The 49,381-nt window shown below is 68.0% G+C and carries 41 protein-coding genes and 1 tRNA gene (1 of these 42 only partly in view); 20 read left to right on the top strand and 22 right to left on the bottom strand.

Going from position 1 to position 49,381, the window contains the following annotated elements; genetic code table 11:
• Window positions 1-89: 89 nt before the first annotated feature.
• Window positions 90-1,091: a site-specific integrase gene (locus AC07PV_RS16410; RefSeq protein ID WP_494630781.1), complete on the top strand. Its 1,002-nt coding sequence runs from the start codon at window positions 90-92 to the stop codon at window positions 1,089-1,091.
• 129 nt (window positions 1,092-1,220) lie between these two features.
• The gene (locus AC07PV_RS16405) at window positions 1,221-2,684 is read left to right on the top strand and encodes a PIN domain-containing protein (protein WP_494630780.1); all 1,464 of its coding nucleotides are present in this window, start codon (window positions 1,221-1,223) and stop codon (window positions 2,682-2,684) included.
• A 345-nt stretch (window positions 2,685-3,029) separates the two neighbouring features.
• Here AC07PV_RS16405 and AC07PV_RS16400 read toward each other — a convergent pair.
• The 4 genes from AC07PV_RS16400 to AC07PV_RS16385 all read right to left on the bottom strand — a co-directional run bounded on the left by AC07PV_RS16400 (window position 3,030) and on the right by AC07PV_RS16385 (window position 7,095).
• Window positions 3,030-3,119 (bottom strand) — tRNA-Ser (locus AC07PV_RS16400).
• A 214-nt stretch (window positions 3,120-3,333) separates the two neighbouring features.
• The gene (locus tag AC07PV_RS16395) at window positions 3,334-4,647 is read right to left on the bottom strand and encodes an IPTL-CTERM sorting domain-containing protein (protein WP_494630778.1); all 1,314 of its coding nucleotides are present in this window, start codon (window positions 4,645-4,647) and stop codon (window positions 3,334-3,336) included.
• 145 nt (window positions 4,648-4,792) lie between these two features.
• Entirely contained in the window at window positions 4,793-5,686 is an 894-nt protein-coding gene (locus AC07PV_RS16390) for a hypothetical protein (RefSeq protein ID WP_218295787.1), read from the bottom strand.
• Entirely contained in the window at window positions 5,683-7,095 is a 1,413-nt protein-coding gene (locus tag AC07PV_RS16385; RefSeq protein ID WP_492246538.1) for a glycosyltransferase family 2 protein, read from the bottom strand. The genes AC07PV_RS16390 and AC07PV_RS16385 overlap by 4 nt, the downstream gene beginning before the upstream one ends.
• 416 nt (window positions 7,096-7,511) lie before the next feature.
• On the opposite strand from AC07PV_RS16385, the gene AC07PV_RS16380 reads away from it, so the two are divergent.
• A complete protein-coding gene (locus AC07PV_RS16380) occupies window positions 7,512-9,107 on the top strand; it encodes an MASE4 domain-containing protein (protein WP_494630797.1) in 1,596 nt (531 codons plus the stop codon).
• 200 nt (window positions 9,108-9,307) lie between these two features.
• On the opposite strand, the gene AC07PV_RS16375 is transcribed toward AC07PV_RS16380, so the two are convergent.
• From AC07PV_RS16375 to AC07PV_RS16345, 7 genes are all read right to left on the bottom strand, one after another.
• Window positions 9,308-11,638 (bottom strand): CHASE2 domain-containing protein, encoded by a 2,331-nt coding sequence (locus AC07PV_RS16375; RefSeq protein ID WP_494630777.1) that lies wholly within the window; start codon window positions 11,636-11,638, stop codon window positions 9,308-9,310.
• 63 nt (window positions 11,639-11,701) lie between these two features.
• Window positions 11,702-13,423 (bottom strand): FecR family protein, encoded by a 1,722-nt coding sequence (locus AC07PV_RS16370; protein ID WP_494630795.1) that lies wholly within the window; start codon window positions 13,421-13,423, stop codon window positions 11,702-11,704.
• Between the two features lie 86 nt (window positions 13,424-13,509).
• Window positions 13,510-14,208 (bottom strand): response regulator transcription factor, encoded by a 699-nt coding sequence (locus AC07PV_RS16365; RefSeq protein ID WP_218295783.1) that lies wholly within the window; start codon window positions 14,206-14,208, stop codon window positions 13,510-13,512.
• A 140-nt stretch (window positions 14,209-14,348) separates the two neighbouring features.
• A complete protein-coding gene (locus tag AC07PV_RS16360) occupies window positions 14,349-15,275 on the bottom strand; it encodes a formylglycine-generating enzyme family protein (protein WP_218295839.1) in 927 nt (308 codons plus the stop codon).
• Between the two features lie 164 nt (window positions 15,276-15,439).
• The gene (locus AC07PV_RS16355; RefSeq protein WP_218295782.1) at window positions 15,440-15,700 is read right to left on the bottom strand and encodes a hypothetical protein; all 261 of its coding nucleotides are present in this window, start codon (window positions 15,698-15,700) and stop codon (window positions 15,440-15,442) included.
• A gap of 196 nt (window positions 15,701-15,896) precedes the next feature.
• On the bottom strand, window positions 15,897-17,201 hold the full coding sequence (locus AC07PV_RS16350; protein WP_218339971.1) for a tryptophan--tRNA ligase: 1,305 nt from the start codon (window positions 17,199-17,201) through the stop codon (window positions 15,897-15,899).
• A gap of 36 nt (window positions 17,202-17,237) precedes the next feature.
• Entirely contained in the window at window positions 17,238-17,906 is a 669-nt protein-coding gene (locus tag AC07PV_RS16345; RefSeq protein ID WP_218295780.1) for a site-2 protease family protein, read from the bottom strand.
• Between the two features lie 225 nt (window positions 17,907-18,131).
• Here AC07PV_RS16345 and AC07PV_RS16340 point away from each other — a divergent pair, with 225 nt between their 5' ends.
• A complete protein-coding gene (locus AC07PV_RS16340; protein WP_369643118.1) occupies window positions 18,132-19,322 on the top strand; it encodes a methyl-accepting chemotaxis protein in 1,191 nt (396 codons plus the stop codon).
• Window positions 19,323-19,506: 184 nt separating this feature from the next.
• On the opposite strand, the gene AC07PV_RS16335 is transcribed toward AC07PV_RS16340, so the two are convergent.
• Entirely contained in the window at window positions 19,507-20,142 is a 636-nt protein-coding gene (locus AC07PV_RS16335; protein ID WP_218295778.1) for an L-threonylcarbamoyladenylate synthase, read from the bottom strand.
• Between the two features lie 13 nt (window positions 20,143-20,155).
• The gene (locus AC07PV_RS16330) at window positions 20,156-21,025 is read right to left on the bottom strand and encodes a 3',5'-nucleoside bisphosphate phosphatase (RefSeq protein WP_218295777.1); all 870 of its coding nucleotides are present in this window, start codon (window positions 21,023-21,025) and stop codon (window positions 20,156-20,158) included.
• 152 nt (window positions 21,026-21,177) lie between these two features.
• On the opposite strand from AC07PV_RS16330, the gene AC07PV_RS16325 reads away from it, so the two are divergent.
• From AC07PV_RS16325 to AC07PV_RS16315, 3 genes are all read left to right on the top strand, one after another.
• A complete protein-coding gene (locus AC07PV_RS16325; RefSeq protein ID WP_494630776.1) occupies window positions 21,178-22,980 on the top strand; it encodes a methyl-accepting chemotaxis protein in 1,803 nt (600 codons plus the stop codon).
• 357 nt (window positions 22,981-23,337) lie between these two features.
• Complete coding sequence (locus tag AC07PV_RS16320; RefSeq protein ID WP_218339975.1) at window positions 23,338-25,119, top strand: methyl-accepting chemotaxis protein; 1,782 nt, start codon at window positions 23,338-23,340, stop codon at window positions 25,117-25,119.
• A 186-nt stretch (window positions 25,120-25,305) separates the two neighbouring features.
• Window positions 25,306-25,515 (top strand): tautomerase family protein, encoded by a 210-nt coding sequence (locus AC07PV_RS16315; protein WP_218295774.1) that lies wholly within the window; start codon window positions 25,306-25,308, stop codon window positions 25,513-25,515.
• Between the two features lie 16 nt (window positions 25,516-25,531).
• Here the strand turns inward: AC07PV_RS16315 and recJ are convergent, their stop codons facing one another.
• The gene (gene recJ / locus AC07PV_RS16310; RefSeq protein ID WP_492245914.1) at window positions 25,532-27,334 is read right to left on the bottom strand and encodes a single-stranded-DNA-specific exonuclease RecJ; all 1,803 of its coding nucleotides are present in this window, start codon (window positions 27,332-27,334) and stop codon (window positions 25,532-25,534) included.
• Window positions 27,331-28,287 (bottom strand): phosphoglycerate mutase, encoded by a 957-nt coding sequence (locus tag AC07PV_RS16305; protein ID WP_494630774.1) that lies wholly within the window; start codon window positions 28,285-28,287, stop codon window positions 27,331-27,333. Before AC07PV_RS16305 ends, recJ begins: the two co-directional genes overlap by 4 nt.
• Before the next feature lie 80 nt (window positions 28,288-28,367).
• Here AC07PV_RS16305 and AC07PV_RS16300 point away from each other — a divergent pair, with 80 nt between their 5' ends.
• Complete coding sequence (locus AC07PV_RS16300) at window positions 28,368-29,621, top strand: lipoprotein-releasing ABC transporter permease subunit (RefSeq protein WP_492808893.1); 1,254 nt, start codon at window positions 28,368-28,370, stop codon at window positions 29,619-29,621.
• 82 nt (window positions 29,622-29,703) lie between these two features.
• Window positions 29,704-30,369: a lipoprotein-releasing ABC transporter ATP-binding protein LolD gene (lolD, locus tag AC07PV_RS16295; RefSeq protein WP_494595600.1), complete on the top strand. Its 666-nt coding sequence runs from the start codon at window positions 29,704-29,706 to the stop codon at window positions 30,367-30,369.
• 82 nt (window positions 30,370-30,451) lie between these two features.
• On the opposite strand, the gene AC07PV_RS16290 is transcribed toward lolD, so the two are convergent.
• The 5 genes from AC07PV_RS16290 to AC07PV_RS16270 form a co-directional block, all read right to left on the bottom strand.
• The gene (locus tag AC07PV_RS16290; protein ID WP_218295770.1) at window positions 30,452-30,700 is read right to left on the bottom strand and encodes a PA2433 domain-containing protein; all 249 of its coding nucleotides are present in this window, start codon (window positions 30,698-30,700) and stop codon (window positions 30,452-30,454) included.
• Window positions 30,701-30,815: 115 nt separating this feature from the next.
• Window positions 30,816-31,862: a VWA domain-containing protein gene (locus AC07PV_RS16285; protein WP_218295769.1), complete on the bottom strand. Its 1,047-nt coding sequence runs from the start codon at window positions 31,860-31,862 to the stop codon at window positions 30,816-30,818.
• A gap of 26 nt (window positions 31,863-31,888) precedes the next feature.
• Window positions 31,889-32,926 carry a DUF58 domain-containing protein gene (locus AC07PV_RS16280; RefSeq protein WP_492253724.1) on the bottom strand — a complete coding sequence of 346 codons (1,038 nt, stop codon included), beginning with the start codon at window positions 32,924-32,926 and terminating at the stop codon, window positions 31,889-31,891.
• Window positions 32,907-33,902 (bottom strand): AAA family ATPase, encoded by a 996-nt coding sequence (locus tag AC07PV_RS16275; RefSeq protein ID WP_494630773.1) that lies wholly within the window; start codon window positions 33,900-33,902, stop codon window positions 32,907-32,909. Before AC07PV_RS16275 ends, AC07PV_RS16280 begins: the two co-directional genes overlap by 20 nt.
• 121 nt (window positions 33,903-34,023) lie before the next feature.
• Window positions 34,024-34,968, bottom strand: coding sequence for a S1C family serine protease (locus AC07PV_RS16270; RefSeq protein WP_492253722.1), 945 nt, complete (start codon window positions 34,966-34,968; stop codon window positions 34,024-34,026).
• A gap of 104 nt (window positions 34,969-35,072) precedes the next feature.
• On the opposite strand from AC07PV_RS16270, the gene AC07PV_RS16265 reads away from it, so the two are divergent.
• From AC07PV_RS16265 to AC07PV_RS16225, 9 genes are all read left to right on the top strand, one after another.
• Entirely contained in the window at window positions 35,073-35,918 is an 846-nt protein-coding gene (locus AC07PV_RS16265) for a TatD family hydrolase (RefSeq protein ID WP_492253721.1), read from the top strand.
• Between the two features lie 95 nt (window positions 35,919-36,013).
• The gene (locus AC07PV_RS16260) at window positions 36,014-36,586 is read left to right on the top strand and encodes a DNA-deoxyinosine glycosylase (RefSeq protein WP_494630771.1); all 573 of its coding nucleotides are present in this window, start codon (window positions 36,014-36,016) and stop codon (window positions 36,584-36,586) included.
• A 9-nt stretch (window positions 36,587-36,595) separates the two neighbouring features.
• On the top strand, window positions 36,596-37,363 hold the full coding sequence (locus AC07PV_RS16255) for a class I SAM-dependent methyltransferase (protein ID WP_218339990.1): 768 nt from the start codon (window positions 36,596-36,598) through the stop codon (window positions 37,361-37,363).
• Window positions 37,364-37,402: 39 nt separating this feature from the next.
• Window positions 37,403-39,196: a type IV pilus assembly ATPase TfpB gene (gene tfpB / locus AC07PV_RS16250; RefSeq protein WP_494630770.1), complete on the top strand. Its 1,794-nt coding sequence runs from the start codon at window positions 37,403-37,405 to the stop codon at window positions 39,194-39,196.
• 124 nt (window positions 39,197-39,320) lie between these two features.
• The gene (locus tag AC07PV_RS16245; RefSeq protein WP_218295762.1) at window positions 39,321-39,809 is read left to right on the top strand and encodes a tripartite tricarboxylate transporter TctB family protein; all 489 of its coding nucleotides are present in this window, start codon (window positions 39,321-39,323) and stop codon (window positions 39,807-39,809) included.
• A 15-nt stretch (window positions 39,810-39,824) separates the two neighbouring features.
• Window positions 39,825-41,336, top strand: a complete 1,512-nt coding sequence (locus AC07PV_RS16240) for a tripartite tricarboxylate transporter permease (RefSeq protein WP_218295761.1) — start codon at window positions 39,825-39,827, stop codon at window positions 41,334-41,336.
• A gap of 120 nt (window positions 41,337-41,456) precedes the next feature.
• On the top strand, window positions 41,457-42,755 hold the full coding sequence (locus AC07PV_RS16235) for a DUF3422 family protein (protein ID WP_492245906.1): 1,299 nt from the start codon (window positions 41,457-41,459) through the stop codon (window positions 42,753-42,755).
• 51 nt (window positions 42,756-42,806) lie between these two features.
• Window positions 42,807-44,429 carry a gamma-glutamyltransferase family protein gene (locus tag AC07PV_RS16230; RefSeq protein WP_492245905.1) on the top strand — a complete coding sequence of 541 codons (1,623 nt, stop codon included), beginning with the start codon at window positions 42,807-42,809 and terminating at the stop codon, window positions 44,427-44,429.
• Entirely contained in the window at window positions 44,429-45,376 is a 948-nt protein-coding gene (locus tag AC07PV_RS16225) for a DMT family transporter (protein WP_218295758.1), read from the top strand. The genes AC07PV_RS16230 and AC07PV_RS16225 overlap by 1 nt, the downstream gene beginning before the upstream one ends.
• Window positions 45,377-45,526: 150 nt before the next feature.
• Here AC07PV_RS16225 and AC07PV_RS16220 read toward each other — a convergent pair whose 3' ends face one another.
• Together AC07PV_RS16220 and AC07PV_RS16215 are read right to left on the bottom strand one after the other, a co-directional pair.
• Window positions 45,527-46,573, bottom strand: a complete 1,047-nt coding sequence (locus AC07PV_RS16220) for a M48 family metalloprotease (protein WP_492245903.1) — start codon at window positions 46,571-46,573, stop codon at window positions 45,527-45,529.
• Between the two features lie 11 nt (window positions 46,574-46,584).
• Entirely contained in the window at window positions 46,585-47,196 is a 612-nt protein-coding gene (locus AC07PV_RS16215; protein WP_494630768.1) for an SH3 domain-containing protein, read from the bottom strand.
• A gap of 68 nt (window positions 47,197-47,264) precedes the next feature.
• On the opposite strand from AC07PV_RS16215, the gene AC07PV_RS16210 reads away from it, so the two are divergent.
• Both AC07PV_RS16210 and AC07PV_RS16205 read left to right on the top strand, forming a co-directional pair.
• Window positions 47,265-48,095 (top strand): SDR family oxidoreductase, encoded by an 831-nt coding sequence (locus AC07PV_RS16210; protein ID WP_218340002.1) that lies wholly within the window; start codon window positions 47,265-47,267, stop codon window positions 48,093-48,095.
• Window positions 48,096-48,501: 406 nt separating this feature from the next.
• A protein-coding gene (locus AC07PV_RS16205; protein WP_370627786.1) for a TRAP transporter substrate-binding protein crosses the window boundary here: on the top strand, window positions 48,502-49,381 show its 5' portion. Its footprint extends 227 nt past the window's final position; 880 of the gene's 1,107 nt are visible here — the first part of the coding sequence; it begins with the start codon at window positions 48,502-48,504; its stop codon lies off the right edge, out of view.

The following is a 49,381-nucleotide window of genomic DNA, read 5'->3' as shown; positions in this document are numbered from 1 at the left end:
GTTAGGGTTGGTACGTGGATCAGATTTGGATGGAAATCCTGGGGGTTAGTGGGTCACTTCTGCGTGGAAATCAACACATAGGACTCATCATGAAGAAAATTCGCACTCCGCAGGAGGGCGCTGGCGCAGCTTTGTCTGCTCGCAGCACCACCACAACCAACCGCACTCAGCCAGCGCCGCCAGAGGGCGTTCTGAGCGGTTTTTCGGCCACGGCCGAGCAGTTCATCGCGGCCAGTCAGTCTGTGGCTACCAAGCGCGCTTACGCCTCTGATCTGAAGCATTTTTTTGCCTACGGTGGGAGCGTTCCAGCCAGCGCAGCCGTTCTGGCCGAATACCTGGCCCGGTGCGCTGAGAAATTGTCCGTAGCCACCTTGGAGCGGCGATTGACCGCCATTCACAAGGCTCACCTCGAAAAGAATCTGGAGTCTCCAGCCCGATGTGAGGCTGTGAAGCGCGTGATGCAGGGCATTCGCCGGACGCTTGGTACCAAGCAGCGCCAAGTCACGCCGCTGGTCAAAGACGATCTGCTGGCAGCGTTGGTCATGGCCAATCAGCAAAGCGCAGTGAAAGCGGCACGCGACCGCGCTCTGCTGCTAGTAGGCTTTGCCAGTGCCATGCGCCGATCCGAGTTGGTGGCGGTGAAGGTGGAGCACATCACGCACCTGCATACCGGCATGGAAATCTTCTTGCCGTGCTCGAAGACCGATCAAGACAAGAACGGGCGGATGGTGTCCATCCCGCATGCCAATGATGAAAGCCGGTGTCCAGTGCGTACCCTGGTGCATTGGCTGGCCGTTTCTGAAATCAAAGAGGGGTTTGTTTTTCGGTCCGTCAGCCGCCATGACCGCGTTGCGCGACATGGGCTATCAGCGCAGTCAGTAGCGCTTGTGGTGAAGGCATCAGTGGAGCGCGTGGGTGGAGATGCGAAGAAAGTCAGCGGCCACAGTCTGCGGGCAGGCTACTGCACCAGCGCCGCAGAGAAGGGTTTACAGCCGTGGCAAATACGCGAGCAAACGGGCCATCGAAGTGATGTGACGTTGGCGAAGTACATCCGGCCGACCGCGCGAAGAAAGATTCCAAGTCTACTTTAACGCTCATCCTTTCGAGATAACACGCATCACATTCTTGAATGTCGGCGTGTGTTTGCTTCAGCAGAAGTGGATCAGGTCTAATAGGTGCATGCTGGGCAACTGACCGGAATTCGCGGTTGTACGAAAAGTATGAGCACTCAAAAAACTCTCTATTTGTTCCCTGATACCAATGTGTTCCTGCAGTGCAAACCATTGGAGCAGGTTGACTGGTCGTCTTTTGGAGCGTGGGGCTGCATTGACATTGTTCTAACCAGGCCGGTGCAGGCGGAGATTGATGCGTTCAAGGGGAAGGGAAATGGGCGGCAAGCATCAAGGGCTCGGACGGCATCAAGCTTAATCCGGCAACTTCTTGAGGTTGATGAGGGATGCATCATGCTGCGATCCGCGCCTGATGTGCGTCTTTGTTTGCGTCACGATCTGCGCCGCGATGAAGACGTGGCGGACACGCTCGACTACGAGGAACGCGATGATCAGTTGGTTGGAACGGCGTTGGCTTTCCATAAAGCCAGTCCAACTGAAGCGGTAAGGCTTCTCACCAATGACACAGGCCCAATGGCAAGTGCAAAGGCTGTAGGCCTTGCATACAGTGTTGTACCAGTGGATTGGCTTCTGCAGCCAGAGACTGATGAGGTGGAGAAACGCGAAAAGGCGTTGAAGGCGGAGATTGCCAAGTACAAAAATACAGAGCCTGCCTTTGAGCTAAAAGCTCTGCATGACGTGCCCGTGGTGGCGACTATCACTGTGTATGCCGAGCTTGGTGATGCCGAAATTCAAGGTCTATTGTTGAAGCTCACCCAGCGCTATCCATTGGCGACCGACTTTGGATCATCTGAACCGCAGGAGCGCGTCATTCGCCCAAGCGATGCATCTGTTCTGTCGGTGCTACCTATGGGTGTTAAAGAGGTGTACACGCCGGCGACTTCGGAGCAAATTGCACGCTACAAAGACGCTCATGCGGAGTGGGTGGATGCTTGTAGAGCAGTGCTGGCAAAGTTGCATGCGAGACTCAACTCTCGCCTTGTATGGCCACGAGTTTCGATCAGTATTGGAAATGTCGGCTCCCGTCCTGCGGATGATGCGCTCGTAGTTTTCAAGCTTGACGGGAAGTTCTTGCTCTTGCCGCCTGAGGACAAGGGGGAGAACGAAGACGCCGGGATGTCGTTGCAGCATCCACCTACGGCGCCCAAGGGGACTTGGAAGCGTGCCGGGCGTATGGGGGTCCTGGCTAACTTTCGTGATCTTGCGGATTCACCACTCGGGCGGGGGCTGACAACGCCTTTGCCGTCAATGTTTAGGCCACCGTCGCAGCGAGACCCCAACGGCTTCTATTTCAAAGAGGGGCAAGCCGGAAAGCCAGGCGAAAGTGTCTCGTTTACCTGTCAGCAGTGGCGACATGTACATGAGCCTGAAGTTTTTGAGATGGACATTCTCTGCTCGAAAGAGCCTGGCATGTACTCTGGCGCTCTAAATGTGACAGCGCACGCAGCAAACCTGACACAGCCAGGGACACTGCGTTTGCCTCTTCGACTGACGGTAAGTAGCGAATCCTGCTTTGCGCTCGCTGAGCAAATGGTGCAGAGCCTATCTGCGTAGGGCCGCACCAAACTATGGAGGGGCCTTCAAGCAGCAGCCTTCGGAGCGGTTGAGCATTCTGCGCAAGCCGCCGACTACAGCAGCAAACATGATGGGGATCGGGAGCACGTGTGCTACCTTAACCCCTGCGTTCTTTCATTGTCTCTAGCCCGCTTGTCACGAACATGGCTTTGCTAAGACTTGTTGCTGAACTTGTGGTGTCTCCCTACCGCAGCTACGTTTTCCAGTGAAGTGATTGTTGCAAAGTGAACCAGATTCGCACAATACAACAGATTTGGAAATGGGGGTAGAAAGTGGAGTAAAAAAGCGCCATGGGCTTGGAAGCCGCATGGCGCTTAGTCTTGTTGGCGGAGAGGGTGGGATTCGAACCCACGGTAGTGTTGCCACTACGCCTGATTTCGAGTCAGGTACATTCGACCACTCTGCCACCTCTCCTGTGTGTCGAAGCTTGCGATTATAGCAAGGTTTTCAGGGCCTTCGCGCGGCAGTGCTACCCAGGGGGGCGGTACCTCGGGCACCGTTGCGCTGCCGTCCGCCTGCTGGTAGTTTTCCAGCACCGCCACCAGCGTGCGGCCCACGGCCAGACGGGAGCCTCTGAACTCTGGAGCGATGGGTAGGCTGCTGGGTAGGGGCTGGAGCGAAGCGGCTATCAGGCAGTGCGGCGCCGCATCCTCGCTAGCCCAAACATGGCCAGCAGTGCGGACAGGCCAACCAAGGCCCACTCGGTTAGGGTGGGGATGGAGGCTGGCGACACGGGTACAACAGCAACAGCCGTCACCACTGTGGCAAGGTTGTTGGCGGTATTCGTCTCCCCACCACCAGAAACCTGGGCGCCATTGGTGACCGAAGCGGGTGCATTGGCCGCGATACCCACAGTCAATGTGATGGAGGGATAGCTCGCGCCCGCACTCAGCGGATCGCTTCGGGTGCAGGTCAGCGTCGCGAGCGTGCAGGCCCAGCCAGCGCCCGCCAAGGCTGTTGCACTCAGCCCAGGAGGAAGGACATCGGTCACGGTGACTGCGCCGCTCGTCGGGCCCACTCCGCCATTGGATGCAGTGATCGTGTAGGTGGCGCCTGTCTGCCCCTGGCTGAACGGGCCATTGGCCGGCATGGCCACGGTCAGATCCGGTAGCAACGGAATGACTGTCGCAGGATCGGTAGCCGTGTTGTTGGCTGCATTCACATCGCTGCCTCCTGTCACCGTAGCAGTGTTGGTCACGCTCGCTGGCGCATTGGCCGCGACATTCACGGTCAAGGTGACGACGGGATAACTCGCGCCTGATGCCAAGGGATCTGACCGAGTGCATGTGGCAGTTTGGCCCGCAATGTTGCAAGTCCAGCCGGTTCCTGAAGCGGTAGTCGGTGTCAATCCTGCAGGCACAGTATCGGTCAGCGTCACGAGGCCTGAGGTGGGCGAGCCGCCAGTATTGGATACCGTCAATGTATATGCGGCGCCAATCTGGCCTTGCGTGAAATTGCCTGTATGGCCTTTGGTGAGCACAAGATCGGGGCCCGCCCCGATGGTTGTCACATCCAATGCGGAATTGTTCGAGGAGTTGATATCCCCGCCCCCTGCAACCGTCACGGTGTTCGTCAGGGACGGGGGCGCTGCCGGCGACACATTCACGGTCAAGGTGATCGGTGGATAGCTTGCGCCAGCGGCGAGCGGATCGCTGCGGGTGCATGAGACAGATTGGGCCACGATGCTGCAGACCCAGCCAGCACCCGCTGCCGCTGTGGGAGTGAGTCCGGCAGGCACCGTGTCCGAGACGGTGACTGCACCCGCACTGGGCGCACCCCCGGTATTGGACACCGACACGGTATAGGTGGCCCCCACCTGGCCTTGCAAGAAGCTCCCGGCATGGCTCTTCGAGACAGTCAGATCCTGAGCATAGGCCGAGGACAGAAAAGCTCCGGCGGCCAGAACGAGGAGAGCTGCGATGCGGCGGCGAAAGAGCATCATGGTTTTGATCCCGTACAGTCCAAGAAGCGTTTCATTTGACACAGCGCATCCACGCTGCCTGCGTACCTGTGGCGACACGCCTGCGATTGCAGTTGCATCGCCCCCACGGCCAGTGAGTCTCGCATGTGCCCGGCCTCATCGGTGATCAGAAGGGCAGGCTCACCCGTCCGGAAGCGCTGGTGTACCGGTATGACCCGGCCTGGCCGGAGAACAAGGGCGCCGTGTTGCTGGCCTCGATGCCGACAAACCACTGGACCGGGCTGCTGCGCCGTGATGCGAGGCCGATGGCGCCCCGCCATATCGGCTCCGACGCGCCATCGACGCGCTGCTGGCCGGCATCGATGCTGGCGCTCAGCACCACCACCTGCGCCACCTCGAACCGCGACGACAGGCCCGCCGATGCCTCATGCAGCCGCTCTGGTGAGAAGTACTCTGGCCGGTAGGCGTTGGTGTTGTGGTAGCTGCGCGTTTTTATGTAGGCATTGAGCCCATAGCGTTCGTCCAGCGAGTAGTTCCAGCGGGTGCGCAGTATTGGGCGGTTGTTGTCGTTGGAGAACAGCGCCGTGCCTGCCGCCACCCCGACGTTGAATCGCTCGGTGAAGGCGTGGTCGAGAACCAGTGCCAGGGCTGTGAAATGCGTGCCGTTCTCGATGCCTCGGATGGAGTTCACCAGGTCTCTTTCCACGCTCACCCCCAGCGCCGTGGAAGGGGTCAGCCGCTCCATGTAGTCGAGCCCCCCCACGAGGTAGCTGGTGCCCGCCACGCGGGCGGCGCCCAGACTGGCGTCGATGGTGCGTTCCTTGCTGGTTTGCTTGTAGGTGCCTGCCGCGAGGCTGCCGCTGGCCGCCCAGCCCGGCGCCGTGTAGCGCAGGGCTCCGGCGCGCAGGCCCCAGCCAGCCGCATTCGCATAGCCCAGCGTCTGCCTGCTTTCATGGAAGTCGTCTGAATCGCGGCTGGCGAAGAACGAGCCCGAAACCGACTGTGCCTGCACGCCGCAGGCACAGAGCACCGCCAGCGCGCCAATGAAACGCCCCTTCATTTCGTACCCCAATTCTTTGACCGGCTGACCAGTTCCTTGATGTAGCCCAGCACGCATGCGGGCTGCAGCACCACGCTGTAAAACAAGGCGTAGAAGATAAACCCCAGCACGTTGCGGCGGACCTTGAGCCCCTGTTCGGTGAACATCTTGGCCTGGACGGTGAACATGAGGTAGTTGACGATCATAGCGAGCGGCAGCACCAGCAGCGTCATGGGCCCCGCGATCCAGTACACGCCAAACAGCGCCAGCACGAGGCCTGGAACGAAGGCGAACGTATAGACCAGATCCATGTAGGGGAACAGCAGGTTCCACCAGATGAACAAGGTGGTCATGCGCGGCTTGAACAGCAGGCGCCAGTGCGATTTGAAGGCCTCGATGAGCCCTCGCGACCAGCGCTGGCGCTGGCGGATGAACTGCAGCCAGGTATCGGGTGCGTTCGTGAAAAGGCAGGCGTTCTCCGCGAAGCCGACGCGATGTCCGCGCTCCAGGATCGCCCATGTGAGCACGATGTCTTCACCCACCGTATGGGCCCATCCGCCGAGTTCGCGAAGGATGGCCGTGTCGTACACGGAAAACGCGCCTTGGGCCACGAGGGTGCCCTGGTACAGGCTCTGCAGGCGCTTGATGGCGGCAATGCCATGGAAATAGTCCCATTCCTGAATGGCCGTGACCATGTTCTTGCGGGAATTGCGCACGAGTACCGCGCCTGCCACGGCACGGGTGTTGGGCGGATCGCTCATGTAGCGGCGTACCAGGTTGTGCAGCGCGCTGTGGTGAAGGTAGGAGTCCCCGTCGACGGTGATGGTCAGGTGGTGGCGGACCAGGGCCAGGCCGGCGTTGAGCGCGTTGGCCTTGCCCACGTTGTGTTCAAGGTTGAGCACCTGCAGCCACGGATAGTCCAGGCCCGCGAGCTTTTCGGCGGTGGAATCCTTCGAGCCATCATTGATCACCACGACCTGCAACGGCCCCTCGTATTCCTGGCGCGAGATGCTCTCGATCGTGGAGACGATGCTTTCCTCCTCGTTGTAGGCCGCCACGAGGATGGTGATTCCCGGCAGGCGCGCGCTGGAGTGTCTTGCCGCGGGGCGCCGGTCCAGCAACAGGCTGACCACCAGGAATGCGTTCATGAAGCCCGGCACCACCGCGATGCCGTAGATCACCGGGTAGGCCGCCCACGGGCTGATGACCCGCGCCAGATCGTGCACCCAGGCATCCGCGGCATAGATGGAAAAAGCCATCCACACCACTCCGGCGAACAATGCGAACGCAAATTTCCACCGCACCGACAGGTACGGCCGCGCCCACTTCGTGGCTGCTGGGGCTGGCGGCGATGTGCTGGCGGGGCTGGCCGCGCGCTGCGGTTCGAGCGTGGGCAGGGCCGCAGGGCTTGTCTGGAGGTTGCGCGTCATCGGGAAACTCGCCTTGTGGGCTGTAGTCGGGGGCAGGCGGGTGGGGCGCGGCCCAGGTCACAAACAGGTGCGTATTTGTAAAAAATTGAAACTGTGGTGTATGAATTTTGCTGCTGGCGTGGATGCGCGTCAACCGCAATGGCCCTGCAGGCCGCCCAGCGGGCGCAAAAGCAACTGTGCGGGCCCGCCGCCGGGCGCGTGCCCGCGCGGTGCATGGCCTTGCGCGGAACCCCGGGTCCGTACAGAGCGCTTTTTCTTTGCACTCTGGGCGCCTTGGGCCATGATGGACCTTGTCCGGGCATGGAGCGCCGCGCCGCCGGGCAGGGATTTTCCTGGCGTTTCTGCGGCATTCGACGTGTGCAAAAACCACCATGGGCACCGAGGCAACCACTCCAGAGCGACCGATTTTCTTGGCAATGGCACCCGCGGGCCCCGTGGGACGGCGCTGGGCCCTGGGCGCCGTTGTCGTGTCGGCCGTGCTGTTTCTGGCGGCCATGCCCTTCGCCAAGCTGCCCCTGCCAAAGATGGGCGCGTTCATCCCCGCCTATCAATCCGCCCTGGTGCTGAGCGATCTGATCACCGCGGTCATGCTGTGGGGCCAGTACCGCATCCTGGGGCATGCGGGCCTGCGCGTTCTGGCCTGCGGGTACCTGTTCACGGCCCTGGTGGCGGTCGCGCACGCGCTCACGTTTCCGGGCCTGGTCGCTGAGGGCGGCTGGCTGGGCGCGGGGCCGCAGAGCACTGCCTGGCTGTACATGTTCTGGCACGCCGGGTTCCCGGCGGCGGTGATTGGGTACGCGCTGAGCAAGCCAGCGGCGGCCAGTCAGCCCGAAGCCGCGCCCGCGCAAGCGGGTTTTCTTTTTTCCACCGGGATCAGCGTGGCCGCCGTGCTGGCGGCCGTGGCAGCCCTCACTGCGCTGGCGACCGTGGGGCAGTCGCTGCTGCCACCGATCATGCAGGGCAGCCGGTACACGCCGACCATGCTGGCCGTCGTCACCACCGTCTGGGGCGTCAGCGTGGTCGCGCTGCTGCTGCTCCTGCGGCGCAGGCCGCTGGTGGCGCTGGACCTCTTGCTCGTGGTCACCATGTGCGCGTGGCTGTTTGACATCGCGCTCTCCGCCGTGCTCAACGGCGGACGCTTCGACCTGGGTTTCTACGCCGGACGCCTGTACGGGCTGATGGCTTCCACGGCGCTGCTGGCGGTGCTTCTGGTGGAGAACACGATGCTCCACGCAAGGCTGGCGGCGGCCTACCAGGCGGAGCGAGAAAAGCGGCGGCAGATCCAGACCCAGGCGGCGGAACTCGTGGAGAAAAACCGGGAGCTGGACGCCTTCTCCTATTCCATATCGCACGATTTGCAGGCGCCCGTCCGCGTGATTCAGGGGTTCGCGGGCATGCTGCTCGAGCGTTCCGACAGCCACCAGGATGCGGAAACGCGGCGGATGCTCAAGGTGATCGACGACAGCGCGCGAAAGATGGGGCAGTTGATCCGCGACCTGCTGGATTTCGCACGCCTGGGGCGCCAGCCCATGCACCCTGCCCGCGTCGACATGAATGCCCTGGTCGAGCAGGTCATCGCGGACGTGCGGCACACCGGACCGGGGCGCGATGCCGCGTTCGCGGTGGCGCCGCTGCCGGAAGGCTGGGGCGACCGGGCCCTGCTCCGGCAGGTGTGGGTGAACCTGATCTCCAATGCGGTCAAGTACAGCGGCCCGCAGGGCGCGCACATCCAGATTTCCGGCAGCGGGGACGGTGGTGAATGTGTCTACCAGGTGACCGACCAGGGCATCGGGTTCGACATGGCCAGGGTGGACCGGCTGTTTGAACTGTTCCAGCGGCTGCACACCGCCGAGGAGTTCCCTGGCACGGGGGTGGGCCTGGCTTTTGTGCAGCGGATCGTGGTGCGGCATGGGGGGCGCGTGTGGGCTCTCGGCGCATTGAACGCGGGCGCCACCTTCAGCTTTGCGCTGCCCCAGGCGCCGACACCGCAGGATGCGGGGGGCACGGGCTGAAGAAAGCCCCTCCCGCGGCCCCGCATGCGCGGCGCGGCGTGCCCAGCCCAGAAACTGGCAGGTGGCGGATGCGCCGGGGAAGAGGCTGGCAAGCAGGAGCAAAAAGTGCCGATGGCGCTTGATGCACAAGCGCGATATGCTATTGAATGTGTAGCAAACTGGAGCCTGGCAACCTCCGGGCTGCCGGCCTGCATCGGTCATCATGCCCGCAGCGGCAGCACCAGCCTGAACTCCGCCCCGCGCCCCGCATCGCTGTCCACTTCCAGTGTCCCCCCGTGGCGCTGGATCACCGTGTGCACCAGCGCCAGCCCGAGCCCCACGCCTCCGATGGCGGGGTGGCTGCGGTCATGCAGCCGGCGAAACGGCGCGAACAGCTGGCCCTGCAGTTCCGGGGCGATGCCGGGGCCTTCGTCGCGCACCGACACGACCCAATGGCGGCCCCGCTGCACGATGGAGCACTGCACCACGCCTTCTTCGGGGCTGAACTTGACGGCGTTGTGCAGAACGTTGGCCAGCGCGCGGCACAGCATGGCGCGGTCGCCCACGGCGGGGGCGGTCTCCGGCGCGGCGGCGATGGTGACCTCCACGCCACGGTCGCGGGCCAGGGCCCAGATGTCGTCGACCGTTTCGGCCAGCGCCGCCACCAGGTCCAGGGGGGCCATCCGGTATTCCTGCGTCTCGGCGCTGGCCAGCTTCACGAAGTTTTCCGCCATGCCCAGGGATGCGCGCGCATAGCGCTCGATGCGCAGCATCAGCTCGTCGCCCGGCATGCGGCCGGGGTAGGCACGCTGCATTTCCAGCAGCGTCAGGATGGAGGCATTGGGGGTGCGGATGTCGTGCGAGATGAAGTTCATCGCCTGGTCGCGCTGCAGCTGTGCGCGCCGCATCTCGGTGAGGTCCACCAGCGTCATCAACCAGCCCGCCTTTGCCAGGTCGGTGAAGGGCCTGCACTGCACCAGCAGGCTGCGGCCCTGGGCGTCGCTGCCTTCGCTTTGTTCGGGCATGCACTGGTTGAGCAGCTTGTCCTGCGTGATGAGCGGCTGCCCGGTGCCGGTCTGCACCAGGTCGTGAAGCAGGTCGACCACGGACTGCCCCTGCAGCGGCACCAGCGGGTCTCCGCCCACGTGGCGGCGCGCTGCCACGTTGGTGAGCAGGATCCGCCCCTGGGGGTCGCAGACGATGGTGGGCGAGGGCAGCTGCTGCAGGCTCTCGCTCACGAAGTGGTGCAGGTCGCGCAGCTGGCGGGATGCGCGCTCCACGGCGTTGATGCGTTTTTCCAGGAAATCGCCCGAATCGCCCGTGCGGGGCTGCAGCCGCATCGACAGGCCGTCGCGCTGCAGGCGCTCCATTTCCAGCCGCAGGAAGTGGGCGGCCGCGCTCAGGCGGCGCCAGCTCCACAGGGGGTAGGCCAGCACGAGCCCGGTCAGTGCCGCGGCGGGCGCGAACTGCAGGCCCACCCACCAGGGCAGGGCCACGCTCAGCAGCAGGGTGGCCACCCCCAGCCCCGCGCTGGTGAGCAACGCGATGAACGGCCCCACCAGCAGCAGGGCCAGCAGCGCGCCCGCCACCGGGGCCAGGTTGAACAAGGTGTTGAGGGCGGGGGCGGCTGGCTGGATCCGCACACCCGAGAGGCGGCCGTCCAGCACCTGGGCCACCACCTCCACGCCGGGCATGAGCCGCGACTGCTGGCTCATGGGGGTGGCAAACATGTCGCCCAGGCCGGCGGCGGCCGCGCCCACGAGCACGTACTTGCCGCGAAACGCATCCGCGGGGACCTGGCCGCGCAAGACGGCGATGTACGAGTAGGTGGTGAAGTGGCCCGGTCCGCCAGCGTAGGCAATCAGGGTGCGGTCGGCGCGCTGCCATGGGCCGGGGGCCGCCATGCGCGCGGGCTCGGCGTTCCCCGGCCCGGCGCGCGGGGCGGCGCAGTGCGCCAGGGCGGGGTCCGCCACGCACTGCAGCGCCATGCTGAAGTGGGGCCAGGGCGCCGCGGCCGGCCCTTCCTGCAGGTACAGGCTGCGCACCACGCCGTCGTTGTCCGGCACCACGTGCACGTGGCCCAGGCGGGCCGCGGCATCCGCGAACGCGGGCCAGGGCAGGTCGGCCGTGTCGGCGGCCGGGCCATGGCCGCGCCGCAGCACCGGCAGCACCACGCGCCTGCTGCGCTGCATGGCGTCGGCCAGCAGCACGTCGTCGCCGGGGTAGTCCAGGTCCTCCTCGTTGAAGAGCACGTCCATGCCGATGGCGCGGGGCTGCTGGGCCGACACCCGCGCGATCAGTTCCGCGTGCAGCGCCCGCCGCCAGGGCCAGCGGCCGATCGCCGCGATGCTGGGGTCGTCGATGGCCACGATCACGATGTCGGGGTGCGCGGGGCGGGAGATCAGGCGCAGGCCGGCGTCCTGCACCAGGTGGTTCACCCGGCTCAGGCTGTCGGCGGTGCTGAGCCACGCCACCAGCCCCAGCAGGGCGATGGACAGGAGGCTCCATTCCAGGCGCCGCTGCTGGCCCCGGGTCCGTCCGGCGGTCCGCATCGGCTCAGCCTCTCCGTGCCCTGGGCTGCGGGCGCGGTGCCGGGCTGGGGCGCGGGCGGGCTCTCAAGGCCGCCCCACGGGCTGGCCGTTCGATGTGGAGACCGGCAGGCCGGTGCCCGTGCTGACCCCTGAACCCACCCGGATCTGGCGTGGCGGCGAGAAGTCGCTTTGCAGGCCCGTGGAATCCTGCACCTGGATGCGCACCAGGTAGCTGCCCGCGGGCAGGTTGCCGGCCCGCCATTCGGGAGCATCGAGCAGGGTGTCGAGCACGAGCTTGTCGAATGCGAGGTCGCCGGCACCGGCCAGCTGCAGGCGGAATCGCTGGCCGGGCAGCGCAGGCCAGTGCAGGCGCACGTCGGTGTCGCCTTCCTGTGCCTGCACCGACTGCAGGGACAGGGTGGCGGGGCGGTCCGCCACCATGAAGGGCTGGGGCGGTGCAAACGGCCCCTGGTCGGCCTGGCCATCGGGCAGTTCCAGCAGGCTGGCCACGCGCCAGAAGTAGCTGCCCGCGGGCAGGGCACCCAGGGGCAGGCGGCACTCGCCCAGGCGCTGCGCATCGAGCAGCGGCTGGGCGAACTGGGCGCTGCCGGCCACCTGCACGCGGTACCAGCGCGCGCCGGGCACGTGGGTGCACAGCAGCTCGCCCGTGCCGCTGACCACCACGGCGCCGGGCGCGGGCTGCTGGTACAGCGGCGCCACGGGGCGCGTCTTGATCGCGAAGGGCAGCACGGCGGGCAGCCCCGGGATGCCCGCATCGTCCAGTGCGCGCACGGACAGGTAGTACTTGCCGTCTTCCAGGGCTTTCCAGCGCAGTTGGCCGTCCGCGAAGCGGCCGTGGCGCAGCACCTGGGTGAAATCCGGGTCCCGGGCCACCTGGGCCTCGTAGCGGACCGCGCCGGGCAGCGCGGGCACGTCGATGGCCAGCAGGCCCGCATCCCCCAGCGTGGCCGGCACGCCCGACGTGTCGGGCGCCGCCAGCAGGGGCCGGGGGGCGCCGACGGTGCCATCGGCCGCCACGGCCAGGCCCTGGCCCGGCGCGAGCATGGCGCCGGTGGGCGCGGGGGCGGCACCGCCCGGGCGCGGCTGCACCGCCACGGAGCCGCTTTGCACCGAGGCGGTGGTCTGGCCGGCGTCGCCCATCGCCACGCTGAAATGGGTGCCGCGCACGCTGGTCACGGCCAGCGGCGTGCGCAGCTCGAAGCGGCGAAACGCCTCGGCGCTGGGTGGCACCGAGGACTCCACCGCGCCGCTGCGCATCTCCAGCACCGATTGCAGGCTGCCCGCGCGCCCTCGCCGGCGCAGCTGCCGCAGCTGCAGCTCGGAATGGGCCTGGACCCGCACCACCGTGCCATCCGCGAGCTTGACGGCCACGAAGGCATCGGGGCCGACCTGCACCACGGCGCCTTCATCGAGCCGGCCGCCCTTCACAAGGGGCTCCGGCGCGGCATCCGCGCGCGCCTGCCCGGTGGCCATGCCGTGCACGAACTCCACGGTGGCCGGCTCCGAAGGCTGCAGGTGCACCGGAATCCACACCACCGAGCCCGGCTGCAGGCGCCGGGGGTTGGCCACCTTGTTGCGGGCCTGCAGCAGCGGCCATTGGTGGGGGGCGGCCAGATAGGATCTGGCCAGGCCTTCGAGCGTGTCCCCTGCCTGCACGGTGTGGGGAATCTCGTCGCCCTGGGGCGTGGCGGAGCGGGCCTCGGCGCGGGGGGGCACCAGGCTCGCCAGGAAGCCGAGGGTGAGTGCCGCGGTGGCGCCCAGGGTCCAGCGGACGCGCCCTTTCATCGTTGCCAAGTCAGATCTCCTTTGTGCCGCCTCGGGCGGCTGGGCAGGCCACGGCGCCCTCTGGGGGCCGTGGAAGGTGGTTCGGGTCAGGCCCTTCGCTGGGCCTCCACGGCTTCAAAACGGTAGCCCACGCCGTAGACCGCCGAGACGATGAAACCGTTGGAAGGCCGCAGGTCCAGCAGGGTGCGCAGGCGCGAGATGTGGGTGTCCAGCGAGCGCGACATCACATCCGCGACCTGGCCCCAGATGATGTCCTTGAGGTGGTCGCGCGACAGCAGCCGGCCCATGTTCTGAAACAGGAACAGGGCGAGATCGTACTCGCGGTTTTTCAGCTCCACCGGCACACCGTCGATTTCGATGGAGCGGGTCTCGCACAGGAAGCGGTAGCGCCCGAACTCCACCACGCCGCCCGCATTGTCCGGATAGGCGCGGCGCAGCAAGGCCGAGACGCGGGCATTGAGCTCGCCGATGCGCACGGGCTTGACCATGAAGTCGTCCGCGCCGCTGCCCAGGCCTTCGACGATGTCGCGCTCTTCCTGGCGGTGCGTCACGAACAGGATGGGCAACTGGGTGCCCACGTTCTTGCGCACCCAGCGCACCACTTCCGGCCCGGTGGTGTCTGGCAGGTGCCAGTCCACGATCAGCAGGTCAAAGGTTTCGCGGCGCATTTCACGCAGCAGGTCCGCGCCATTGAGATGGGTGTGGCAGACATGGCCCATTGCCTCCGTGGCCTGTTTGATCAGATCCAGCTGGAGCGCATCGTCGTCCAACGCGGCTATGCGCATGGTTTCCCCCGTCGAGAATGCAATTGCGGATTATTTGCGAGAACCACCGCCTCCGAGGGGGCGGGCACGCGGTGCCGTCAGCAAGTTGACATTTGTTGACGGTTTGTGGCGCGCCGGGGACGGGGAGGGGCGGGCGCCGTTCAGCGGTCGGGGGCCAAGGGGCGGGACTCTGGAGCAATCTCGCGCACCAGCCGCATGCCGACCAGGGTGTAGCGGGTCTGCGGGCTGTTCCAGTTGCGGTAGCCGCAGCGCGCGTAGAACGACCATGTGTGCCACGAGCCTCCCCTGCGCACGCGCACCGAGCCTTCGTCGGGCCCCTGCGGGTCGTCGTGCGGAGACTGTGCGTAGTACGTGTCCCCGTGCCAGTCCGACACCCATTCCCAGGCATTGCCCAGCATGTCGTGCAGCCCGAAGGCATTGGGCGCATAGCTGCCCACGGGCGCGGTGAAGGCGTGGCCGTCGCTGCCCTCCAGCGCGTGCTGCCGCCAGCGGGGCCACAGGGGGGCGGCCTCCTGGTCGAAGGTATTGGCGGTGCGCAGCAGCCCCTGCGGGTCATCGCCGTGGGGGTAGCGGGTGCGGGTGCCCGCGCGGCAGGCGTACTCCCATTCGGCCTCGGTGGGCAGGCGGTAGCGATGGCCTTCGGTGCGGCTCAGCCACCGGGCCAGGGCCTGGGCGTCGTTCCAGGTCACGTTGACGACCGGGTGGTCCGGGCCTTGCGCGAAGCCGGGGTTGCGCCACGAATAGCGCGGGTCGCGGCCCTCAAACGCATCGCCGCGCCGCGTGGTGGCCGGGTCGTAGGCAGGGTTGTAGCCATAGCCGCCGGTGCCGTCCGCCTCGGACTCGGGCTGGTACCCGGATGCGTCGACAAAGCGCCGGAACTGCCCCACCGTGACCTCGTGCTGGCCCAGGTAGAAGGCGCGGGTGATGTGCACCTCGTGGGCCGGGGACTCGTCTGCCAGGTCGGTCAAGCGCTGGCGCTCCAGCAGCGGGAAGGCTTTTTCCAGGGTCTCGAGCGGCGGGACGCCACCCATCCAGAAGCTACCCGCCGGTACCCGGACAAAGGCCATGCCCAGGCTGTTGACCCAGGGGGCCGTGGCGGGGCGCGCGTCTTGCGCTGCCGGTGGGTGCTGGCAGCCGGCCAGCAGCGCAGTCACCACCACTATCAGCGCCCCACGGCGAACTGACGGCAATGCCGGTGATGCCGGCAATGGGGCGGCGTGGGCGCGTGGCCTCAAGGCTTGTCCTGCAACTCACTCACGCATTCGAACACCAGGCGCGAGCCGTCGTTGCGCAGCAGTTTGGCGTGCAGGGCCATGCGCTGGCATTCGCGGCTGGCCGCGGCGTAGGCCTGGGAGGTGTCTGGGCCATAGACCGGCACACTGAAAGTGCGGTCGCGGCCCGAGGCCATGGGACCCGAGGGGCCATGGGGGTTGGTCGCATTGCAGCCGGCGAGCAAGGCCAGCACTGACACCGAGGCACACAGCAGTTTCATGGAAGTCTCCCGAGCAGATCAGGGAACCCAGTTTACGCACATGCCCGCACGCCAGGCATGCTCGTAGCCGTCAAGACACGGCGCACGGCGCCATTTTTTACCTATTCAGGCCCCGGGCGCAATCACCATGAGCCTTGATTGCTATGAAAAAAAGAGCATTTCCTTGCAGTGCCCAGGCGCGGCCAGAGTGCCCGGCTTACGCCGCAGCGGCTGCCTCGGCCAGGGCCTGCAGGGCGGCAGCCACCTCGGCGGCCTGCACGCCGTCCACTGGTGCCAGGCGCGGGGCCAGGGTTTGCAGCGCCGTGCTGTCCTTTTGCAGCTGGGCAATGGCCTGGCCGGCTTCCTTGGGCGCATCGAAGCCGGTGCTCTGCAGCAGCAGGCGGCCGTCTGCATCCACGAGCTTGAAGTAGAACTTGCCGTCGGCTTCGCGGTATTGCTTGAACGAAGGCAGCGCTGTCTTCGCGGCCTTGGCGGGCTTGGGCGCCGCCGTGGCCTGGGCCAGACTGCGCAGGCCCACAGCGGCGCGCAGCTCGCGGATGAACGGCGTGGCCAGCGCACGGGCGCGTTCGGCACCGGCCAGCAAGGTCTGCTCGATGCGCGCGGGGTTGTGGATGAGTTCCTCGTACTGCGCGCGCATGGGGGCGATCACCTGGTCCACGCGCTCGAACAGGGTGTTCTTGGCATCACCCCAGGCGATGCCGTCGGCGTAGGCCTTGCGCAGGGCCTCGGTCTCCGCGGGCGTGGCGAAGGCCTGGTAGATCTGGAACAGCGCGGAGCCTTCGACCTCCTTGGGCTCGCCGGGCGCGCGCGAATCGGTCAGGATGCCGCCGATGAGCTTCTTGAGCTGCTCGCGCGAGCTGAACAGCGGGATGGTGTTGTCGTAGCTCTTGCTCATCTTGCGGCCGTCCAGCCCCGGCAGGGTGGCCACGTGGTCGTCGATGGCGGCTTCGGGCAGCACGAAGTGCTCGCCGTAGAGGTGGTTGAAGCTCGCAGCCATGTCGCGCGCCATCTCGATGTGCTGGATCTGGTCGCGGCCCACGGGCACCTTGTGGGCCTTGAACATCAGGATGTCGGCGCCCATGAGCACGGGGTACATGAACAGCCCGGCCGTCACGCCGTCGTCCTGTTCGCGCCCGGCGGCGGTGTTCTTGTCCACGCTGGCCTTGTAGGCGTGGGCGCGGTTGAGCACGCCCTTGCCGGTCACGCAGGTCAAGAGCCAGGTGAGTTCAGGGATCTCGGGGATGTCGGACTGGCGGTAGAACGTGACCTTCTCGGGGTTCAGCCCTGCGGCCAGCCAGCTCGCCGCGATCTCCAGCGTGGAGCGCTGGATGCGCGCCGGGTCTTCGCACTTGATGAGCGCGTGGTAGTCGGCCAGGAAGTAGAAGCTCTGCACGCCGGGCGTGAGGCTGGCGGCCACGGACGGGCGGATGGAACCCACGAAGTTGCCCAGGTGGGGCGTGCCCGTGGTGGTGATGCCGGTGAGAAAGCGCGTGGTGCTCATGGAGACGGTGTCAGCAAAAAGGGGGAGAAAAGGCGATCAGCGCAGCAAGGCGGTGAGCGGCGTGAGCAGCAGGTTGATGGCGCCGTAGCCCAGCGACATCAGCGGGCGCAGCCACAGCGTGCCCACCACGCCCGCGATCACGAGGCCCATCACGATGAAGAAGCCCCAGGGCTCGATGCGCGAGACCATGTGGGCCTGTTTCCAGGGCAGCAGGCCCACCAGGATGCGCCCGCCGTCGAGCGGAGGCAGCGGAAACAGGTTGAACGCCCACATCACCAGGTTGACCAGCACCCCGGCGCGGGCCATTTCGATGAAGAAGCGCTCGTCCACGCCAAAGCCCACCAGGGACACCAGCAGCACGGCCCAGACGATGGCCTGGATGAAGTTGGAGGCGGGCCCCGCCAGCGCCACCCACACCATGTGCTTCTTGGGGTTGCGCAGGTTGCCGAAGTTGACCGGCACGGGCTTGGCATAGCCGAACAGGAAGGCCCCCGAGGTCGCGAAGTACAGCAGCAGCGGCATCAGGATGGTGCCGACCGGGTCGATGTGCTTGAGCGGGTTGAGGGTGATCCGGCCCATCATGTACGCGGTGTTGTCACCAAAGTGGCGCGCGGCGTAGCCATGGGCTGCCTCGTGCACGGTGATGGCGAACAGCACCGGCAGGGCGTAGATCAGAACGGTTTGGATGAGATTGGAGATGTCCACCTGTCGATTGTCTCAGACGCGTGGCATGGGTCCCGGGCCGCGCGGGAGGAGGGGCCGGCCGGACCGCGTGGCGGCCAGTGGTACGACAAGATCGGGAGTGGCGGACAAATCGTTGATAGCATGTGGCATGGCGTAACGAATTGCATCTGTTGGGCTCGCGTCCAGCCCTTTTCTTGCGCTCTGGCCCACACTCATACTACGCAGACCCCTTTCGGAGACATTCCCGTGCCCTTGGATCACCTCAAAATCGGAACCCGCCTCATTCTTGCGTTCGGGGGCATCGCCCTGCTGGTGGCGCTGACCATGGGCATGGCGATGTCCAGGATCGGCCGGGCCGAAGACGCCTACCGCGGCGCGGTGTCCACGGCCAGCAACGCCGCCGCGGACGGTGAACGCACGGCCAAGGCCACGCAGGCGCAGGAGCACCTGCAAGGCGCGCGCGGCTGGATCGTGGGCGGCGGGCTGGCGGTGTTCGCGCTCTCGCTGGTGGCTTTTCTCACGCTGCGCAGCGGCATTGTCAGCCCGCTCAACCAGGCCATCCTGATCGCCGAAACCGTGGCCTCGGGGGACCTGAGCCAGGAATTCAGTTCGGACCTGGAAGGGGACTTCGGCCGGCTGCTGGGGGCGCTGGGCACCATGGAAGACACGCTGACCGACCTGGTGTCGCGCATCAAGCAGGATGCGGATGCCATCAGCGCCTCCGCGGTGAACATCGACCATGGGAACACCGATCTGTCCCGCCGTGCGGAGGACCAGGTGTCCTCCCTGACCGAAACGGCGGCCAGCATGGAGCAACTGACCGCCACCGTGCGCCAGAATGCCGAGCGCGCCCATTCCGCCAGCGGCCTGGCCGTCAAGGCCTCGGCCATCGCCGAGCACGGCGGCACCGTGGTGGGCGAGGTGGTGCAGACCATGCAGGCCATCAGCGGCAGCTCGCGCAAGATCGTGGACATCATCCAGGTCATCGAAGGCATTGCCTTCCAGACCAACATCCTGGCGCTGAACGCCGCCGTGGAGGCCGCCCGCGCGGGCGAGCAGGGCCGGGGCTTCGCGGTGGTGGCCAGCGAGGTGCGCAACCTGGCCCAGCGCAGCGCGGTCGCCGCGCGCGAGATCAAGGCGCTCATCAGCGCGTCGGTGGAGCAGGTGGAGAGCGGCGCCGGCCAGGTGGGCAAGGCTGGCAAGACCATGGCCGAAATCGTGACCGCCGTGGGCCAGGTGAGCGCGCTGCTGGGGGAAATCTCCATCGCCCTGCGCGAGCAGAGCGAGGCCATCAGCCACGTGAATGTGGCGGTGTCGCACATGGATGGCTCCACGCAGGAAACGGCCGCGCTGGTTCAGAGCGCCGTGTCCACCGCGACCTCGCTCACCGCGCAGGCCCGGGACCTGGAGCAGGCCGTGGGTGCGTTCAAGCTGTAGCCCCTGAGCGGCGGCGCCGCTTCCCCCTCAGGGGGACGCCACCGGTGGCCTGGCGGAGCCAGTTCCATGGTGGCGCTGGTTTTGGCAGCGCCGGTTTTTGGGCGCGGTAGCCTGAAAGGCGCTTTTGCCGATCCTCAAGACCGCTCTGCGCGGGCGCCGGGCGGGCCCCCGGGGCCTGCAGTTTTTACAGCCCCAGAGCCTTCAAGCTGCCCCGGCCTTCGCGCATCACTTCGGGTTCGCCGCCGGTGCCCATGGGGGTCAGGTCCACCACCGTGGTGGGCTCCAGCGGGCAGGCGCCCGCATCCACCACGGCATCCACCAGCTTTTCATAGCGCTCGCGGATTTCCTGCGGGTCGTTCAGCGGTTCCGTCTCGCCAGCGGGTATCAGCGTGGTGGCCAGCAAGGGGGCGCCGTGCAGCTCCAGCAGCAGCTGCAGGCCCTTGCGGTCGGGCACGCGCAGGCCGATGGTCTTGCGCGAGGGGTGGCTCACGCGGCGCGGCACTTCCTTGGTGGCTTCGAGGATGAAGGTGTAGGGGCCGGGCGTGCCCAGCTTCAGCAGGCGGTACTGCCGGTTGTCCACGCGCGCATAGTTGGCCAGCTCCGACAGGTCGCGGCACAGCAGCGTGAGGTGGTGCCTGTCGTCCACCTGGCGGATGCGGCGCAGGCGGTCCACGGCGTCCTTGTCGTCCAGGTGGCAGACGAGGGCATAGCTGGAGTCGGTGGGCACGGCCACGATGCCGCCCTTTTGCAGCAGCGCCGCCGCCTGCTTGAGCAGGCGGGGCTGCGGGTTGTCGGGATGGACTTCGAAATACTGGGCCATGAACGGGTGCGCCTCAGGCGTTGGCCGGATGGAGGATGCGGTCGGACAGCAGCTCCCACACGGGTGTCAGCGCGCCGGGCAGCAGCGGCAGAGTGCCCAGGTCGGTGTGCGATTCATCGGGGCTGTGGAAGTCGCTGCCGCGCGACGCGGCCAGGCCGAATTCCTGCGCCATGCCGGCGTAGGTGACGTATTCGGCAGCGCTGTGGCTGCCGGTGACGACCTCCACCCCGCGCCCGCCGTGGGTCTTGAACTCGGAAAACAGCGCGAATTCCTCATTGGCGCTGAACTTGTAGCGCGCCGGGTGGGCAATGATCGCCATGCCGCCCGCGTCCGTGATCCAGCGCACGGCGTCGCCCAGCGACGCCCAGCGGTGCGGCACGTAGCCGGGCTTGCCTTCGGTGAGGAACTTGCGGAACACCTCGGAGGTGTCCTTGCAGACCCCGGTTTCCACCAGGAAGCGAGCGAAATGCGTGCGCGAGATCAGTGCCGGGTTGCCCACGAACTGCAGGGCGCCTTCATACGCGCCCTGGATGCCCACCTGGGCCAGCTGCTGCGCCATGTCCTTGGCGCGTTCGCCGCGCCCGCCCCGGGTCGCGGCCAGGCCCTGGGCCAGCTGCGCGTCGTCGGGGTCGAACCCCAGGCCGACGATGTGGACGGTGGTGTCGGCGAAGGTGACGGAAATCTCGGTACCCGTGAGATAGGCCATGCCCTGTGCGTGGGCGGCTGCGCGGGCGCGGTGCTGGCCGCCGATTTCGTCATGGTCGGTCAACGCCCACAGCTCGACACCGTTTGCCCTGGCCCGCGCGGCCAAGTCCTCGGGGGTCATGGTTCCGTCGGATACCACGGAATGGCAGTGCAGGTCGGCGTTGAGTATGGTTGTCACGAGGCCATTTTAGGGCTTGTACCGATAACGTGCCTTGCCGAACCCAGCAACACTGCAGTCAGGGGCATTGCGTCCGGCGGCCCGGCAACCTCGGCCGGGGCCATGTGCCGGGCAGTCCTTTCAGACCATCGTAGGCGTTCCAAGGAGCAACCATGAAATTCAACGACCTGCGCGTGTCCCACAAGATGTGGAGCGTCATCCTGGGCCTTCTGGCGCTCATGCTGGTCTCGGCCATCTGGACCCAGTGGTACGGCCGGCAGGTGACGGCGTCCACCGAAGAGGCCGTGGAAAAATACGAAGCCGCCATCACCACCGCCGTGACCTGGCGCGGCCTGGCCGAGGTGGCCGTGACGATGTCGATGGCGAGTTTCGTCACCACCGACCAGGCGCTCAAGGCCGACTTCGACACCCGGGTGGCCGCGCTCACCGCGCGCATCACGCCGGTGCAGGAAAAGATCAACAAGACCTCCGTCTCGCCCGAGGACAAGGCGGCGCTCGCGCAGGTGGCGGCCACGCGTGCGGATATCCGGGGCCAGACCGACAAGCTCAAGGAGCTGACGGATGCGGGCGATGCGGCGGCCAAGCAGGCGTACCTGGCGAACGTCTACCGCCCCAAGGCCGTGGCCTACCTGGAGGCCATCGACAAGTTCGTGGCCGCGCAGCAAAGCCAGCGCGACGAAGCCGTCCGTGCGGCGCACGACACGCGCGGCAACCTGGTGCTGATCGGTGCCGTGGCAGCCGTCGCCGTGGTGCTGCTGGGCATGCTGCTGGCCGCGATGCTGGTGCGCTCCATCACGGCGCCGCTGGACCGCGCGGTGGCCCTGGCCGAGGCCATCTCGGCGGGCGACCTCACGCAGAACATCCACGACGACCGCAAGGACGAGCTGGGCATGCTCACGCGGGCCCTGTCGGCCATGTCAGACCGCCTTCGCGGCGTGGTGAGCGAGGTGCGCTCGGGGGTGGATTCGGTCTCGTCGGCGTCGATCCAGATCGCGAACGGCAACCATGACCTGTCGGCGCGCACGGAGCAGACGGCCTCCAACCTGGAAGAGACGGCGGCGAGCATGGAAGAGCTGACGGCCACGGTGAGCCAGTCGGCGGACACCGCGCGCCAGGCCAACCAGCTGGCCGGAACGGCCGCGCAGGCGGCGGCACGCGGTGGCGAAGTGGTGGGCCAGGTGGTCACCAGCATGCAGCAGATCACCGACAGCTCGCGCAAGATCAACGACATCATCGGCGTCATCGACGGCATTGCCTTCCAGACCAACATCCTGGCGCTGAATGCTGCGGTGGAGGCGGCCCGGGCGGGCGAGCAGGGCCGGGGCTTCGCGGTGGTGGCCAGCGAAGTGCGCAGCCTGGCCGGGCGCAGCGCCGAGGCGGCCAAGGAAATCAAGACCCTGATCAGCGCCTCGGTGCAGAACGTGGAATCGGGGTCGGCCCAGGTGGCGCAGGCGGGCCAGAGCATGGAGGAAATCGTGGCGAGCGTGCAGCGGGTGAGCGACCTCATTGGAGAGATCACGGCATCCTCGACAGAGCAGCGCGACGGTATCGCCCAGGTGAACCAGGCGGTGACGCACCTCGACCAGATGACACAGCAGAACGCGGCGCTGGTGGAGGAGTCGACGGCGGCGGCGGCCTCGATGCGCGACCAGGCGCAGAGGCTGGCCGAGGTGGTGGCCATGTTCAACGTGGGGGCCGTGGCCAGCCGGGCTCCCGCTGCGCCCGCCCGTTCCGCGCCACCCGCCATGGCGCCGAGGCCCGCCCCCGCCGCCAAGGCCCGCGTGGGTACCAGTGCCAGCGGCAAGCCCGCGGCCAGCGCCAAGGCGCCAGCGGCCGCGCGACTGTCTTCCCCCGCGCCGGCCGCCGCCCCCAGGGCGGCTGCCCCGGCACCATCTCACCCACCGGCGCCACGCGCCACCTCGGGAGGCAACGACGATGAGTGGGAAAGCTTCTGATCCGGGGTGGAGGCCCTGGCCGCTGCCGAACTGATTGCTATCAAAATAATAGCTTAAGGCGCTTGACCAGCAAGCGCTGGAGGCATTTTTTGCAAGAACAGGTGCCCGGGGCCCTGGGCCCTGACTCTTGCCTCCCCCGTTCCACCTCTGTGCCCCGCTTGCGCCGCTCGCGGTCCGTGCCCGGCGTGCGCCCGCGTGGCCGCCGGTGGGGAATGCGGGTTTCTCCCGGTGAGGTGCTGGCGTGGCGGCGCGCCGGGCTGGCGTAGGCTATGGGTTGTTTGCTGATGTAATCGGATGTTTCCCTGGCGAACCTCGCCTTGCATGAAAACACTACAGATCCACGAGGAAGAACAACCCATGCAACTCGACAATATCCGCGTTTCCCGCAAGCTGTGGGGCGCATTTCTGGGCCTGATGATCGGCATGCTGCTGCTCTCGGGCTTTGCCCAGAACCGGGCCAACAGCTCCATGTCCTCGGCGATCGACGCCGTCGTGGACATCGAGGGGCGCATCTCCGCCGCCGTGCGCTGGCGCGGCGCCACCGAGACGGCCGTCACCATGGTCATGGGCGGCGCCGTGACCACGGATGCCGTGCTGGCCGAGCAGTATGGCGCCAAGGTCAAGGAGATCATCGGCAACATCAACAAGGTGCAGGAAGGCATCGTGGCCTCGGCCACCGCCCCCGAGGAAAAGGCTGCGCTGGACAAGGTGCTGGAGGCCCGCAAGGCCGTGCTGGCGGCCACCGCCAAGACCTGGGAGCTCAAGGGCGCCGGCGACGCCGTGGCGACCCAGCGGTTCGCCGACAACGAATTCGCCCCCCTGGTCACCAAATACCTCAAGGCGCAGGACGACTTCGTCGCCACGCTCGAGACGCGCCGCGACGCCATCCGCGCCGACGCCTCGGCGCGCCGCGTGGAATACGCGATCTGGGGAATCATCACCTCGCTGGTGCTGATGGCCGTGGGGCTGTTCCTGGCCTGGAAGCTGGTGCGCTCCATCACCCTTCCGCTGGATGAGGCGGTGAACACCATCGACGCCATCGCGGCGGGCGACCTCACCCAGGAACTGCAATCCGTCCGCAAGGACGAGTTCGGCCACATGCTGCGTTCGCTGTCGGCCATGTCGGCACGCCTTCGCGGCGTGGTGAGCGAGGTGCGCTCGGGGGTGGACTCGGTCTCGTCGGCGTCGATCCAGATCGCCAACGGCAACCACGACCTGTCGGCGCGCACGGAGCAGACGGCCTCCAACCTGGAAGAGACGGCGGCGAGCATGGAAGAGCTGACGGCCACGGTGAGCCAGTCGGCGGACACCGCGCGCCAGGCCAACCAGCTGGCCGGAACGGCCGCGCAGGCGGCGGCACGCGGTGGCGAAGTGGTGGGCCAGGTGGTCACCAGCATGCAGCAGATCACCGACAGCTCGCGCAAGATCAACGACATCATCGGCGTCATCGACGGCATTGCCTTCCAGACCAACATCCTGGCGCTGAATGCTGCGGTGGAGGCGGCCCGCGCGGGCGAGCAGGGCCGGGGCTTCGCGGTGGTGGCCAGCGAAGTGCGCAGCCTGGCCGGGCGCAGCGCCGAGGCGGCCAAGGAAATCAAGACCCTGATCAGCGCCTCGGTGCAGAACGTGGAATCGGGGTCGGCCCAGGTGGCGCAGGCGGGCCAGAGCATGGAGGAAATCGTGGCGAGCGTGCAGCGGGTGAGCGACCTCATTGGAGAGATCACGGCATCCTCGACAGAGCAGCGCGACGGTATCGCCCAGGTGAACCAGGCGGTGACGCACCTCGACCAGATGACGCAACAGAACGCGGCGCTGGTGGAGGAGTCGACGGCGGCGGCGGCCTCGATGCGCGACCAGGCGCAGAGGCTGGCCGAGGTGGTGTCGGTGTTCAACGTGGGCGCGGTCGCGGTGCGCGCGCCAGCAGCACCCCGCCCGGCGCCCGCTGCCGCGCCCCGGCCGGCCGCGGCCAAGGTGGCCGCCACCCACCACCCGCGCGTGGCGGGGGCCAAACCCGCCGTTGCACGGCCTCCAGCACCGGCCCCGGCCCGGCTTGCGCCGCCCGCGGCCCCGGCGGCCCGGCCCGCGCCACCGCCGGCGGCGGCTTCCCGTGGCGGCGATGACGACTGGGAGAGCTTCTGACGGCCGCCACTGGGTTGGGCTGGTTGCTGCTAAATAGATAGCTTCCAGCGCTTCCCAGCCGTGCGCGGGCGGCCCATTTCATCGCGCCATCTGCCGCCTTCTCCATGAAGGCTGCCCCCACTGCCTTGGTTCCTGTGGCGCCTTGTGCGCCGTTCGTTTCCGCGCACCCCCGAAAAGGACTTGCCCATGCCCCTCGTCAACATCCGCCTCGCCCGGCGCGACCTGCCCACCACGGCCGCGCAGAAGGCGGCGCTCATCGCCGGCGTCACCCAGCTGATGCAGCAGGTGCTGGACAAGCGGCCCGAGACCGTGACGGTCATCATTGACGAAGTGGACCCCGAAAACTGGGGCCAGGGCGGGGAGCCGGTGACGGTGATCCGCCAGCGCCGCCAGTGACCCGTGTGCGCAGTCCTCAGAGCTGCGCGCCCTCGACCAGGAACTGCACCTTGCGCTCGCCCTTCCACTCGTTCACATCGAGGCGGAAGGCCAGCAGCACGCGCGCGGGCAGTTGCTCGGTGTGGCCGAACCAGATGGCATCCACCGGGTTGCCCTGGTGCATGAGCTTGATCGACAGATGGTTCTTGGACTCGCCCACCAGGCGCTGGCTCACGATCTGCACTTCTTCGCTGAACGTGGGCGGCGCAAAGCCCTGGCCCCAGACTTCGTGGTGCAGGGTGTCCACCATGTCGGCGCGGCAGTATTCGGGGGCCAGGGGGCCGTCGGTTTCGATGCGGCGGGTGAGGGTGGAGGCATCGAGCCACTCCTGCGCCACCTGGGCCAGGGCGCGCTCGAACACCTCGAACGCTTCTTCGGCCACGGTGCAGCCCGCCGCCATGGCATGGCCGCCGAACTTCAGCAGCACGCCCGGGTGGCGCTTGGCCACCAGGTCGAGCGCATCGCGCAGGTGAAAGCCGGGGATGGAGCGGCCCGAGCCCTTGAGCTCGTGCTCCTTGCCCGGCGCGCTGCTGGCGGCAAAGACAAAGGTGGGGCGGTGCAGCTTGTCCTTGATGCGGCTGGCCACGATGCCCACCACGCCTTCGTGGAAGTCGGGGTCGAACACGCTGATGGCCGGGGGCGGCTCCTCGTCTTCCTGGAACAGGCTCTCGGCCATCAGCATGGCCTGGTCGCGCATCCCGCCCTCGATCTCGCGGCGCTCGCGGTTGATGCCGTCGAGCAGGCCCGCCAGCTCGGCGGCGCGGCCTGCGTCGTCGGTCAGCAGGCATTCGATGCCCAGCGTCATGTCGGCCAGGCGACCCGCGGCATTGATGCGCGGGCCCAGCGCAAAGCCAAAGTCGAACGTGGTGGCCACCGGGGCCTTGCGGCCTGCGGCATGGAACAGCGCGGCGATGCCTGCGGGCATCTGGCCCGCGCGGATGCGCTTCAGGCCCTGGGCGACCAGGCGGCGGTTGTTGGCGTCGAGCTTCACCACATCGGCCACGGTGCCCAGCGCCACGAGCGTGAGCAGCGGGTCGAGCTTGGGTTGCAAGGGCTGGTGCGCCCCCACGCTCCCCACTACGTGTGGTTCGCTGCCCCCCAGGGGGGCGCTCGCGCCTTGGGGCGGCCCGGCGGCACTCGGCGCATCAAAGATTCCGCGTGCGCGCAGCTCGGCCCGCAGCGCCAGCAGCACGTAGAACATCACGCCCACACCGGCCATGGACTTGCTCTCAAACGCGCAGCCGGGCTGGTTGGGGTTGACGATGGCGTCGGCCGCCGGCAGTTCGGGCCCGGGAAGGTGGTGGTCGGTCACGAGCACCTGCAGGCCCAGCGCCTTGGCCTCGGCCACGCCGTCCACGCTGGCGATGCCGTTGTCCACGGTGATGAGCACGTCGGCGCCGCGCTCGGCCACGCGCCGGGCGATGGGGGGCGTGAGGCCGTAGCCGTCCGTCACGCGGTCGGGCACGAGGTAGTCCACGTGCTGCGCGCCCAGCAACCGCAGTCCGCGCACGCCCACGGCGCAGGCGGTGGCGCCGTCGCAGTCGTAGTCGGCCACGATGACAAGGCGCTTGTTCTGCGCCATGGCGTCGGCCAGCAGGCGGGCGGCGGTGTCAATGCCTTTCAAACCCGAGGGAGGGAGCAGGCGGCCCAGGCCGTCGTCCAGCTCGTCCTTGGCACGCACGCCGCGCGCGGCATACAGGCGGGCCAGCAGCGGGTGCACGCCGGCTTGCTCCAGCGCCCAGGCGGCGCGGGGGGGGATGTCTCTTGCTACTATTTTCATAGCTTCTCGCGCAGTTCTGCAAAGCGCTGGGGCCTGAAAAGGCTTTGAAAACGCTGGGCCAGCGTGCGGGGCGCGCTGTGGAAGGCCAGCGCATTGCGCTCCCCACACAGGGTCAGTTGCACCGGCACGCCGTCTTCGGCCTTGCGCAGAAGGCCGGCCACGGGGCCTGCGTCCAGCGCGGTCCAGGCGGCGGCCCAGGCGCGCCAGTCTTCATTCAGCGCCGCGCCGCGCAGGGTGGTGGGCACCGTCGGCGCAGTGGCGGAGGTGGGGGCGGGCACAGGCAGGGGGCCGGTGCCATGCACCCAGAACGAGTTGATCACCGGCAGCCCGCGCGCCGTGCGCTCGTCGTTGAAGGCGTGGGTGTAGAGCAGCATCTGCATCTCGCTGTGCAGGCGGTGCAGCGTGCGGGCCTCGCGCGCATCCGGCATCCAGGCGCGCACGTCGCGCAGCAGCACGCGTTCCAGCGAGGCGGTGGCAAGCAGGGCAAACAGCGAGCTGCGGGCCAGCCAGCGCGTGGGCTGGTCGTAGTGCAGGGTGATGCCGTCTTCGGCGAACCAGGGGGACACGATGGCCAGCAGCGCGCGCGACGCGGCCTCGTCCAGTCCCAGGAGTTCAGGGTCGCGCAGCGTGACGTGGTCGGTGCTGACCTGCCACTGGCAGGGCGTGACAAAGGCCCAGGCCGCTCCATCGGTGGGCTGGCCCTGCTGGTGGCGGTGCCACGCGGCCCAGGGGATGCGGCCGTCCTGCGCAGGCAGGCCCAGGGCGCGCGCCAGGGCGCGTTCGTGGGGGGCGGAGAAGGTTGTTTCCTCGCCGCTGTCACTCTGGGCGGGATGGGGGCTGAGCCGGGCCAGAAGCCGGTCCAGGTGGGGCAGGGCCAGGCCCTGCAGGGCTTGCTGGCATCCCGGGGAGGCGCTGGCGGCGTAGGGAATGAGCAAATGGGTGGTGTCCGACATGGGCCTATTGTCCGGGATGCCACAATCTGGCCGGCCTGTGGCGTGCATTCCGCACCCTGCAGTGCCTTCTTTCCTTATTCATGCAAATCCCCTACGAACTGGCCCTGGGCTGGCGCTACACGCGCGCGGGCCGCGCCACGCGGCGCAATGGCTTCATCTCGTTCATCTCGGGCGTGTCCATGCTGGGCATCGCGCTTGGGGTGGCGGCGCTCATCATCGTGCTGTCGGTGATGAACGGCTTTCAGAAGGAAGTGCGCGACCGCATGCTCAGCGTGGTCTCGCACATCGAGATTTTTGCGCCCCAGGGCGCGGCGCTGCCCGACCCGGCGCGCACGCTGGCCGAGGCCAGGCAGAACCCCAACGTGGTGGGCGCTGCGCCGTTCGTGGCGGCGCAGGCGCTGCTGGCGCGCGGCGAGGATATGAAGGGCGCGCTGGTGCGCGGCATCGACCCGGCGCTGGAAGGCGCGGTGACGGACCTGGCCGCCACCAACGAAAAAACGCTCAATCTGCTGGTGCCCGGCGAATTCCGCGTGGTGCTGGGCGGCGAGCTGGCCCGCGCTTTGGGCGTGCGCGCCGGCGATGTGGTCACCCTGATCGCCCCCGCGGGCCAGGTGACCCCGGCGGGCGTGGTGCCACGCCTCAAGCAGATGACGGTGGCGGGCACGTTTGATTCCGGCCACTACGAATACGACTCGGCGCTGGTGCTGCTGCACCATGAGGACGCCCAGCGCATCTTCCGCCTGGAAGGCCCCACGGGCGTGCGCCTGAAGCTCAAGGACCTGCACCAGGCGCGCGACGTGGCCCAGCAGCTGGCGGGGTCCTTAAGCGGCCAGCTGCTCATCCGCGACTGGACGCAGCAGAACCGCACCTGGTTCGCGGCCGTGCAGCTTGAAAAGCGCATGATGTTCATCATCCTCACGCTCATCGTGGCGGTGGCGGCGTTCAATCTGGTGTCCACCCTGGTGATGACGGTGACCGACAAGCGCGCCGACATCGCCATCCTGCGCACGCTGGGCGCCAGCCCGAAAAGCATCATGGGCATCTTCGTGGTGCAGGGCGCCATGGTGGGCGTGATCGGCACGGCCGTGGGCCTGCTGCTGGGGCTCTCCATCGCCTTCAACATCGACGTGATCGTGCCGGCCATCGAGAGGGCGCTGAACGCGAGTTTCCTGCCCAAGGACATTTACCTGATCAGCAAGATGCCCAGCGAGCCGCAGAGCAGCGACATCCTGCCCATCGGCATCATCTCGCTCGTGCTGGCCTTCGTGGCCACGCTCTACCCCAGCTGGCGTGCCAGCCGTGTGAATCCTGCCGAGGCCCTGCGCTATGAGTAATACGACCCCCACGCTCGGCACCGGCGTGTCCCCGCGGCCCTTCGAGGCGGCGCCCGCCGCCCACGCGGGCTTGAATGGCCCGATGGTTCTGGAGGCGCACGGCCTGACCAAGCGCTTCACCGAAGGGCGCCTGGACGTGACCGTGCTGCAGGGCGTGGACCTGCGGGTCCACGCGGGCGAGACGCTGGCCATCGTCGGCGCCTCGGGCTCGGGCAAGAGCACCTTGCTGCACCTGCTGGGCGGGCTGGATGCGCCCACCTCGGGCACCGTGCGCCTGAAGGGGGAGGCCATGTCGTCCCTCTCCGCCGAACGGCAGGGCCAGCTGCGCAACCAGCACCTGGGCTTCATCTATCAGTTCCACCACCTGCTGCCCGAGTTCAGCGCGCTGGACAATGTGGCCATGCCGCTGCGCATCCGCCGCATGCCGTACGAGCAGTGCCAGCACGAGGCCGCGAAGGTGCTGGCCGCCGTCGGGCTGAAGGAGCGCCTGCACCACCGTCCGGCCGAGCTGTCGGGGGGGGAGCGCCAGCGCGTGGCCATCGCCCGGGCGCTGGTCACCCGTCCGGCCTGCGTGCTGGCCGACGAGCCCACGGGCAATCTCGACCGCACCACGGCCGACGGCGTGTTTGAACTGATGATGCAGCTGGCGCGGGACCAGGGCACGGCGTTCGTGATGGTCACGCACGACGAATCCCTGGCCGTGCGCTGCAGCCGCGTGGTGAGGCTGGTGCTCGGCCACCTGACCTGATATCTGGCCCGGGCCCGGCGTTCTTCGCCTCGCCAGCCGGTGGCCGGCGGCCTGCGCGGGGTGCGAGGATGGCGGGGCGGGTCTAGATGCCGAGGATCTTCTTGGCTTGCGCCAGGGATTTCATCGAGTCGTCATGTTTGCCGGCCTTGTGCTGGGCCTCGCCCTCCGCGCGCAGCTGTTTGACCTTGGCGGCGTTGTCAGCCGTCAGCGCCGGATGGGTCGCCAGCTTGGCGTCGATGGCCTTCATCTCGTTGGGGCAGTTGTGGGCCAGCGCGGAGCCGGCGGCCATGGCGAGCAGCGCCACGGCTGCGATCTGGATCAGGAAGCGCATGAAATGTCTCCTCAGGTTCGAGCCATGATCCCCGGCACGGCGGCCATGGGCCGCTATCCGTGCATGCCCGCGGGCGTGGCTGCCTGCCTGCGGGCTCGCGCGTGGCGCCGGGGGCCTACATCACCCTCCCGTACCACCAGACCGAGAGTGCTGCTGCCAGCAGGGCCAGCACGGCGCCCGCCAGTGCCAGCAGGGCAGAGATCTCGGTTTCCTTCTTCTCCACCGTCAATCGCGAACTGAGCGTTTCGTAGACCTTCTTGAGGTCGGCCGCCGTGGCCGCGTGGAAGTACTCGGCGTTCGTGCGCGTGGCCACGGCCTTCAGGGTTTCTTCGTCGAGCCGCACGCGCATCGACCACCCTTCGAACCCTATCGTCTCGCCCTGCACGGTGCCCACGCCCACGGTGTACACGCGCACGCCGCGGTCCGCCGCCCACTTGGCGGCTTCAAGCGGGTCCACGCCCGTGGTGCGCTGCCCGTCGGTCAGCATGATGATGGCCGCCGAGGTGTAGGAGCCCGGCGCCACCGGGGTGAAGGGCTTGGCGGGGTCCTGCTTGTTGCCGATCTCGTCGATGGGCTTGGGACGCATCGCCTGGCGGCCCCCCAGCGCCGCGATGTCGATACCCGCATCCGGAAAAATGGTGGCCAGCGACAGCATGATGCCGTTGCCCGTGGCCGTGCCGCGCTGCAGCTGGAAGCTGTCGATGGCCTTGACCAGGTCTTCACGGCTTTGCGTGGGCAGCTGGGCCAGCTGCGCGCTGCCCGCGAACGCCACGATGCCCACGCGCACGTGGCGCGGCAGCTCGGCGATGAAGGCCTTGGCGGCATTCTGGGCGGCGGTGATCCGGTCGGGCTCCACGTCGGCGGCGCGCATGCTGCCCGACACGTCCATGGCCAGCATGATGGTCTGGTCCTGCGAGGGCAGGGTGATCACGGCCAGCGGGCGCGCGGCCGCCAGCAGCAGGGCGATCAGCGCCAGCAGGAAGAGGGCGGGCGGGATGTGGCGCCGCAGGCGCTGGCCGGGGCCCATGGCCTCGCGCACCAGCGACAGGCTGGAGTAGCTGAGCGCCGTCTTCTTGCGCCGGTGCAGCAGCCACCAGTACAGCAGCACCAGCAAGGGCGCGACCAGCAGCAGCCAGAGCAGGGTGGGCCAGAGAAAAACCATGGTGCGGTCCTTGGTGGCGTGGTGGTTCAGGCGGCGGTGGGCAGGGCCGCTTCCGAGGGCGCGGGGGCGGAGGGGGCGCGCGGCGCCCGCACGCGGCGCTGGCGCAGGTCCATGAAGCGCAGCAGCGCATCGACCAGGTCGTCGTCGGTGCACAGTTCCAGCGTGTCGGCGCCGGCGCGGGCCAGGCCCTCGCGCAGCGCGGCCTCGCGCTCGGCGGCCAGGCGGGCGAAGCGGCGGCGAAAGGCCGCGTCGTGCGTGTCCACCTGCAGCTGCTCGCCGCTTTCGGCGTCGCGCAGCGTGATGAGGCCGACGTCCGGCAGCGCGAGCTCCAGCGGGTCCAGCAGGCGCACGGCCACCACGTCGTGCCGCTGCGCCAGCTGGGCCAGGGGTTTCTCCCAGCCGGGCGCGCTGATGAAGTCCGACACCACGAACACGGTGGCGCGGCGGCGCAGGTTGGCAAGCCCCGCCTGCAGCAGCCGGTGCAGTTCGGTGGCGGCGCCGCCGCCCTTCGCGCGTGTGGGCGTGGCCGCCTTTTCAGGGGCCAGCAGGCGGTGCACCAGGTGCAGCACATGGGCGCGGCTGCTGCGCGGCGGCAGCACGGCGTCCACCGCGCGTTCGGCCTGGCCGCTGGCGCCGCCGTACAGCATGGCGCCCACGCGGTTGCCGTGGCGGGTGAGCAGGCGCGAGAGCACGGCCACGAAACCCGTGAGGATGTCTCGCTTGGCATGGCCTTCGGGGCCGAAGCTGATGGAGGGGCTCAGGTCCAGCAGGAACCAGGCGGTCATTTCGCGGTCTTCGGTGAACACGCGCACGTGCGGCGTGTTCAGCCGCGCGGTCACGTTCCAGTCGATGTGGCGCACGTCGTCGTGCGGCTGGTATTCGCGCAGGTCGGCCAGGTCCAGCCCGGTGCCGCGCATCAGGGTGCGGTAGTCACCCTGCAGCAGGCCGTCGAGCCGGCGGATGACCTTCCACTCCAGCTCGCGCAGCAGGCGGTCGGCCTGCCCCGGCAGGGTGGGCAGGACGTGGACCGTGGCGCCGGGGGGGTCAGGCGGCTTTTTGCTCATGGTGCAGCGGGCGCGCGGGCGCCGGTATCTTGGCCATGATGCGCTGGATGAGCGCGTCGGCGTCCAGGCCTTCGGAGAGCGCCTCGTACGACAGGGCGACGCGGTGGCGCAGCACGTCGGCCGCCAGGGCGGTCATGTCCTCGGGCAGCACGTAGTTGCGCCCGCGCAGCATGGCCAGGGCCTGGGCGCCCTCGGCCAGGGCAATGGTGGCGCGCGGGCTTGCGCCGCAGCTGATGTAGTCGGCCAGGTCCTTGAGGCCATGCCGCGCGGGCTCGCGGGTGGCGGCCACCAGCTTCACGGCATATTGCAGCATCGACGGGTCTACATACACAGTGCGGCATTCGGCCTGCAGCGCCGCCAGCTGCGCGGTGGTGGCCACGGGCAGCACCTGCACGGGCAGGTCCAGCGCGCGCTGGGCGATCACGAACTCTTCTTCCTCGGTGGGGTAGCCCAGCAGCACCTTCATCATGAAGCGGTCCACCTGGGCCTCGGGCAGTGCGTAGGTGCCCTCGGTCTCGATGGGGTTCTGCGTGGCCATCACCAGGAAGGGCTCGGGCACCTTGTGGGTCTCGCCCGCGATCGTGACCTGGCGTTCCTGCATCACCTCCAGCAGCGCGCTCTGCACCTTGGCGGGCGCGCGGTTGATCTCGTCGGCCAGCAGCAGGTGGGTGAACACGGGGCCCAGCGCGGTGCTGAATTCGCCGGTCTTCTGGTTGTACATGCGCGTGCCCACCAGGTCGGCGGGCACCAGGTCGGGCGTGAACTGGATGCGCTTGAAGCTGCCCTGGATGGTGCTGGCCAGCGTCTTCACGGTGAGCGTCTTGGCCAGTCCCGGCACGCCTTCGACCAGCAGGTGGCCCTGGGCGAGCATGGCCACCATCACGCGTTCGAGAAAGCGGTCCTGGCCCACCACCACGCGCTTGACTTCGTAGAGCACCTGTTCCATCAGGGTGGCGGTGTTCGTTGTGGCTTCCATGGCTTTCCTTCCTTGTCAGGGTTCAACGATGCTGCGAGCCGTACGTGGCCTACGCCACAGGGTGCGTTCCCCTCCCGAAGGAGAGGGGGAAGGCGCGAAGCGACTCAGGGGGTATTGCATGCTAGAACGGCGGCATGCCCACGGCCGAGGCCGCGTTCTCGATGGGCACCGCGAAGCCGATGCCGATGAAGGTGCGCGCCGGGGTGGGGTTGAGGATGGCGGTGACGATGCCCACGACCTCGCCGTCGAGCGTGACCAGCGGCCCGCCGGAGTTGCCCGGGTTGGCGGCGGCGTCGAACTGGATCAGGTTGCTGAGCTGGCGCTTGCCCTCGGGCGAGGTGAATTCGCGTTTGAGGCCCGACACCACGCCGGCCGAGGCGGAGGGGCCGATGCCGAAGGGAAACCCCACGGCCACCACATGGTCGCCGGGGCGCAGGTCCTGGGTGGAGCGCAGCGGGGCGGCGAACAGGTCGTCGGGCACCTTGTGGGCCTGCAACACGGCCAGATCGTTTTCGGGCTGTGCGCCGGTGATGCTGGCCGTGGTCTCCAGGCCGTCATGGAAGGTGATGGCGATGCGGTCGGAGCCCGCCACCACGTGCAGGTTGGTCAGGATGATGCCCTTGTCGACGATGACCACGCCGGTGCCCACGCCACGCTCGACTTCCTCCTTGCCATTCTTGCCGCGGCCGTAGCCCACGACACGCACCACCGAGGGCGAAATCGCTTCCGCCGCGCGCGCAGCGGCGGAGGGCGGGGTGGTGGTCTCCAGCGTGCGCAGCACGGCGGCATCGATGTCTTCCTGGGTGATCCTGCGGGGGGCGGGGCCCTGGTGCAGCCACAGGCTGGCGATGAGCAGGGCGCCAAGCAGCGCGATCATGGTCCACAGGCCGCGCACGTGGCGCCGGGACAGCATCGTGCCGCCCGTGGTGGCGGCAGGCGCAGGAGACGGAGGCGCAAGGGGGGCGGCTCCATCGGCATCGGCCGTGGGTGCGGGGAGCGTGGCCGCCGCTTGCGCCGGGGGGCGGCGGGCAGGGCGGGAGCTGCTGTAGAGGGCGGGCCGGGGCATCCTAGTCACCTTTTCTACTGCGCCGGGGAAAAGCGCATGGTTTTCACGTTAGCACGTATCGCGGCCGGATGCACATCCAAGGTTTCGTCAGGCATCATGGCCGGATGACCGCCTGGATCGATACGCACTGCCACCTGGATGCCCCGGAGTTCGACCCCGACCGCGACGCGGTCCGCCAGGAGGCGCGTGCACGCGGCGTCGCGCATTGCGTGATCCCGGCCGTCGAGCGCGGCAACTGGGGCACCGTGCGGGAGCTGGCGCACCGGCATGGGGACAGCTATGCGCTTGGCATCCACCCCCTGTGCACGGGGCGCGCCGACGACGGGGACCTGGATCTCCTGGCGCAGGAGCTGGAGCAGCACCACGCGGACCCGCGCCTTGCCGCCATCGGCGAGATCGGTCTGGACTATTTCGTGGGCGGCCTGGACCCCGTCCGGCAGGAGCGGTTCTACCGCGCGCAGCTCCAGCTGGCGCGCCGGTTCGATCTGCCCGTGATCCTGCATGTGCGGCGTTCCGCCGACAGGCTGCTCAAGGGCTTGCGGGAGCTGCCCGTGCAGGGCGGCATCGCCCATGCCTTCAACGGCAGCCTGCAGCAGGCGCAGGCCTTCATCGGGCTGGGGTTCAAGCTGGGTTTCGGCGGCGCGATGACCTACGACCGGGCGCTGCAGCTGCGCCGCCTGGCGGCCGAGCTGCCCGGGGATGCACTGGTGCTGGAGACCGATGCGCCCGACATCCCGCCCCACTGGCTGTACACCACGGCGGCGCAGCGCGCCGAAGGCCGGCCCCAGGGCCGCAACGCGCCGGCAGAGCTGCCGCGCATCGCCCAGGCGCTGGCGCAGCTGCGGGGCCAGTCCGCGCGGATGCTCGCGCGGGCCACCACCGCGAATGCCCGCGCGGCGCTGCCCCGGATCGCGGCGCTGGTGCCGCTGGAAGCTCCAAATGAGGAGTAATTTTGGAGGTTTCGGCTGTGTGGTGCACGGTTTGCAGCTATCTTTTTTTGTGAACGCGCACAGGGGCTGGCGCGGTTTCAGTCCAGAATCGACGCATGCCTGACGTCCATGCACCTGGTTCCATGCCCGTGCCCGCCACCACCCGGTGGCAGGGGCTGCCGCCCATCGCTGGCGAAGGGACGGTGGTGCTGATCCTGGGCAGCTTTCCGGGCGCGGCCTCGCTGCGGGCGCGCCAGTACTATGCCCATCCGCAGAACCATTTCTGGAAGATCCTGCAGGCCCTCTGGCCAGGGCACCCCCTGCTGCCCGCAGGGAGCGGCGATCCCTACGCGCAGCGCTGCGAATGGCTGCTGGCGCGGGGGCTGGGGCTGTGGGATGTCTATGAAAGCTGCGAGCGGGAAGGCAGCCTGGACACCAGCATCCGCAACGCGAAGGTCAACGACTTTGCGCGCCTGCACGGGCGCTGCCCCCGGCTGGCGGCCGTGGCCCACAACGGTGCCGAAAGCTACCGGCATGCCCCGGCGGTGCTGCGAAGCCTGGGGCCGATGTGCCTGCCGCCGGTCGATGCCGTGCGCCTGCCCTCCACCAGCCCGGCCAACGCCTCCTGGAGCTTTGAACGTAAATTGGCCGCCTGGGCGGAGCTGATGGCCGCCCACGGACTGCTTTGACTGCCTGGAATGACCCGAAAAAAGAACACCACCCCCCGCGAACTGCCCGAAGTCAGCGTCTCCGACGATGGCGAGGTGCGGCACCTGCACCTGGGCACGCCCTGGATCCAGGGCTCCATGCGCGTGGCCGAGCCCTTCGAGCTGGAGCTGGAATACGTGCAGCGCATGATGGCCTGGCTGCTGTTCGCCGAGCCCTCCCAGGTGTCCAAGGGGCATGCCATGCAGCTGGGGCTGGGGGCGGGCGCCATCACCAAGTTCTGTCACAAGAAGCTGCGCATCTGCACCACGGCCATCGAGCTCAACCCCCAGGTGCTGGCGGTGTGCCGGCAGTGGTTCAAGCTGCCGCCCGACGGGCCCAAGCTGCGCGTGGTGCTGGCCGATGCCGCGCAGGAGATCAGGAACCCCATGTGGCTGGGCACGGTGGATGCGCTGGCCGTGGACCTGTATGACCACGAGGCGGCCGCGCCCGTGCTCGACAGCCCGGATTTCTACGCGGACTGCCGCGCGCTGCTGACCGATACCGGCAGCATGACCGTCAACCTGTTTGGCCGGGCCTCGAGCTACGGCCGCAGCCTGCAGAGCATGGCGGCCGCTTTCGGCGAAGAGGCGCTCTGGTCGTTCAAGCCCACGCGCGAGGGCAACACCGTGGTGCTCGCGCAGCGCACGCCCACCCGCCCCAAGCGCACCGAACTGGCCGCGCGGGCCGAGGCCATCCAGGCCCGCTGGGATCTGCCCACCGCCAAGTGGCTGCGGGCCTTCAAGCCGGTGGTGGCCTGACCACCGCCGGCCCATGGCTTCATTCTGGAAAGGTTCTCGATGAAAACATCCCTTGTTTCTCCGGATGGCGTGGCGGTCCGGCCCTATGCGGGGCCGGTGGACTGGCGCCGGGTGGTGCAGTGGCTCAGCGATGACCAGGTGATCTCCCCGGAAGAGGCGCAGCGCACCGTCGCGCGCTGCTCGCAGGCCGAAAGCTCGCAGCATGCGCTGGTGCGCCTGGCCAACGTGGCCATGGAGCGCGCCAGCGACGGCAAGCCGCTGGACATCGAGACCCTGTCCGAGTACCTGGCCAAGCGGGCAGGACTGCCCTACCTGCGCATCGATCCGCTCAAGGTGGACGTGGGGCGCGTGGCCGACACCATGAGCGCCACCTATGCCGAGCGCCACAAGGTGCTGCCCGTGCAGGTGACCCCCAAGGAAGTGGTGGTGGCCACCTCGGAGCCCTTCATTGACGACTGGGTCGCGGAGGTGGAGCGGCAGTCGCGGCGGACCGTGCGCCGCGTGGTGGCCAGCCCGCTGGACATCCATCGGTTCACGGCGGAGTTCTTCGCGCTGGCCAAGTCGGTGCGCGCCGCCCAGAAGGCGGGGGGCAATTCCGGGGGCAGCAGCTTCGAGCAGCTGGTCGAGCTGGGCAAGAGCAACAAGCAGCTCGACGCCAATGACCAGGGCGTGGTCAAGGTCGTGGACTGGCTCTGGCAGTACGCGTTCGACCAGCGCGCCAGCGACATCCACCTGGAGCCGCGGCGCGACCAGGGGGTGATCCGGTTTCGCATCGACGGCGTGCTGCACCCCGTCTACCAGATGCCCATGGGGGTGCACAACGCCATGGTCTCGCGCATCAAGCTGCTCGGGCGCATCGACGTGGTGGAAAAGCGCCGCCCGCAGGACGGCCGCATCAAGACGCGCAACCAGCGCGGCGACGAGGTGGAAATGCGGCTGTCCACCCTGCCCACGGCGTTCGGCGAGAAGATGGTCATGCGGATCTTCGACCCGGACAACGCCGTCAAGGACCTCGATGCCCTGGGTTTTGCCCAGCACGACGCCGCCCGCTGGGAAGGGCTGGTCAAGCGCCCGCACGGCATCATCCTGGTGACCGGGCCCACCGGCTCGGGCAAGACCACCACGCTGTATTCCACGCTCAAGCGGGTGGCGACCGAGGAGGTCAACGTCAGCACGGTGGAAGACCCCATCGAAATGATCGAGCCCAGCTTCAACCAGACGCAGGTGCAGCCGCAGCTCGACTTCAACTTCGCCGAAGGCCTGCGCGCCCTGATGCGCCAGGACCCGGACATCATCATGGTGGGTGAAATCCGCGACCTGGAGACGGCCGAGATGGCCATCCAGGCGGCGCTCACGGGCCACCTGGTGTTCTCGACCCTGCACACCAACGATGCCCCGTCCGCCATCACCCGGATGATGGAGCTGGGCGTGCCGCCCTACCTCCTGAACGCCACCCTGCTCGGGGTGCTGGCGCAGCGCCTGGTGCGCACCCTGTGCAGGCAGTGCAAGCAGAAGGACGATGCGGCGGACCGCGAGACCCTGATGGCGGTGGTCAAGCCCTGGAAGCTCAGCGGCGGCTACCAGCCGTACAAGCCCGTGGGCTGCGTGGACTGCCGCATGAGCGGCTTTCGCGGCCGCATGGGCCTGTATGAGCTGCTCACGGTGAGCGAGGCGCTCAAGGAAAAGATCAACCAGGCACCCTCCATCGACATGCTGCGCCGCCAGGCCGTGCAGGACGGCATGCGGCCGTTGCGCCTGGCGGGCGCCTTGCGGGTGGCCGAAGGCCTGACCACGCTGGACGAGGTGATCACCGCGACGCCACCCCTGGAGTGAAGTCCGCCGCGCGGGCGGGGCCTGGGCGGCCAGTCGTTACCGGATGTAGGTGGAATCCACATCCGCGCGCGCCCTGGTTGCCCCCACAATCGCGCAGTCGAGATTTCCGCCAAGGAGACAATTCGTGAAAATCAAAAGTCAAAAAGACTTCTTTGCCGGCCTCATGTTCATGGGTGTCGGTGTGGCGTTCGCGTGGGGTGCAACCACGTACAACGTCGGCAACGGTGCCCGCATGGGCCCGGGCTACTTCCCGCTGCTGCTGGGGATTCTGCTGGCCATCATCGGCAGCGCGATCACCTTCAAGGCCACCACGGTGGAAACCCAGGATGGCGACAAGATCGGAAAGTGGGCCTGGAAGCCGCTGTTCTTCATCCTGGCCGCCAACTTCGCGTTCGGCATCCTGCTGGGCGGCCTGCCGAGCCTGGGCATTCCGGCCATGGGCCTCATCGTGGGCATCTATGCGCTGACCTTCATTTCGAGCCTGGCTGGCCAGGAGTTCCATGCGAAGTCCGTGTTCGTGCTGGCCACGGTCTTGGCTGTCGGCAGTTACGTGGCATTCGTCTGGGCGCTCAAGCTGCAGTTCCCTGTGTGGCCGAGTTTCATCACGGGTTGAGCAGGAGCACCGACCATGGAATTATTTGACAATCTCTCGATGGGTTTTGGCGTGGCTTTCACGTTCCAGAACCTGATCTACTGTTTCATCGGCTGCCTGCTGGGCACGCTGATCGGCGTGCTGCCCGGCATCGGCCCCGTGGCCACCATCGCCATGCTGCTGCCCGCCACCTATGCGCTGCCCCCGGTGGCGGCGCTGATCATGCTGGCCGGCATCTACTACGGCGCCCAGTACGGCGGCTCCACCACCGCCATCCTGGTGAACCTGCCGGGTGAATCGTCCTCGGTGGTGACCGTGATCGACGGCTACCAGATGGCGCGCAAGGGCCGGGCGGGCCCGGCGCTCGCGGCGGCCGGGCTGGGCTCGTTCTTCGCCGGCTGCGTGGGCACGCTGATCCTGGCGGCCTTCGCGCCCCCGCTGACCGAAGTGGCCTTCAAGTTCGGCCCCGCCGAATACTTCTCGCTGATGGTGCTGGGCCTGATCGGTGCCGTGGTGCTGGCTTCGGGTTCGCTGCTCAAGGCCGTGGCCATGATCGTGCTGGGCCTGCTGATGGGCTTGGTGGGTACCGACGTGAACTCGGGCGTGGCCCGCTTCAGCTTCGACATCCCTGAACTGACCGACGGCATCGGCTTCGTGACCATCGCCATGGGCGTGTTCGGCTACGGTGAAATCATTGCCAACCTCTCGCGCCCCGATGACGAGCGCGAAGTGTTCACTGCCAAGGTGGAAGGCCTGTTCCCCACCAAGGAAGACTTCAAGCGCATGATTCCTGCCGTGCTGCGCGGCACGGCACTGGGCGCGGCGCTGGGCATCCTGCCCGGTGGCGGTGCGCTGCTGGCGGCGTTTGCGGCCTACACGGTCGAGAAGAAGACCAAGCTCAAGCCCGGTGAAGTCCCCTTCGGCCAAGGCAACATCCGTGGCGTGGCGGCTCCCGAGTCGGCCAACAACGCCGGTTCGCAGACCTCCTTCATCCCGCTGCTGACGCTCGGTATCCCTCCCAACGCCGTGATGGCGCTGATGGTGGGCGCGATGACCATCCACAACATCCAGCCTGGTCCCCAGGTGATGACCAGCAACCCCGAACTGTTCTGGGGCCTGATCGCTTCGATGTGGATCGGCAACGCGATGCTGGTGATCCTGAACCTGCCCCTGATCGGCATCTGGATCAAGCTGCTGACCGTGCCGTACCGCTGGCTGTTCCCTTCCATCGTGCTGTTCTGCGCGGTGGGCGTGTACTCCACCAACAACAACACCTTCGACATCTGGATGGTGGGTATCTTCGGCCTGGTGGGCTACATCTTCCACAAGCTGGGCACGGAACCGGCACCCTTGCTGCTCGGGTTCATCCTGGGCCCGATGATGGAAGAGAACCTGCGCCGTGCGCTGCTGCTGTCGCGTGGCGACTGGAGCGTGTTCGTCACGCGTCCGCTGTCGGCCGGCCTGCTCGCTGCCGCTGCGCTGCTGCTCGTCATCGTGCTGCTGCCTTCGGTGAAGAACAAGCGCGAGGAAGCGTTCGTGGAAGACTGATCGCACCTCTTTTCCCATCCGACTCCAGAACAGCGGCACCTTCGGGTGCCGTTGTTTTTTGGAGAGCCCGGGGGCCTGCGCACCCTCGGCGCCAGTGGACAATCGCGGGCAGAGGTCCGCATGTCCACTCCATTCCATCTGCCGCAGCATCCCCACCGGGCGATGCTGCACAACGAAATCCACGCCCGCCCGCCCGAGGCCATGACGGCCCCCCTGGCCATCGCGCACATCGTGATGCTGGCCGATGCGGCCGGGCGCGAAGCGAGCCGGGCCCATGCCGCCGCCCTCCTGCGCGACCACCACATGGCCCTGCCCGATGCGCACACCACCCACCTGCGCATGGACCTGGGCGCCTACCGCATGCGGTGGGAGCTGCACACCGAGTTCGTCTCCTGGACTTTCATGGTGCCCGCGACGGCGGATGCCTTCGGCGAGCGGGAGCCCGCCAGCGCGGTGGATGCCGTGCCCCGCGAGTGGCTGGCGGCCCTGCCCGGGCAATGCCTGTGCAGCCTGAATCTCTGGGTGCTGCCCACGCACACCTTTGGCTCGGGCTCGCTGGTCAAGCACGTGCTGCACGAGGACACGCTGGTGGCCTCCACCGTGGCCGACGGGCATGGCGAGGTCTACACCGACTTCGCCATCCATGCCGACGGTTTCTCGCGCATGGTGCTGCTTGCGGGGGGCATGACGCAGCGCCGCCTGGGGCGGCTGGTGCAGCGCCTGCTCGAAATCGAGACCTACCGCATGGCGGCCCTGCTGGGCCTGCCCGCGGCGCGCGAGGCGGCCAGCGTGCTGGCGTTCGCCGAGCGTGAGCTGGCCGAGCTGGCCGACGCCATCCGCACCGCCAACCGCGATGCCGAGCCCGTGCTGCTGGACCGCCTGACCCGGCTGGCCGGGCAGGTGGAAAGCCAGTACGCCGCCACGCACTCGCGTTTCTCGGCCAGCAGCGCCTACTTCGAGCTGCTGGACCGCCGCATCGAGGACATCGCCGAATCGCGCCTGGCGGGCATGCAGACCATCCGCGAGTTCATGGACCGGCGCCTCACGCCCGCGCGCAGCACCTGCGAGTGGGCGACCCGCCGGCAGGATGCGCTGTCGCAGCGCGTCTCGCGCATGAGCAACCTGCTGCGCACCCGGGTGGAGATCGAGCAGCAGCAAAGCAGCCAGGCGCTGCTGACCACCATGAACCACCGCCAGGACCTGCAGCTCCAGATGCAGTCCACGGTGGAAGGCCTCTCGGTGGCGGCGATCACGTACTACATCGTTGGCCTGGTGAGCTACCTGGCCAAGGGAGCGCAGAAGCTGGGCTGGCCGCTTTCCCCCGAGACGACGGCCGCCATTGCGATTCCGGTGGTGGCCGTGGGCGTCTGGTGGTCTCTGCGAAGGCTGCACCACAAGGTGTTCCGCAAGCGCCATTGAAGCCGCGCAGGGGGCGGGGCGCAGCCGCCGGCAGCGGCAGATAATGGCCCGATGCCGTTCAGCTACACCTCTTCCTATGCCAGCACCCGCCTGCCGGTGTTTGCGCGCAATGTCGTTTCCACGTCCCACCCGCTGGCTGCCCAGGCGGGCTTGCGCATGCTGCAGCAGGGCGGCAATGCCGTCGATGCGGCCGTGGCGGCGGCCGCTGCCATGACGATCTGCGAGCCCGTGAGCAATGGCCTGGGCAGCGATGCGTTCTGCATCCTCTGGGACGGGCAGGCCTTGCAGGGGCTCAACGCCTCGGGCCGCGCGCCCGCCGCCTGGACGCCCGGGTACTTTCACAGCCGCTACGGCAGGGGGCAGGCGACGCCGCCCCGGCGCGGCATGGATGCCGTCACCGTGCCGGGCGCCGTCAGCGCCTGGGTGGCCCTGTCCGAGCGCTTTGGCAAGCTGCCTTTTGCCGACCTGATGGAGCCCGCCGCCGAGATCGCCGAGCGTGGCTACCTGGTGCCGGTGGTGGTGCAGCAGAAATGGGCCGCCGCCGTGCCCGAGCTGCAGTCGCAGCCAGGGTTTGCGCGGAGCTTCATGCCCTGGGGGCGCGCGCCGCGGGTGGGTGAGCTGTTCCAGTTCGCGGCGGCTGCGCGTGCCTTGCGCGCCATCGGCGCCACGCGGGGGCAGGCGTTCTACACGGGCGAAATCGCCCAGGCGCTGGTGGCCTTCTCGCAGGCCCAGGGCGGCAGCCTGGCGCTGGCGGATCTGGCGGCGCACCGGCCCGAATGGGTCACCCCCATGGCCCGCAACTACCGGGGCCACACGCTGCACGAGATTCCGCCCAACGGGCAGGGCATCGCCGCCCTCATCGCGCTGGGCATCCTCGACCAGTTCGATCTGGCGGGCCTGCCCGTGGATGGCACTGCGTCCCAGCACCTGCAGATCGAGGCGATGAAACTCGCGTTCGCCGATGTGTACCGCTACGTGGCCGAGCCATCGTCCATGGAGGTGACACCCGCCCAAATGCTCGATGACGCGTACCTGGCATCCCGTGCCAAACTGATCGACATGAAGCAGGCGCAGGATTTCGGGGCGGGCAATCCGGCCAAGGGCGGCACGATCTACCTGACCGCGGCCGACGAGAACGGCATGATGGTGAGCTTCATCCAGAGCAACTACATGGGCTTTGGCTCGGGTTGCGTGGAGCCCACGTTCGGCATCAGTCTGCAGAACCGGGGCCAGGCGTTCAGCACCGACCCCGATGGCCCCAATTCCGCCAATCTGGTGGCGCCGGGCAAGCGGCCGTTTCATACCATCATCCCCGCCTTCCTGACACAGAACGGCCAGCCCGTGATGAGCTACGGCGTGATGGGGGCCAACATGCAGCCCCAGGGCCACCTGCAGACCCTGGTGCGCATGCTGGACTATGGCCAGAACCCGCAGGCGGCCTGTGATGCGCCGCGCTGGCGCTTCAACGAAGGGCTGTCGATCAACGTCGAGGCCGCCATGCCCGCCGCCACGGTGCAGGGGTTGCTCGGCCTGGGGCACCAGATGGAGGTGCTGCAGGACTCCTACCAGGACTTCGGTGCCGGCCAGTTCATCTGGCGCATGGGCGACCCCAAGGTGCAGGGCTACCTGGCCGCCAGCGATCCGCGCCGCGATGGCCAGGTGGCCGGCTATTGATGAGATTTGAGAAAAAAGTGCCTCCAGCCCAATCAGTACAAGCGCTAGCAGCTAGAAAAAATGTAGCAACCGGCCTGTTGCTCGCCCTGCTGGGTTCCATCGCCTTCAGCGGCAAGGCCATCATCGTCAAGCTCGCGTACCGCTACGGAGTGGACGCGGTCACGCTCATCATGTACCGCATGCTGTTTGCGCTGCCCATCTTCGCCGTGATGGCCTGGTGGGCCAGCCGGGGCAAGCCGCCCCTGTCGCGCAAGGACTGGCTGGGCGTGCTGGGCCTGGGGCTCACGGGCTACTACCTGGCGAGCTTTCTGGACTTCGCGGGGCTGGCCTACATCAGCGCCAGCCTGGAGCGCCTCATCCTGTACCTGAACCCCACGCTGGTGGTGATGCTCGGCTGGGTGCTGTACCGGCGCGGCATCCACTGGGGCCAGGCCGTGGGCATGCTGATCAGCTACTGCGGCGTGGTGCTGGTGTTCGGCCACGAGGCCAACCTGCAGGGCGCCGATGCGGCCTGGGGCACCCTGCTGGTGTTCCTGAGCGCGGTGAGCTATGCCATCTACCTGGTCTACAGCGGCGAGCTGGTGCGGCGCCTGGGGTCGTTGCGGCTGGTGGGGCTGGCCACCACGGTGGCGTGCCTGTGCTGCCTGCTGCAGTTCGTGGTGCTGCGGCCCTTCAGCGCGGCCGTGGTGGCGCCCGAGGTGATCTGGCTGTCGGTGCTCAACGCCACGCTGTGCACGGCCGCTCCCGTGCTCATGGTGATGATGGCGATCGAGCGCGTGGGCGCCGGCATGACCGCGCAGACCGGCATGGTGGGGCCGCTGTCCACCATCCTCATGGGCGTCTGGATCCTGGGCGAACCCTTCACGGTGTGGGTGGCCGCGGGCACGGCGCTGGTCATCGCCGGCATTTTCGTGTTCACGCAGCTCGCGCGCCGCCAGCAGGCCTGATGAAGGTCCTTGCCGTGGTGCTCCGAATGCCACGCGATACGGCCGGGGGAGGGGCGCTGTCGGGCATGAAAAAGGGCAGCGCGCGCTGCCCTTTTTTCTTGTTGTCCCGCCGCGCGGGCACACCTGTTGGGGGCCCCGGGCACCGCTCCGCTACGAGGTCTTTTTCCGCGCGGGCGGCGCGGGCTTGCGGGCGGGCGCCGCCGCCGGATTCACCGCGCCTGGCACCGCGGCGGCGGGGCCGGAGGCCGCCGAAGGCTGGGGGTTGAGGCGCTGCGCCACCGTGACGGGTGCCACGCCCATGAAGCCATCCAGGTTCTTGCCCATGGCCAGCTCCAGCTGCTCCAGCCGTGCCTGGGCGGGCGGATGGGTGGCCAGGGCCAGCGTGAACATGGGGTTGTCGGGCGCGGCCGTGCGCAGCTGCTGCAGCACCGCCACCAGCCCATACGGATCGAAGCCCGCGCGCGTGGCCAGGGCCACGCCGGTGCGGTCCGCGTCGTACTCGTCGGCCTGGTCCAGGCCGCGCGCATACAGGTTGCGGCCCAGCGCGAGGAACTGCGAGGCCACCAGGTTCCCCACGGCGTTGGTCTTGATCTGCGACGCCACCAGCTGCGTGAACATGCCGGACTGCGCGGTCTTGCGCATGGCGTGCAGGTGGTGCCTGGCGGTGACGTGCGTGATTTCGTGGGCGAGGATGCCCGCCAGTTCGGCCTCGTCCGCGCAGCGGTCGATCAGGCCCTTGGTCACGAACACGTAACCCCCCGGCGCGGCGAATGCGTTGTACCCGGGATCGTCCAGCACGACGAAGGTCCAGGGAAGATGGGGGCGCTCGGACTGCAGGCTGATCCAGCGCCCGAGGTTGTTCACATAGCGCTGCAGGGCCATGTCCGGGTGCAGCGGTTTGCTGCCCAGCAGCACGGCGGCGAGCTGGCGGCCGATTTCAATTTCTTTCGGCTCGTCGATGCTCTCCACCGAGCGCGTGAGCAGGCTGATGAGGTCGTCGCCCCGGGCGGCATTGCCGCCGCCGCCGGTGACGGCGCCCAGCAGGCCGCCACCGCTGCTGCTGGTGCCTCCACCCAGCGAGTTGAGCAGGTTCATCACGTTCTGGGCATGGCCGCAGACCGGCACCAGGGTGAGCGCCAGGGCGGCGCACGCAGCGGCCAGCGGCCGCGTGCAGGCAGGGGAAAAGGGCAGTCGCATGGCGGCTTTCCTCAGTTGGGGCTGAAGTTGGGGTCGGAAGGATTGGCCGAGGAGCCCGTGGCTCCCGGGCTGCCGCTGGACGATGGACGCTGGGGCGCCGCCAGTGGCGGCACGGCGCGTGGCTGCAGGGAGGCGGTGGTCGCGAACTGGCGTGCCTGGTCCGCATTCACCCGCAGGCCCTCCGCCTGGCCGACGGCGGCCGGGTTGGGCTGCGCGTTGGCGATGTCTTCGGCGCCCAGGCCGCGGATGCCCACGGTGGATGTGGCCGTGGTCGTGGGGCCGCTGTTGCCGCCGAACAGACCGCCCAGGCCCCGCAGGCCGCTCGTGGCCGCGTTGTTGGAAGGTGCGGCCGAGCCCGACTGCGGACCCAGGTCGAACATGTGCACCCAGCCCGTCGCGCCCTGCGGCGTGCTCACCCGGGTCCAGGGGCCCTTGCGCTCGTTGCTGCGGGTGACCACGGTGTTGGCCTCCAGGGGCGCCACGCTCGCGCCAGTGTCGGCGGGGGTGTCGCGCAGTTGCGTGGCGCGCTTGACCACGGCGGACTCCTGCGCTTGCGCGCCCAGGGGCGCCAATGCGGCCAATGCCAGCCAGGCGGCAAGGGCTCCGCGGTGCAGCCAGTTCATCTTGCAACTCTCCACGTATGATGGTTTTCAAAGGCCGCAGGGTGCAGCCGTCAGAACCGGAGATTGTTATGGATTTGGGTATCGCAGGCAAATGGGCGCTGGTGTGCGGCGCGAGCAAGGGCCTGGGCTATGGCTGTGCACTGGCCCTGGTGCGCGAGGGCGTCAATGTGGTCATCAACGCCCGCAATGCGGACGCCCTCGATCAGGCTGCTACTCAATTGATAGCTGAAGCCGCACAAAATTCTAGCGCTGGCGGGCAGAATCAGCCAAAGCCACGGGTGCTGGCCGTGGCCGCCGACATCACCACCGCCGCCGGACGGGAGGCCGTGTTCTCCGTGGCCGGCGGGCCAGGGCGTGACTTCGACATCGTGGTGACCAATGCCGGCGGCCCCCCCACGGGCGACTTCCGCGAGTGGGACCGGGACGCATGGATCAAGGCCGTGGACGCCAACATGCTCACCCCCATCGAACTGATCAAGGCCACGGTGGACGGCATGGCCGCACGGGGCTTTGGCCGCGTCGTCAACATCACTTCCAGCGCCGTGAAGGCGCCCATCGACATCCTGGGCCTGTCCAACGGCGCGCGCAGCGGGCTCACCGGCTTCGTGGCCGGCGTCTCGCGCAGCAAGATCGCCGCGCGCGGCGTGACCATCAACAACCTGCTGCCCGGCAAGTTCGACACCGACCGGCTCGCCGCCACCGTGAACGCGGCCGCCAGCAAGGCCGGCAAGAGCGTGGACGACGTGCGCAGCGCCCAGCAGGCGCAGATTCCGGCCGGGCGCTACGGCACGGCCCAGGAGTTCGGAGCCATCTGCGCGTTCTTGTGCAGCCAGCAGGCGGGCTACATGACGGGGCAGAACGTGCTGGCGGACGGCGGCGCCTACCCGGGCACTTTCTGACCTTCTGATCCGGGCGGCGGCGCAGGCGCCTGCCTGAGCCTGCGCGTCGAAAACGCTGCTGGCGCGCCCGGGCTGCGTGCTGGAGGGGGCGGCGCGGGGTGCTTTCCGGCCACCCGCGGGCGGTGGGTTCTTGTGCGCGCGGCAGGTTCTGCGGTGGTACCTCGTGGCATTTTGCCGACAGCTTTTCCTCCGGGTGGAAAAACTTGGTGAAGAATGGGGCCCCCAGTCCTCCAACCCGAAAGCACCGGAACATGACACTGCGCACTCCCCTCCCGGGCAGCGTTGCGAATCCATGCGGTATCCGCCGATACCGCTGTGGGTTTCGCCGCGCCCAGGGCGCGAAGGCGCTCCGTTCATGGCCTCGGTCCGCGTGCGGGCTGCAGTACCAGAACCCCCCATGCAGCCCATGCCCGCTCTGAGGTTTCGCCTTCGCCGCCGCGCCGCGGTGCTGCTGTGCGCGGCATGCGCGGCGCTGGGCGGCCTGCCCCAGGCCATGGGCCAGACGGCCGCGCCCCCGGCGACGGCCGCCGCAGCGCCCTACAAGTTGCGCATCGTGGGCGGCCTGGCGGGCATCAACCAGTACACCCGCCAGGAAGAGCCGTTCTGGACGAAGGAGCTGCTGCGCATGAGCGGCGGGCGGTTCGACGCCGAGATCGTGCCCTTTGACCGGGCCGGCGTGCCCGGCGCCGAGATGCTGCGCCTGCTGCAGCTGGGCGTGGTGCCTTTCGGCACGACGCTCATGAGCTCATTCACGGCCCAGTACCCCGAGTACACCGCGCCCGACCTGGCCGGCCTCAATCCCGACATCGCCACGCTCAAGTCCACGCTGGCGGCATTCCGGCCCTACCTGGAGAAGGTCCTGCGCGACCAGCATGGCGTGGAGGCCCTGGCGGTGTACGTGTACCCCGCCCAGGTGGTGTTCTGCAAGAAGCCGCTGCGCGCGCTGGCCGACCTGGCGGGGCGCCGCACCCGGGTGTCCTCCTCCACTCAGGCCGATTTCGTCGGGGCGCTGGGCGGCGTGCCGGTGCTCACCGGTTTCGCGCAGATCGTGCCCAGCCTCACCGCGGGCAACACGGAATGCGCGATCACCGGCACCATGTCGGGCAACACCCTGGGCCTGCCCGCGATCACCTCGCACATGCATGCGCTGCCCGTGACCTGGGGGCTGGCCATCTTCGGCGCCAACCAGGCCGCCTGGGAGGCGCTGCCGCCCGACCTGCGTGCGCTGCTGCGGCGCGAGCTGCCCAGGCTGGAGGCTGCCATCTGGGAAGAGTCCGAGCGCGAGA

The sequence above is a fragment of the Acidovorax sp. GW821-FHT09A11 genome, from assembly GCF_059418365.1.
This window is presented reverse-complemented; position numbering and strand designations above follow the sequence as displayed.

Excerpts from the sequence above, each read along its gene's own strand:
- AC07PV_RS16410 (WP_494630781.1), top strand. The coding sequence starts at position 90 with ATGAAGAAAATTCGCACTCCGCAGGAGGGCGCTGGCGCAGCTTTGTCT.
- AC07PV_RS16405 (WP_494630780.1), top strand. The coding sequence starts at position 1,221 with ATGAGCACTCAAAAAACTCTCTATTTGTTCCCTGATACCAATGTGTTC.
- AC07PV_RS16395 (WP_494630778.1), bottom strand. The coding sequence starts at position 4,647 with ATGATGCTCTTTCGCCGCCGCATCGCAGCTCTCCTCGTTCTGGCCGCC.
- AC07PV_RS16390 (WP_218295787.1), bottom strand. The coding sequence starts at position 5,686 with ATGAAGGGGCGTTTCATTGGCGCGCTGGCGGTGCTCTGTGCCTGCGGC.
- AC07PV_RS16385 (WP_492246538.1), bottom strand. The coding sequence starts at position 7,095 with ATGACGCGCAACCTCCAGACAAGCCCTGCGGCCCTGCCCACGCTCGAA.
- AC07PV_RS16380 (WP_494630797.1), top strand. The coding sequence starts at position 7,512 with ATGGCACCCGCGGGCCCCGTGGGACGGCGCTGGGCCCTGGGCGCCGTT.
- AC07PV_RS16375 (WP_494630777.1), bottom strand. The coding sequence starts at position 11,638 with ATGCGGACCGCCGGACGGACCCGGGGCCAGCAGCGGCGCCTGGAATGG.
- AC07PV_RS16370 (WP_494630795.1), bottom strand. The coding sequence starts at position 13,423 with ATGAAAGGGCGCGTCCGCTGGACCCTGGGCGCCACCGCGGCACTCACC.
- AC07PV_RS16365 (WP_218295783.1), bottom strand. The coding sequence starts at position 14,208 with ATGCGCATAGCCGCGTTGGACGACGATGCGCTCCAGCTGGATCTGATC.
- AC07PV_RS16360 (WP_218295839.1), bottom strand. The coding sequence starts at position 15,275 with ATGGCCTTTGTCCGGGTACCGGCGGGTAGCTTCTGGATGGGTGGCGTC.
- AC07PV_RS16355 (WP_218295782.1), bottom strand. The coding sequence starts at position 15,700 with ATGAAACTGCTGTGTGCCTCGGTGTCAGTGCTGGCCTTGCTCGCCGGC.
- AC07PV_RS16350 (WP_218339971.1), bottom strand. The coding sequence starts at position 17,201 with ATGAGCACCACGCGCTTTCTCACCGGCATCACCACCACGGGCACGCCC.
- AC07PV_RS16335 (WP_218295778.1), bottom strand. The coding sequence starts at position 20,142 with ATGGCCCAGTATTTCGAAGTCCATCCCGACAACCCGCAGCCCCGCCTG.
- AC07PV_RS16325 (WP_494630776.1), top strand. The coding sequence starts at position 21,178 with ATGAAATTCAACGACCTGCGCGTGTCCCACAAGATGTGGAGCGTCATC.
- AC07PV_RS16320 (WP_218339975.1), top strand. The coding sequence starts at position 23,338 with ATGCAACTCGACAATATCCGCGTTTCCCGCAAGCTGTGGGGCGCATTT.
- AC07PV_RS16315 (WP_218295774.1), top strand. The coding sequence starts at position 25,306 with ATGCCCCTCGTCAACATCCGCCTCGCCCGGCGCGACCTGCCCACCACG.
- recJ (WP_492245914.1), bottom strand. The coding sequence starts at position 27,334 with ATGAAAATAGTAGCAAGAGACATCCCCCCCCGCGCCGCCTGGGCGCTG.
- AC07PV_RS16305 (WP_494630774.1), bottom strand. The coding sequence starts at position 28,287 with ATGTCGGACACCACCCATTTGCTCATTCCCTACGCCGCCAGCGCCTCC.
- AC07PV_RS16300 (WP_492808893.1), top strand. The coding sequence starts at position 28,368 with ATGCAAATCCCCTACGAACTGGCCCTGGGCTGGCGCTACACGCGCGCG.
- lolD (WP_494595600.1), top strand. The coding sequence starts at position 29,704 with ATGGTTCTGGAGGCGCACGGCCTGACCAAGCGCTTCACCGAAGGGCGC.
- AC07PV_RS16290 (WP_218295770.1), bottom strand. The coding sequence starts at position 30,700 with ATGCGCTTCCTGATCCAGATCGCAGCCGTGGCGCTGCTCGCCATGGCC.
- AC07PV_RS16285 (WP_218295769.1), bottom strand. The coding sequence starts at position 31,862 with ATGGTTTTTCTCTGGCCCACCCTGCTCTGGCTGCTGCTGGTCGCGCCC.
- AC07PV_RS16280 (WP_492253724.1), bottom strand. The coding sequence starts at position 32,926 with ATGAGCAAAAAGCCGCCTGACCCCCCCGGCGCCACGGTCCACGTCCTG.
- AC07PV_RS16275 (WP_494630773.1), bottom strand. The coding sequence starts at position 33,902 with ATGGAAGCCACAACGAACACCGCCACCCTGATGGAACAGGTGCTCTAC.
- AC07PV_RS16270 (WP_492253722.1), bottom strand. The coding sequence starts at position 34,968 with ATGCCCCGGCCCGCCCTCTACAGCAGCTCCCGCCCTGCCCGCCGCCCC.
- AC07PV_RS16265 (WP_492253721.1), top strand. The coding sequence starts at position 35,073 with ATGACCGCCTGGATCGATACGCACTGCCACCTGGATGCCCCGGAGTTC.
- AC07PV_RS16260 (WP_494630771.1), top strand. The coding sequence starts at position 36,014 with ATGCCTGACGTCCATGCACCTGGTTCCATGCCCGTGCCCGCCACCACC.
- AC07PV_RS16255 (WP_218339990.1), top strand. The coding sequence starts at position 36,596 with ATGACCCGAAAAAAGAACACCACCCCCCGCGAACTGCCCGAAGTCAGC.
- tfpB (WP_494630770.1), top strand. The coding sequence starts at position 37,403 with ATGAAAACATCCCTTGTTTCTCCGGATGGCGTGGCGGTCCGGCCCTAT.
- AC07PV_RS16240 (WP_218295761.1), top strand. The coding sequence starts at position 39,825 with ATGGAATTATTTGACAATCTCTCGATGGGTTTTGGCGTGGCTTTCACG.
- AC07PV_RS16235 (WP_492245906.1), top strand. The coding sequence starts at position 41,457 with ATGTCCACTCCATTCCATCTGCCGCAGCATCCCCACCGGGCGATGCTG.
- AC07PV_RS16230 (WP_492245905.1), top strand. The coding sequence starts at position 42,807 with ATGCCGTTCAGCTACACCTCTTCCTATGCCAGCACCCGCCTGCCGGTG.
- AC07PV_RS16225 (WP_218295758.1), top strand. The coding sequence starts at position 44,429 with ATGAGATTTGAGAAAAAAGTGCCTCCAGCCCAATCAGTACAAGCGCTA.
- AC07PV_RS16220 (WP_492245903.1), bottom strand. The coding sequence starts at position 46,573 with ATGCGACTGCCCTTTTCCCCTGCCTGCACGCGGCCGCTGGCCGCTGCG.
- AC07PV_RS16215 (WP_494630768.1), bottom strand. The coding sequence starts at position 47,196 with ATGAACTGGCTGCACCGCGGAGCCCTTGCCGCCTGGCTGGCATTGGCC.
- AC07PV_RS16210 (WP_218340002.1), top strand. The coding sequence starts at position 47,265 with ATGGATTTGGGTATCGCAGGCAAATGGGCGCTGGTGTGCGGCGCGAGC.